The organism is Kitasatospora sp. NPDC004272, from assembly GCF_053603035.1.
In genome coordinates, this window is record NZ_JBSGET010000049.1 from 1 (window position 1) to 50025 (window position 50025).

The 50025-nt window shown below is 73.9% G+C and carries 58 protein-coding genes and 1 pseudogene; 27 read left to right on the forward strand and 32 right to left on the reverse strand.

The genetic code is table 11. The annotated features are described in order from the left end of the window. Positions 1 to 531: 531 nt before the first annotated feature. Together ACWEO5_RS17055 and ACWEO5_RS17060 are read left to right on the forward strand one after the other, a co-directional pair. A complete protein-coding gene (locus ACWEO5_RS17055) occupies positions 532 to 3069 on the forward strand; it encodes a Helicase associated domain protein (RefSeq protein ID WP_452163122.1) in 2538 nt (845 codons plus the stop codon). 156 nt (positions 3070 to 3225) lie between these two features. After that, positions 3226 to 4149, forward strand: coding sequence for a hypothetical protein (locus ACWEO5_RS17060; RefSeq protein WP_452163123.1), 924 nt, complete (start codon positions 3226 to 3228; stop codon positions 4147 to 4149). A 46-nt stretch (positions 4150 to 4195) separates the two neighbouring features. On the opposite strand, the gene ACWEO5_RS17065 is transcribed toward ACWEO5_RS17060, so the two are convergent. Next, complete coding sequence (locus tag ACWEO5_RS17065; RefSeq protein WP_452163124.1) at positions 4196 to 4807, reverse strand: hypothetical protein; 612 nt, start codon at positions 4805 to 4807, stop codon at positions 4196 to 4198. A 100-nt stretch (positions 4808 to 4907) separates the two neighbouring features. Between ACWEO5_RS17065 and ACWEO5_RS17070 the strand changes: the two genes are divergently transcribed. Further along, complete coding sequence (locus ACWEO5_RS17070) at positions 4908 to 5510, forward strand: hypothetical protein (RefSeq protein ID WP_452163125.1); 603 nt, start codon at positions 4908 to 4910, stop codon at positions 5508 to 5510. 39 nt (positions 5511 to 5549) lie between these two features. Here ACWEO5_RS17070 and ACWEO5_RS17075 read toward each other — a convergent pair whose 3' ends face one another. The 5 genes from ACWEO5_RS17075 to ACWEO5_RS17095 form a co-directional block, all read right to left on the reverse strand. Next, a complete protein-coding gene (locus ACWEO5_RS17075; protein ID WP_452163126.1) occupies positions 5550 to 6017 on the reverse strand; it encodes a hypothetical protein in 468 nt (155 codons plus the stop codon). Positions 6018 to 6210: 193 nt separating this feature from the next. After that, positions 6211 to 6939: a hypothetical protein gene (locus ACWEO5_RS17080; RefSeq protein WP_452163127.1), complete on the reverse strand. Its 729-nt coding sequence runs from the start codon at positions 6937 to 6939 to the stop codon at positions 6211 to 6213. Positions 6940 to 7112: 173 nt separating this feature from the next. Continuing rightward, on the reverse strand, positions 7113 to 7388 hold the full coding sequence (locus ACWEO5_RS17085; protein ID WP_452163128.1) for a hypothetical protein: 276 nt from the start codon (positions 7386 to 7388) through the stop codon (positions 7113 to 7115). A 40-nt stretch (positions 7389 to 7428) separates the two neighbouring features. Further along, complete coding sequence (locus ACWEO5_RS17090; protein ID WP_452163129.1) at positions 7429 to 7944, reverse strand: NUDIX hydrolase; 516 nt, start codon at positions 7942 to 7944, stop codon at positions 7429 to 7431. 6 nt (positions 7945 to 7950) lie between these two features. Continuing rightward, positions 7951 to 8379, reverse strand: coding sequence for a hypothetical protein (locus ACWEO5_RS17095; RefSeq protein ID WP_452163130.1), 429 nt, complete (start codon positions 8377 to 8379; stop codon positions 7951 to 7953). A 203-nt stretch (positions 8380 to 8582) separates the two neighbouring features. Between ACWEO5_RS17095 and ACWEO5_RS17100 the strand changes: the two genes are divergently transcribed. Both ACWEO5_RS17100 and ACWEO5_RS17105 read left to right on the forward strand, forming a co-directional pair. Next, the gene (locus tag ACWEO5_RS17100; RefSeq protein WP_452163131.1) at positions 8583 to 9353 is read left to right on the forward strand and encodes a nucleotide-binding protein; all 771 of its coding nucleotides are present in this window, start codon (positions 8583 to 8585) and stop codon (positions 9351 to 9353) included. A 53-nt stretch (positions 9354 to 9406) separates the two neighbouring features. Then, positions 9407 to 10183 (forward strand): hypothetical protein, encoded by a 777-nt coding sequence (locus ACWEO5_RS17105; RefSeq protein WP_452163132.1) that lies wholly within the window; start codon positions 9407 to 9409, stop codon positions 10181 to 10183. Positions 10184 to 10249: 66 nt separating this feature from the next. On the opposite strand, the gene ACWEO5_RS17110 is transcribed toward ACWEO5_RS17105, so the two are convergent. From ACWEO5_RS17110 to ACWEO5_RS17215, 22 genes are all read right to left on the reverse strand, one after another. Next, a complete protein-coding gene (locus ACWEO5_RS17110; RefSeq protein WP_452163133.1) occupies positions 10250 to 10735 on the reverse strand; it encodes a Pycsar system effector family protein in 486 nt (161 codons plus the stop codon). Further along, positions 10732 to 11181, reverse strand: a complete 450-nt coding sequence (locus tag ACWEO5_RS17115; protein WP_452163134.1) for a hypothetical protein — start codon at positions 11179 to 11181, stop codon at positions 10732 to 10734. The genes ACWEO5_RS17110 and ACWEO5_RS17115 overlap by 4 nt, the downstream gene beginning before the upstream one ends. 83 nt (positions 11182 to 11264) lie before the next feature. After that, positions 11265 to 11768 carry a nucleoside 2-deoxyribosyltransferase domain-containing protein gene (locus tag ACWEO5_RS17120; protein WP_452163135.1) on the reverse strand — a complete coding sequence of 168 codons (504 nt, stop codon included), beginning with the start codon at positions 11766 to 11768 and terminating at the stop codon, positions 11265 to 11267. Further along, positions 11765 to 12145, reverse strand: coding sequence for an HIT family protein (locus ACWEO5_RS17125; RefSeq protein WP_452163136.1), 381 nt, complete (start codon positions 12143 to 12145; stop codon positions 11765 to 11767). The genes ACWEO5_RS17120 and ACWEO5_RS17125 overlap by 4 nt, the downstream gene beginning before the upstream one ends. 75 nt (positions 12146 to 12220) lie before the next feature. Further along, positions 12221 to 12463 (reverse strand): hypothetical protein, encoded by a 243-nt coding sequence (locus ACWEO5_RS17130; protein WP_452163137.1) that lies wholly within the window; start codon positions 12461 to 12463, stop codon positions 12221 to 12223. Then, positions 12460 to 12624 carry a hypothetical protein gene (locus ACWEO5_RS17135; protein ID WP_452163138.1) on the reverse strand — a complete coding sequence of 55 codons (165 nt, stop codon included), beginning with the start codon at positions 12622 to 12624 and terminating at the stop codon, positions 12460 to 12462. Before ACWEO5_RS17135 ends, ACWEO5_RS17130 begins: the two co-directional genes overlap by 4 nt. Next, positions 12621 to 13010 (reverse strand): hypothetical protein, encoded by a 390-nt coding sequence (locus ACWEO5_RS17140; protein WP_452163139.1) that lies wholly within the window; start codon positions 13008 to 13010, stop codon positions 12621 to 12623. Before ACWEO5_RS17140 ends, ACWEO5_RS17135 begins: the two co-directional genes overlap by 4 nt. Before the next feature lie 139 nt (positions 13011 to 13149). Continuing rightward, positions 13150 to 13557, reverse strand: a complete 408-nt coding sequence (locus ACWEO5_RS17145) for an RRQRL motif-containing zinc-binding protein (RefSeq protein ID WP_452163140.1) — start codon at positions 13555 to 13557, stop codon at positions 13150 to 13152. 11 nt (positions 13558 to 13568) lie between these two features. After that, positions 13569 to 14075 carry an AAA family ATPase gene (locus tag ACWEO5_RS17150; protein WP_452163141.1) on the reverse strand — a complete coding sequence of 169 codons (507 nt, stop codon included), beginning with the start codon at positions 14073 to 14075 and terminating at the stop codon, positions 13569 to 13571. Positions 14076 to 14149: 74 nt separating this feature from the next. Then, on the reverse strand, positions 14150 to 15316 hold the full coding sequence (gene dnaN, locus ACWEO5_RS17155; RefSeq protein WP_452163142.1) for a DNA polymerase III subunit beta: 1167 nt from the start codon (positions 15314 to 15316) through the stop codon (positions 14150 to 14152). A gap of 102 nt (positions 15317 to 15418) precedes the next feature. After that, positions 15419 to 17716, reverse strand: coding sequence for a hypothetical protein (locus ACWEO5_RS17160; protein ID WP_452163143.1), 2298 nt, complete (start codon positions 17714 to 17716; stop codon positions 15419 to 15421). A 322-nt stretch (positions 17717 to 18038) separates the two neighbouring features. Beyond that, on the reverse strand, positions 18039 to 20324 hold the full coding sequence (locus ACWEO5_RS17165; protein ID WP_452163144.1) for a hypothetical protein: 2286 nt from the start codon (positions 20322 to 20324) through the stop codon (positions 18039 to 18041). 119 nt (positions 20325 to 20443) lie between these two features. Beyond that, entirely contained in the window at positions 20444 to 20962 is a 519-nt protein-coding gene (locus ACWEO5_RS17170) for a hypothetical protein (RefSeq protein WP_452163145.1), read from the reverse strand. Then, complete coding sequence (locus ACWEO5_RS17175) at positions 20959 to 21510, reverse strand: hypothetical protein (protein WP_452163146.1); 552 nt, start codon at positions 21508 to 21510, stop codon at positions 20959 to 20961. Before ACWEO5_RS17175 ends, ACWEO5_RS17170 begins: the two co-directional genes overlap by 4 nt. A 16-nt stretch (positions 21511 to 21526) precedes the next feature. Then, a complete protein-coding gene (locus ACWEO5_RS17180; protein WP_452163147.1) occupies positions 21527 to 21865 on the reverse strand; it encodes a hypothetical protein in 339 nt (112 codons plus the stop codon). Between the two features lie 4 nt (positions 21866 to 21869). Continuing rightward, positions 21870 to 22103 (reverse strand): hypothetical protein, encoded by a 234-nt coding sequence (locus ACWEO5_RS17185; protein ID WP_452163148.1) that lies wholly within the window; start codon positions 22101 to 22103, stop codon positions 21870 to 21872. Then, positions 22096 to 22296, reverse strand: a complete 201-nt coding sequence (locus ACWEO5_RS17190; RefSeq protein ID WP_452163149.1) for a hypothetical protein — start codon at positions 22294 to 22296, stop codon at positions 22096 to 22098. The genes ACWEO5_RS17185 and ACWEO5_RS17190 overlap by 8 nt, the downstream gene beginning before the upstream one ends. A 420-nt stretch (positions 22297 to 22716) precedes the next feature. After that, positions 22717 to 23334, reverse strand: a complete 618-nt coding sequence (locus ACWEO5_RS17195; RefSeq protein ID WP_452163150.1) for a hypothetical protein — start codon at positions 23332 to 23334, stop codon at positions 22717 to 22719. A gap of 66 nt (positions 23335 to 23400) precedes the next feature. Next, positions 23401 to 23547 (reverse strand): hypothetical protein, encoded by a 147-nt coding sequence (locus tag ACWEO5_RS17200; RefSeq protein ID WP_452163151.1) that lies wholly within the window; start codon positions 23545 to 23547, stop codon positions 23401 to 23403. Continuing rightward, positions 23547 to 23840, reverse strand: a complete 294-nt coding sequence (locus ACWEO5_RS17205) for a hypothetical protein (RefSeq protein ID WP_452163152.1) — start codon at positions 23838 to 23840, stop codon at positions 23547 to 23549. Before ACWEO5_RS17205 ends, ACWEO5_RS17200 begins: the two co-directional genes overlap by 1 nt. Before the next feature lie 82 nt (positions 23841 to 23922). Beyond that, a complete protein-coding gene (locus ACWEO5_RS17210; protein ID WP_452163153.1) occupies positions 23923 to 24057 on the reverse strand; it encodes a hypothetical protein in 135 nt (44 codons plus the stop codon). Further along, complete coding sequence (locus ACWEO5_RS17215) at positions 24058 to 24408, reverse strand: hypothetical protein (protein WP_452163154.1); 351 nt, start codon at positions 24406 to 24408, stop codon at positions 24058 to 24060. 211 nt (positions 24409 to 24619) lie between these two features. On the opposite strand from ACWEO5_RS17215, the gene ACWEO5_RS17220 reads away from it, so the two are divergent. The 9 genes from ACWEO5_RS17220 (at position 24620) to ACWEO5_RS17260 (ending at position 35977) form a co-directional block, all read left to right on the forward strand. After that, positions 24620 to 25441, forward strand: coding sequence for a GntR family transcriptional regulator (locus ACWEO5_RS17220; protein WP_452163155.1), 822 nt, complete (start codon positions 24620 to 24622; stop codon positions 25439 to 25441). Continuing rightward, the gene (locus tag ACWEO5_RS17225) at positions 25438 to 26217 is read left to right on the forward strand and encodes a glycosyltransferase family 2 protein (protein WP_452163156.1); all 780 of its coding nucleotides are present in this window, start codon (positions 25438 to 25440) and stop codon (positions 26215 to 26217) included. Before ACWEO5_RS17220 ends, ACWEO5_RS17225 begins: the two co-directional genes overlap by 4 nt. Continuing rightward, a complete protein-coding gene (locus ACWEO5_RS17230) occupies positions 26214 to 26990 on the forward strand; it encodes a glycosyltransferase family 2 protein (RefSeq protein WP_452163157.1) in 777 nt (258 codons plus the stop codon). Before ACWEO5_RS17225 ends, ACWEO5_RS17230 begins: the two co-directional genes overlap by 4 nt. 528 nt (positions 26991 to 27518) lie before the next feature. After that, a complete protein-coding gene (locus ACWEO5_RS17235; protein ID WP_452163158.1) occupies positions 27519 to 28721 on the forward strand; it encodes a hypothetical protein in 1203 nt (400 codons plus the stop codon). 76 nt (positions 28722 to 28797) lie between these two features. Continuing rightward, positions 28798 to 30390: a replicative DNA helicase gene (gene dnaB, locus ACWEO5_RS17240; protein WP_452163159.1), complete on the forward strand. Its 1593-nt coding sequence runs from the start codon at positions 28798 to 28800 to the stop codon at positions 30388 to 30390. Positions 30391 to 31034: 644 nt separating this feature from the next. Next, positions 31035 to 33566: a telomere-associated protein Tap gene (tap, locus tag ACWEO5_RS17245; RefSeq protein WP_452163160.1), complete on the forward strand. Its 2532-nt coding sequence runs from the start codon at positions 31035 to 31037 to the stop codon at positions 33564 to 33566. 123 nt (positions 33567 to 33689) lie between these two features. Beyond that, positions 33690 to 34235, forward strand: coding sequence for a telomere-protecting terminal protein Tpg (tpg, locus tag ACWEO5_RS17250; RefSeq protein WP_452163161.1), 546 nt, complete (start codon positions 33690 to 33692; stop codon positions 34233 to 34235). Between the two features lie 168 nt (positions 34236 to 34403). Beyond that, the gene (locus ACWEO5_RS17255; RefSeq protein WP_452163162.1) at positions 34404 to 35402 is read left to right on the forward strand and encodes a hypothetical protein; all 999 of its coding nucleotides are present in this window, start codon (positions 34404 to 34406) and stop codon (positions 35400 to 35402) included. Between the two features lie 152 nt (positions 35403 to 35554). Then, positions 35555 to 35977, forward strand: a complete 423-nt coding sequence (locus ACWEO5_RS17260) for a hypothetical protein (protein ID WP_452163163.1) — start codon at positions 35555 to 35557, stop codon at positions 35975 to 35977. Positions 35978 to 36125: 148 nt separating this feature from the next. Here the strand turns inward: ACWEO5_RS17260 and ACWEO5_RS17265 are convergent, their stop codons facing one another. Beyond that, a complete protein-coding gene (locus tag ACWEO5_RS17265; protein ID WP_452163164.1) occupies positions 36126 to 36410 on the reverse strand; it encodes a hypothetical protein in 285 nt (94 codons plus the stop codon). 202 nt (positions 36411 to 36612) lie between these two features. Next, positions 36613 to 37104: a hypothetical protein gene (locus ACWEO5_RS17270; RefSeq protein WP_452163165.1), complete on the reverse strand. Its 492-nt coding sequence runs from the start codon at positions 37102 to 37104 to the stop codon at positions 36613 to 36615. Positions 37105 to 37826: 722 nt separating this feature from the next. Here ACWEO5_RS17270 and ACWEO5_RS17275 point away from each other — a divergent pair. Both ACWEO5_RS17275 and ACWEO5_RS17280 read left to right on the forward strand, forming a co-directional pair. After that, a complete protein-coding gene (locus ACWEO5_RS17275; RefSeq protein WP_452163166.1) occupies positions 37827 to 38897 on the forward strand; it encodes a hypothetical protein in 1071 nt (356 codons plus the stop codon). 517 nt (positions 38898 to 39414) lie between these two features. Beyond that, complete coding sequence (locus tag ACWEO5_RS17280; protein WP_452163167.1) at positions 39415 to 41079, forward strand: replication-relaxation family protein; 1665 nt, start codon at positions 39415 to 39417, stop codon at positions 41077 to 41079. A 744-nt stretch (positions 41080 to 41823) separates the two neighbouring features. Here ACWEO5_RS17280 and ACWEO5_RS17285 read toward each other — a convergent pair. Next, positions 41824 to 42762 carry a PfkB family carbohydrate kinase gene (locus tag ACWEO5_RS17285; RefSeq protein ID WP_452163168.1) on the reverse strand — a complete coding sequence of 313 codons (939 nt, stop codon included), beginning with the start codon at positions 42760 to 42762 and terminating at the stop codon, positions 41824 to 41826. A gap of 192 nt (positions 42763 to 42954) precedes the next feature. Between ACWEO5_RS17285 and ACWEO5_RS17290 the strand changes: the two genes are divergently transcribed. The 9 genes from ACWEO5_RS17290 to ACWEO5_RS17330 all read left to right on the forward strand — a co-directional run bounded on the left by ACWEO5_RS17290 (position 42955) and on the right by ACWEO5_RS17330 (position 48200). Further along, on the forward strand, positions 42955 to 43140 hold the full coding sequence (locus tag ACWEO5_RS17290; protein ID WP_452163169.1) for a hypothetical protein: 186 nt from the start codon (positions 42955 to 42957) through the stop codon (positions 43138 to 43140). A 59-nt stretch (positions 43141 to 43199) separates the two neighbouring features. After that, positions 43200 to 43610, forward strand: coding sequence for an SRPBCC family protein (locus ACWEO5_RS17295; protein WP_452163170.1), 411 nt, complete (start codon positions 43200 to 43202; stop codon positions 43608 to 43610). A 355-nt stretch (positions 43611 to 43965) separates the two neighbouring features. Further along, positions 43966 to 44208, forward strand: coding sequence for a chaplin (locus ACWEO5_RS17300; protein WP_344556048.1), 243 nt, complete (start codon positions 43966 to 43968; stop codon positions 44206 to 44208). A 139-nt stretch (positions 44209 to 44347) separates the two neighbouring features. Next, a complete protein-coding gene (locus ACWEO5_RS17305; protein ID WP_452163171.1) occupies positions 44348 to 45259 on the forward strand; it encodes a 2-hydroxyacid dehydrogenase in 912 nt (303 codons plus the stop codon). A 299-nt stretch (positions 45260 to 45558) separates the two neighbouring features. Continuing rightward, complete coding sequence (locus tag ACWEO5_RS17310; protein ID WP_452163172.1) at positions 45559 to 45933, forward strand: VOC family protein; 375 nt, start codon at positions 45559 to 45561, stop codon at positions 45931 to 45933. A gap of 24 nt (positions 45934 to 45957) precedes the next feature. Further along, positions 45958 to 46527, forward strand: coding sequence for a maleylpyruvate isomerase N-terminal domain-containing protein (locus ACWEO5_RS17315; protein WP_452163173.1), 570 nt, complete (start codon positions 45958 to 45960; stop codon positions 46525 to 46527). A 35-nt stretch (positions 46528 to 46562) separates the two neighbouring features. Continuing rightward, entirely contained in the window at positions 46563 to 47135 is a 573-nt protein-coding gene (locus tag ACWEO5_RS17320) for a YbaK/EbsC family protein (RefSeq protein ID WP_452163174.1), read from the forward strand. Positions 47136 to 47242: 107 nt separating this feature from the next. Then, positions 47243 to 47749, forward strand: coding sequence for a peptide-methionine (S)-S-oxide reductase MsrA (gene msrA, locus ACWEO5_RS17325; RefSeq protein WP_452163175.1), 507 nt, complete (start codon positions 47243 to 47245; stop codon positions 47747 to 47749). A 157-nt stretch (positions 47750 to 47906) separates the two neighbouring features. Further along, positions 47907 to 48200, forward strand: coding sequence for a hypothetical protein (locus ACWEO5_RS17330; RefSeq protein ID WP_452163176.1), 294 nt, complete (start codon positions 47907 to 47909; stop codon positions 48198 to 48200). Positions 48201 to 48325: 125 nt separating this feature from the next. Here the strand turns inward: ACWEO5_RS17330 and ACWEO5_RS17335 are convergent, their stop codons facing one another. Continuing rightward, positions 48326 to 48895, reverse strand: coding sequence for a TetR/AcrR family transcriptional regulator (locus ACWEO5_RS17335; protein WP_452163177.1), 570 nt, complete (start codon positions 48893 to 48895; stop codon positions 48326 to 48328). 97 nt (positions 48896 to 48992) lie between these two features. Between ACWEO5_RS17335 and ACWEO5_RS17340 the strand changes: the two genes are divergently transcribed. Both ACWEO5_RS17340 and ACWEO5_RS17345 read left to right on the forward strand, forming a co-directional pair. Further along, a complete protein-coding gene (locus tag ACWEO5_RS17340; protein ID WP_344556030.1) occupies positions 48993 to 49490 on the forward strand; it encodes an FBP domain-containing protein in 498 nt (165 codons plus the stop codon). A 114-nt stretch (positions 49491 to 49604) separates the two neighbouring features. Then, positions 49605 to 50025, forward strand: a pseudogene (locus ACWEO5_RS17345) (hypothetical protein); the annotation flags it as partial.

Here is a 50025-nt window from a genome sequence, read left to right on the forward strand (position 1 = left end):
CCGCTCCGCGTGTCCGCACCCGGGCTCCGCCCGGGTGGGCCCGGCGCTCCACGCTCGGGCCGGCCGCTCCGCTTCGCTCCGACGGCCCCGGCGGCCGAGGCTCGATCAACTCGCTGACCTGGGTTTTTGGCTGACCTCACAACAGGCTGACTAGGGGGAGGGGTGGGCGTCGGGGGCACGTGCGGGTCGGTGTCGGCTCCGGTTCGAGTGGTCTAGACCGTGGTCCAGACCACTGTTTCGACTCCGGCGGGGCGGGATGCGCTACCCTGGGAGGGTGGGCAACGGGACGAGTGTATCAGTAGGTGCCTGTCGGGTGAACCTGCCGGATCGGGGGTCCGGACCGGGCAGTTTGAGGATTCCCCGGTTTTTGTCGGGCCTGGCTGCTAGGGTTCTGAAAGTGGCTCAGATGTGGGCTCGATTCCGTCCGTCGCTGCCTCTCGGCCCGGCCGGTGAATGTATCAAAGGCGCATCGTCTGTAGTTCCTGTCAGATCCCGGGTCCGGCCTGGGGAATTCGAGGGGAGAACCTTTCTGTGAGCGTGGAGACTTTCCAGGTACCGGACCTGCCGCAGGAGCCGGGAAAGGTGCCGCTGTTCGCGCACCAGGTGGAGGCGGTGGAGGCGATCGTGCGGGGCCTGACGCTCCGTCCGGGGCAGAGCGCGCCGAACGGGCTGCGGGTGACCGCACAGATGGCCACCGGCTCCGGCAAGACCTTCGTCGCGGCGGCCGCGGCCCAGAAGCTGGCGGCGCTCGGCGTGGTCCTGGTCGTGGTGCCCACGCTCGACCTGGCCCTGCAGACGCTGCGGGAGTGGCGGCGGGGCGGCCGGGCCGGGGAGATGCACATGGTGTGCTCGCTGGCCCGCCGGGAGCTGCCGCTGAGCGTGATGGCGAGCACCAGCGGGCGGCAGATCGCGGCGTGGATCGCGCAGGCTGCCCGCGAGCGCCGGCCTTTGACGCTGCTGGCGACCTACGCCTCGGTGGGTGCGGTCGAGGATGCCTACGAGTACGCCGCCGATCGGGGCCGGCTGCTGCCCCCGCTGGACCTGATGGTCTGCGACGAGGCGCACCGCTCCTCCGGGCACATCGAGAAGTCCTGGGCCGTGGTACACGACAACGGCGCCATCCCGGCTCTCCGCAGGTGCTACATGACGGCGACTCCGCGCGTGTGGGCCCCGCCGAAGGCCGGGGTTCGGCAGCGCGAGGGGGCCGAGCAGCCTCTCCCTGAGGAGATGGCCTGCTCCATGGACGACCAGAGCATCTACGGGCCGCAGGTGGTCTCCCTGGGCCTGGCCGAGGCCATCGACCGCAAGCTCCTCGCCCCGTTCGAGGTCGTGGTCCTGGAGCTGCGGCACCCGGGCGCGGACCCGGCGGCGGCGAAGAAGCAGCCGGTGCCGTGGGGGCCGGGGGTCGGCGAGGACGAGAGCGGGGAGGAGGACCAGGTGCCGGCCGAGCAGATCGCCGCGATCCAGGCCGCCCTGGCGAAGGTGATCGTGGAGAGGAAGCTGCGGCGCACCATCACCTTCCACAACCGCACGATCGAGGCGCGCTATTTCTCCGAGACGCTGAACCAGACCGTGGACCGGCTGCACGCTGAAAACCCTGCCAAGTATCCGGAGGAGTTTTGGGCGCAGTGGCTTTCCGGTGAGCACGAGGTGGATTTCCGCAAGGAGATTATCCGGGACTTCGGGACCGCCGAGGAGGACGAGGGGCTGGAGCACGCCGTCCTGTCGAACTGCAAGGTGGTCGGCGAGGGTGTCGATATCCCGAATGCAGACGCGGTGCTTCTCCAGGGCCGGGGCAGCATGGTCGATATCGTCCAGGCCATCGGCCGGGCCCTGCGTATCAAGCCGGGCGAGGGAAAGACGGCGAGCCTGATCGTACCGGTCTTCCTCAAGCCGGGCGAGGAACCCGGGGACATTCTCGAATCGGACTCCTACGGCCCGCTCGTCAAGATCCTCAGTGCCATCCGGTCGCACGACGCCCGGGTGGTCGAGGCCCTGGCCGTGCCCCAGAAGTCCGGCAAGCGCACCACCGGGCGCAGCGCTGAGGCGCAGATGGCACCGGGTGAGGGCGAGGGCGACGGGTCGGCGGCGGGCGGGTTCTCGCTGCCGGTGCGGTTCCAGAGCAAGGTGGACGAGAACGTGCTCGCCTTGTTCATCCAGGCGCGGGTGCTGACGGGTGAGAACCAGCTCTGGCGCGAGGGTCTGGGGCACGCGCGGCGGTGGCACGCGGAGAACGGAAATCTGGACGTCCCGTATTCCGCGCGGGTCGGCGAGAACGGAACCTTCCGGCTCGGTGAATGGCTCACCCAGCGCCGGGTCGAATTCGCGAACGGCGAACTGGCGCGACACCGTATCAAGATGCTGGACGACCTGGGCATGATCTGGTCCGTCTCCGACGCGCGCTTCGATACCGGCCTGGACTGGGCGCGGCTGTGGGCGAAGGAGCACGGCGGAAGCCTGGCGGCGCCCGCGCGGGCGTCCATCGGCGGGTACGCGATCGGCGGCTGGCTGGCCGGCCTTCGGGCCGCGGCCGAGGTCCCCGAGGGCGAACCCGGCGCACTCGCCCCCGAGCGCAAGGCCGCGCTCGAGGAGATCGACCCCTGGTGGTGCCCGCGCTGGCCCATCACCTGGCAGCGCTCGTACGCGACCGCGCGCCAGTGGTGGCTGGAGTCGGACGGCCGCGTCGACTGGGCCGGCCTTTCGGTGGAGACCGTCTTCGAGGGCGAGCCGCTGGGCCGGTGGGTGTGGGCGCAGCGGGCGGGCTTGGCCGAGCTCGACCAGGAGCAGCAGGACCTGCTGGCGGCGATCGGCATCGAGGAGGACCAGGAGCTGGCGGCCGCGCGGGCGGCGGCCGCGGCGAAGCCGAAGGTGTCACGCACCGACCGGTTCGCCGCCGGGCTGGCGGCGCTGGCGGCCTTCGTCGAGCGCGAGGGGCACGTCCGGGTGCCGCGCCCGCACAAGGAAGGGGACGTCGCGCTCGGGGCCTGGCTGAACAACCAGAAGGCCCGCCGGAGCAAGCTCGCCCCGGAGCAGCTCGCGCAGCTGGAGGCCCTCGGCGTGGCCTGGTAGGCCGAGGGCTTCGGCAGCCGGGCTGCCGGGGCTTCGGGGGAGCACCGGAGGCCGTCACCCGCGGGTGGCGGCCTCTTCGTCTTGTACGCCTGGCCGGGGCGGGGTTCTGAGAGCATCGACGTCGCGGGAGCGGACGGCGGAGGGAGCGTGGCCGGGGTGGGCAGGTTCAGCCAGGCCGGGGTGGTGCTGGGCCCGGTGGGCGGGCGGGCGGCGGCGTTGTGCCGCTTCGCCGGGCTCCCGGGCGCCACAGGCAGCGCGGTGACGGTGGCGGTGGTGGAGCGGGCGGTGGAGCTCGCGGAGCGCCTGGCCGGGGTGGCGGAGGTCGGGGAGCTGATGGAGCTGTGGTCGCTCGGCCATGTGTGGGGCCATCCCGTCTACGACAACGTCACCCTGCCCGAGCTGCCGGAGCCGTGCATGGTCTTGGCCGGGCAGTTGCAGGAGCTGGTGGAGGAGTTGGAGCCGCAAGAGCTGCGGGAGGTGGGGTCCGCGCTCGGCATCGACCACCTGGTGGTGGTCGTGGCGCTGGAGATGGTGGAGGAGAACAACAGCAGTCCGCTGCCGTTGCGGGTCCAGTCGCTGGCCGAGGCGGAGCGGGATCGCCAGTCGGAGGAGGACCGGGTCGGGGACCTGGCCGACGTCCTGCTGCTGGAGGCGCCGGAGCACTGGCCGGCACCGCAGCGCGCGGCGGTGGTGCTGGTGCTGGTGTGGGAGCTCGCGGCTCTCGTCGCCCAACTCGCCCAGCTGTCCGTCCTCCCGGCCACACCGCGCAGGGCCTTGCTGTGGCAGGACCCGGACGGTGAGCACGCCTGCACGAGCGCCCTGGTGCCGGGCACCGACGTGTGGGTGTGGGCCCGGACCGAGGTGAACTGGTACGAGAGCCGGCCGCTGTGGCACCGGTCCGGGGTGCCGGCACCGGTGCGGTTGCGGTGGTCGTCCGGCTGGACCGGCGGGGACGGCGGTCGCCTGTGGTGCCAGGGCGGACACGCGGCCAGTGTCGCGGCTGCGCGGTGGAACGCCGAGCAGGTCGCCCAGGCGCTGCTGGCCGACCCCGAGCGCGCCGTCGCCGCCCTCACCGTCTAGCGCTGGCCCTCGCCTTGTCCGCCGGGTGCCGCGACCAGACGCGGGTTCAGGTGGTGCTGCGGCGCAGTTCCTGAACCGCGCTGAGGTCGAGTTCGGCGGTGAGCTGGAGCGCCGGGGCCAGCTCCAACGGGGCCTTGAAGGTGTGGCAGAGCATCTCGGCGGCCGCGTTCAGCGTGTCCGGCAGGCTGGAGCCGAAGGCGGCGTCGGCGACCTGCGGCAGGACGGCGGTGTAGGTTCCGTCGGACCAGGTGACGCGGACGGTGAAGTCCATCATCTTGAACAGCTGCCAGTCGTTGGTGCGCAGCATCTCGATCTGGCCGTCCTGGGGCTGCTTGGCGTTCTCCTCCCGGGGTGCGAGCCACTGCTCCACCTGGGAGATGCTTTCCAGCAGTACCGCCTCGTCTCCGAGGTAGTCGAAGCAGTGGAAGCCGCCCTCTTCGTCGACGCTGATGTTCAGCAGGGAGCTGCCGAGGACGCCCAGGCTCCACAGCGCTTCGCCGTCGTTCACGACGTCGAAGTGCCAGCCGGTCCGGCCGTGCAGCAGGTCGCCGAGGTCGCGCCACTCGCCCAGCCGCTCGTGTCCTCCGCCGTACCGTTCGCAGACGTTGTCGTAGTCGCTGTTGGAGAAGCCCACTCGGACCTCGGTGTAGGGGCGCATCTGCTCATCGTAGGCTCCGCGCGGAGCGGTCCCGGCCCTGTTCGGCCTCCGCCGTACCGAAGCCTTCTCCGGGGTGCGGCCGGGCCCCTACGGTGGCGTCGTGATGATCTCCAGCGCACCGATCGTGCTCGCCGTCGGCTCGGGCGGCACCAGCAGTTCCTCTCCCGCCTGGGTGCCCTACGTCAGCGTCTGCGGCCTGGTCGTCAGCCTGGTCGTGGCCGCCGTCGGAGTGTGGACCTTCGCGCACAACCGCCGCCGGAACCTGCGGGCGGACGAGGAGGTGTACGCGGTGAAGGTGGCGGCCTGGACCGGCGAGGACACCGGGCAGGGGCCGGGGCGCCTGTACCGCTTCAACTCCCTGGTGGTGCACAACGGGTCGGACCAGCCGATCTACAACGTGACGTTGGTGTGGCGGGCCGTCGAGCCGGGCGAGCTGGCCGGGGAGACCGATCTGCAGAACATCTACGTCGGCCTGGTCCCGCCCGGGGAGGACCGGGTGTTCAAGCTGGAAGCGGACTCGCAGCCGGAGATCGGGCAACGGCCCGTCACCGTGGCCTTCCAGGACGCTCGGGGGCAGTACTGGGAGCGTGACGAGACTGGTCAGCTGCACCGCGGCAAGGACAAGGTGAAGCCCACCCTGATCGCCCCCAGGGCAGTGCGCGGTCCGGACGGCTCGATCAACCCCGTCGCGCAACGCAACTGACCGCCCTACCCCGTCGGCGGCCCCGTTCCGGCCCCACCGTCAGACCGTCTCGTCGGGCTTGTAGTGCCGGTGGTCGGCGAGGCGCTCGTTCCTGCGGGCGGTGCCTACGCAGGTGGCGAACAGCCTCCACCCGTCGCGGCAGTCGACCGTCATCCCGTACCGGAACCCCGGCGGGGTGGGCCGGGTGCTGTAGCGCTCGGCGCGGACGAAGGTGTCCTTCTCCGGGCTGGCGGCCAACGCGGCCAGCAGGGCCTGCTCGATCTCGGCGACCGCGGCCTTCCCGCCGCCGGGCAGATCGGGTGCCGGCTGCTCGGCCAGGTGCTCGCCGTCGGCGGCGGCCGCGGCGGTGTTGGACGCGCCGGTGATCGTCCAGTAGACGGTGCCGGCGTCCTTCGCGGTGACCGCCAGGCCGTACGGGCGGGCGGGCCAGGGCTCGGCCGCCTCGATGCCGGGCACGGCGGTGGGAAGCAGGCTGATCAGGGTGGTCTGCAGTTCAAGGGGGGTCACTTCGGGAGGGTATCCGCGGGCCGTCGGGGGCACGGCGGGCGGGGTGCGTGTCCGGGACGGGTTCACCGGGGCGGCCCTCGGCGGCCAACGCGCGGGCCCGTCGGGGCGGGCCGGGCGGGCTGGGAGAGGATCGGTGTGGTGCGCGCCGCCACCCATTGCCTGCGGCGCGCACCACACCGACCGGCGGCGCCGGTCAGCTCTCCGCGCCGGCGGGCGGGGCCTGCCGCTGCTGGCGCAGCGCCCGGCTGGTACGGGCGGCCAGGCGCGGGTCGGCAAGGACACGGGCGATGACGTCTTCGTCGGCCAGGTCGACCTGCTGGACGGGCAGCGGCGCGCAGATGGACTCCAGCTCGGCCAGCGTCCTGGCGGAGGCGGCGTACTCGTAGTCGTTCTCGTCCTGGTCGCCGATCGCGGCGGTCAGCGCGTCGTACGCGGTGCGCAGGTGGACGGCGACCTCGGCCATGGCCGGGCGGTCCTCGGGGTGGGCCAGGTCCGCGTTCTTGACGGTGGGGAGGTAGACCTGGCGCAGCGCCTCGATGGCCCTGGCCAGGTTCTCCAGGGGCTCGCCGTAGGAGTCGCTGTCCTGGGCTTCCAGGGGGGTCAGCTCGGTGACCGGCCGTCCGTCCGCGTCCTGGGGGTACTGGCCGTCGACGCCCAGCTCCTGGAGGCCGACGAGAACCGCGGCTCCGCTGGCCGCGCTGCCCAGGTGGCGGGAGACGTCGCGCAGAAGGAGTTTCTTGCGGCGCAGCGTCGCGGCCCGGTCCTTCGAGGAGGTGCCGGTCCGCTCCTCCTCCGCTGCCAGGGCGCCGAGTTCGCGGCCCAGCAGCCGGTATGCGGCCACCAGCGCCGCACCGGCCTCCCGGGCCGCTGACAGCCCCTGCCCCGTCTCCGTCTCGGCCGTGGTGGCCTGCTTGCCGGACATGCCGGTCTCCTTCCCGCACCGCCTGCTGGCGGCCTCTCAGCCCTCTGCCGCCGGAGCGGCAGCAGGAGCAGCGCTGCGGCACTCCTCGTCTCCACTCCCGGAGACGGTGCCGCCGGTTCAACGAGGCAGGGCGGGGCGGGACACGGAATCGGGCGGCGCGGCCGGCGAATCCGCTACGCGGTGTCGCCCTCCCAGTCCCAGCGGAGCGGGTCACCGGGGCGCGGCTCGTAGTGGGCCCGGCCGCCCGGACCGTAGTGGCCCTGATTGGTGATCAGCGCGGCCCCGCACTCCAGCATGTCGGTGTCCCAGCCGGTGACGTCGACCAGTTGGCCGTCCAGCGGGCCGCCGACCAGTTCGCGGTACTCGTGTCCCGGTTCGGGGCCGGGGTCCTCGCCGGGCTCGGTGCCGTAGACCCGGCCGCGCAGCAGTTGCTCGTCGTGCTCGTCCATCAAGCCAGCGTGGCACCGTCGGCCGACAGCGCGCAGGCGATCAGCGCCAGCAGAAGGTGGCGTCCGTCATCGCGGGCAGCAGCACCGGGGCGTCGGCCGCGGGCGGGGCCTGGGTGGTGACGGCGACGGCCAGGTGCTCGCCGACGTCCGGGTAGAGGTGTGCTCCGAGCAGGTCGGGCTGGCCCAGCCAGAGCACTTCGGTGGTGTCCTCCGCGTCGAGCTCGACCAGGGCGACGTCCTCGGCGAGCGCCTCCGGCAGGTGGACGACGTGGACCAGGTGGCGGCGCCGGAACAGCCGGCCGTCTGCCGGGCGGGTGGTGGCCTGGTACTGCTCGAACCGCGGGACCGGGTCGACGTCGGCGGCGGCCAGGTCCAGGCCGAGCTCCTCCCGGATCTCGCGGCGCAGCGCGTCGGCCGGCTGCTCGCCGCCCGCGAGCAGGCCGCCGGGCAGCGAGTGCTGGACGCCGCCGAGGCGGTGACGGCGGATCACGCACACCCGGCCGCCGGGGTCGACCAGCAGCGCGCACACCCGCACCGGGACGGTGTCCCCGGTCACCGCGGCTCAGTCCTGGTCGGGTCGGCCGAGGCTCCAGCCGGAGACGGCGGCGAGGGGGCCGCGCCAGTAGGGCAGGGTGTGGCGGGCGCGGCCGTCCCGAACGGTGACATCGCGCAGGTGCAGGTGCCGGCGGTCCGGGACCTGACGCTTGCCCTCGTCGGCCTTGTCCTCGATCCGGCCGGCGGCGGCGCGGATCGCGCGGGTCAGGTCGCGGTCGTCGACCTCCCGCACGAACTGCTGCTCCCACTTGGCGGGGGAGATGATGGTGCCGGTGACCAGGCCGCCGGGCACCACGAGCGTGACCTCCAGGTCCTCGGCCTCGATGTCCTCGTGCGCGGCACCCAAGCGCAGCAGCTCCAAGTACGGGTCGGGGTAGTGGTCACGGTCTCCGGTGAGCACCCGAAAAACGGCCTGCGCCGCGTCCCTGAACGCCATCTACCGCCCCTGCCGGTCCAGTTGGGCCCTGCGGGCCCGGTGCCACCGTTATACCCGCGCTGGAGCGCCTTCTGCGGCCTCTTCGCATACCACGTCGGCCTCATTCCGGCGATGCTTCGGCCCTGCTGGCGCTGAGCGCTTTCGGGGTCTGGCATTGTGGTCCCGTCCGAGTACCCGCCTGGGGAAGCCAACGGAGGTTTTCAGTGTCCCCTGCCTTGCAATCCGCCACCGACGTCGCGAATCAGCCCGCGCGCGTGATCATCGTCATTCAGCAGAAGGGCGGATCGGGGAAGTCGACCATAACGGTCAACCTGGCCGCCTGCATGGGCCGCAGTGCCGCGCTCCTGTCCGGGCCGGTGGACCCCGACGAGGATTCCCCGGTGGTGGCCGCCGGTATCGACCCGCAGGGCTCGCTGGAGCGCTGGGCGGACCGGGTGGCGCAGGACAAGCTCCCGTTCGACTACGTGGTGACGCGCGGTCGGCTCGGCATCCTGCCGGAGCTCAAGAAGGACCCGAAGCGTAAGCGCGTCCTGCTCGACACCCCGGGCTTCATCGAGGTGGACCCGGACAAGGGGTGGGGCGACGACCCGCTCGGTGACGGACGGGTGGCCGACGCTCTGCGCGAGGCCCTGGAGCTCGCGGACTTCGCAATCGTCCCCATCACTCCGGAGTGGCTGTCCTGGGAGCCGGTGGAGTTCACGATCGAACGCATCCTCAAGCCCCGCGGCATCAAGTTCATCGTGGTGATCAATCTGCACGACCCGCGCGACGGCGAGGCCCAGCTCGAAAAGGTCAAGAACTGGATCGACGAACGGGGCTACCCGCGGATGCCCGATCCGATCCGCAAGTACAAGGTCCACTCGAACGCTGCAGAGAAGGGCGAAGTCGTGACCGAGTACAAGGACAGCGGCATCGCGCTGCGCGCCCGGGAGGACTTCATGACTCTGGCTCTCTGCGTCGAGCAGGCCCTCTGATGGGGCGGCGGGTGGATGCAGGCGGGGCAACAGCGGGGCGTCCGGAGTCGGTGGTGGAGCTGGCGCTGCGCCTGCCGGAGCCGGCCAGCCCGATCGCGACCACGCCGGTGCTGATCCAGGCCGAGGAGGAGATGCTCGCCCGGTGCGAGGCCGCGGTCGACGCGCTGGCCCTCTCCTTCTGGCTGGCGGGGAAGGCGTTGCAGGTGATCCGGGACGGTCGCCTGTACCGAGCCGGGTTCGACACGTTCGAGGACTACACGCTCGCCCGTTGGAAGATGCAGCGCAACTACGCGAACAAGTTGATCCGGACGTGGCGGATCGCAGAAGCCGTGTTCGATTCTAATTCGAACGCTCTGGTTCCAAATGGAACCACGCTCGCAGCCAAGAAGCTGCACGAGGAGCAGGTCGCCGCGCTGCGCCGGGAGATCAACCAGGCGATGGTCTGGGAACTCGTCCCGGTTGCCGAGAAGCACGGCCCGGAGAAGGCGGCGGGCATCTTGGGCATGGTGGTCGAGGTGAACGGGAAGCCGACAGCGGCCCTGGTGAAACGGGCGGTGACCGCACTGCCCGCCGGAGAGACGTTCGAGGAGAAGGCGGCGCGGGCCGCAGTCCGGGAAGCACTGGCCAAGCCGGCCTCTGCGTCGACGCCTCGCACGCCGCGCCCCCGTCGCGCCCCGGCAGCCGCACCAGCGCCTTCGGAGGCGACCATCGCCTGGGACGACCCGGCCGCGGTTCACGCGGTGCTGCGCGAACGGATGAGCGCCGAAGGTCGCGCGGATCTGGCGGCGCTGCTGATTGAGGAGATCGGGGCGGTGCCGGCACCCGCATAGAAGCCCCCGGAACACGACGAAGGCCCCCACCCCGAGCGGGGTGGGGGCCTTCGTCGTGTCGGCATGTCAGGCGGCGGTGATGAGGGCGGCGGCGGCAAGCGCGACCAGGGCGGCGATGGAGGTGTCGGACGCCCACCGCAGGAGCAGCATCTTGCGGTCGCAGATGGCGGAGAGGTCGCCCAGGCGGTGCAGGCGGCGGTCCGGGCGGAGGGCGGCGCGCAGCTCGTCGTGGGTGAGGCCGGACCAGTAGGCGGGGGAGGAACGGTCGGGGTCGCCGACGGGGCGGACTTCGCGGCGGGGGCGGACGACGAGGACGGCGAGGATCGTGGCGACCAGGAGCAGCGCGGCGGCCGGGGCGATGACGGCGAGTCGGGCGCCCTGGGACTGGGCGAGGATGGCGACGGCGGCGGCGAGGACGCCGTCCAGGCCGAGCAGGACGCCGACCTTCTGGTCGGTGCGGGAGACGTCGGCCGCGGTGTGGGTGAGCGCCTCGCCCAGGTTCCGGTCGAAGCGCTCGGTGTCGGTGTCGGTGGTGTCGGTCTCGGTGGTCACGGGCGTTCTCCCGGGGTGGCGGGGTCGGTGGTGAGGGCCATGCGGTGGAGGGCGGTGGCGAGGGCCTCGCTCCAGTCGCCGGTGAAGGTGACGGCGCGGTCGTCGATGTAGCAGGCCGCGCCGAGCTTCTTGTTGGTGACCAGCACGGTGCCGCGGGTGGTCCAGTGCGAGCGCTCGGGGTCGTCATCGACCTCGGCGTCGAAGCCGTGGCCGGCCAGCCAGGCGGCGATGTTGGGGTGGTGCTCGCGCGAGCGGGCCGTGACGACGAAGACCGCGCGCAGCTCGAGGAGTTCGCGCAGGGCCTCCAGCGCGCCGGGGATCGGCTCGCCGTAGATGCGGCCGTCCTGCCATCCCTGGTCGTGCAGTACCAGGGTGAGGTCGAAATCGACGCCGACGGCCTGGGTGGCGGCGGACCCGGTGCGAAACGGAACGATGGTGCCGGACAAGGTGAGTGTGCCTCCGTCAGTGGGAGTGGATGGTGGCCGGGCTGAGGGCCCGCCGGGCTCGGAAGGCCGGCGGGCCCGGGGTACTACCTGCTGCGCGGGGTGTGCCGGGCGGTGACGAGGGCCAGGGCTGCGGCGGCCGCGTCGTGGAGGGTCTCGCAGACCGGCACCGAGTAGCGGCGGGCGACGTAGACCAGGTACCTGTTGCGCTCCGGGTTCGGGCAGTCGGGGGGCGCGCCGAGGACGGCCCTGCCGGTGGCAACGTCCAAGCCGAACTCCACATTGGTGGTGAAGCCCGGCAGCACGGCCAGGTCGCGGGGGATCCAGAACAGGATCGCGTCTGCGCCGGCGCGGGCCTCGGTCTCCCAGTCGACCTGGTCCTCGTAGCGGTCGGCCCGGGTGCCGTTGCGGGACTCCGGGCTGAGGACGGTCAGCGGCCGGGTGCCGGTCCACTGGGCGCTGAGCGCGGCGGTGGCGGCAGGCCGCCAGGACGGCACCGGGGCGCTCTTGTCGGGGGTGGGCCCGGCGAGGAACACGGACGGGCCACCCGCGGGCAGGGGTTCGCGGGCCATGACGAGTCGGACGGTCACCGGCTCTCTCCGCTCTGGGCGGCGCGGGCGGCGTGCTGGGGGGTCCAGGGCAGCGGGAGGCCGTCGTCGGCGCGCCGGGGGACCAGGTGGACGTGGAGGTGGAACACCGTCTGGGTGGCGTCGGCGCCCTTGGACGTGATGAGGTTCGCGGCCGGGTGCTCGGCCAGGAGCTCGGCCGCGCGGCGCATCACCGTGGCGGTGACGTCCGGGTCGGTGCCGGCGTCGGCGACGTGCTCGCGCGGGATGACGAGCAGGTGGCCGTCGTTCACGCCGCCGCTGCGCGGCCGGATGGCGATGGCGTCCGGCCAGGCCCGGACGAGCTGGGCGGGGGTGGTGCCGTCGGCGAGGGCGCAGAACGGGCAGTCGGGTCGGTTCACGGTCGGGTGTTCTCCGGAAGGGTCGGCCGGGGCCGGACCGCGTGCGGCGGTCCGGCCCCGGGTGGTGATGGGTGGTCAGGGGCGGTGTGCCCGGCGGGCCCCGTCGCGTACGCCGTCGATGCGGTGGGCCTGGCGGGAGAGCCGGGCGGCGACGTCGGCCAGGCGGTCGGCGTCGTGGGGGCGGGCGGGTCCGCGGTGCAGGTCGTCCCGGTAGCGCCGGGCGTCGGCCAGGAGCTGGTCCAGGTCGAGGAGGTGCGCCTGCAGCTCGCGGTCGACCTCGGGGTCCGGGTCGCGGTAGCGGTCGCTCTGGTCGGTCACTCGGTGGTCCTGGTGGGGTCGGGCGACCAGGCGCCGGTGGGGTCGTCGCCCCAGTCCTCCGGGTCCTGGTCGACGGTGATCTTCCGGCGGCCGGGGCGCAGCCGGGCGAAGAGGGTGCGCAGCGCGGCGGCCAGGGGGCGGCGCTCGGTGGGGTAGGTCACCGGCGGCGGGTGCCGGCCGGGGCGGCGGGCAGGGCGAGGAGGGCGGCGGCGGGCAGGGCGGCGCCGGTGGAGGCGTTGGCGACGGCGGTGATGAGGCCCGCGACGGTGAGCGGTTCGGCGTCCAGGTCGATGTTGGAGGCGGTGACGTTGGTGGCGTCCACGCGCAGGCCGAGGACGGTGGCGCGGGTGCCGAGCAGGTGGGCCTGGCCGTTGTTGACGACCAGGCCGCCGGCGGCCTCGCTGGAGACCTTGACGGTGGTGGAGCCGCTCTCGTCGCTGATCGTCAGGATGCGCGGGTAACTCTGGTTGGAGGCGTGGGTGATGACGCCGTGGACGGCGACGAGCGACTCGGAGGGGGCGGCGGCCAGGCGGTTCACGTTGTCCATGGGGTGGTTGTCCTTCCGGTGGGTGGTGCTCGGTTGGTGGGGCTGCGGCCGAATTCGACCGGGCAGCCGCGCCGAGTCCCGGCAGCGCCCGCCCGGGTGGGCGGGTGTCCGGGGCCGGCGGCGGCGGTCCGCTCGCGGATCAGGTGGCGACGGCGCTGCGGGCGAGGGCGAGGAGCTGCTCCAGCTCGGCCAGGGCGAGGCCGTCGGCACACTCCAGACAGCAGCCCAAGGACTTCGGGAAGCAGTGCTCACCGACCACCAGGCACAGCGGGCAGGTGCGGCGGGCGAGCATCATGCGCTGGTGGGCGGCCCAACGGGCGGGGGTCATCGGCCGCACCGGCAGCGCCAGCGAGCGGCGGTACAAGTACCCGAACCGCAGACCGTTGCGGCAGACCACCTGTGCGGCCGACTCCTGCCCGCCGATCCGCAGGCCGATCGCGCGCAGCTGGCGACGGGTCATCAGGTCCGGCGTGGGGGCCCACCGCCAGGGATAGGTCGGCAGGCCGCCGTGGTGCTCGCCCGTCGGATCGAGGTCTATCGCGCGCACCGGGCCCCCTCTCAGCGGGGCCGGGGAAGGCCGGCCCGGGGCGCGGCGACGGCGGCGGTGGTGAGGACGTCGACCGCGTCGAATCCCTCGGCGAGCAACTGCTCGGCGGTGGGCAGGTGGCGGTGCTGGTCGGCGACGACGTCGGCCGGCACCACGCGGGCCCGGTTGGAGTTGCGGCGCAGCGCGACGGGCAGCGGCACCTGGAACAGCACCGCGAGGGTGGGGCGGCGCCAGTAGCGGGCGCGGGCGAGCAGGTGGGCGCGGACGTGCTGCTGGAGTGCGGTGGAGTCGACGATCGTGAGCAGGCGGCGGGCGAGGCGGGCGTCCAGGAGGAGTTCCTGCACCTGGACGGCGGTGGTGGTGGCGGACTGGTCGGCGGCGGAGTCGGTGGCCATCGCCCGGTAGGAGTCCAGCGACAGGCGGGCGGTGGCGGGCCAGCGGCGGCAGTAGGTGGTCTTGCCCGCGCCGGCGGTGCCGACGAGGACGATGAGCGGGGCGGAGCCGGGGACGGTGTGCACGGTGGTCCTCTCGAAGCGTGGCGGGGGTGGCGGCGGGCAGGCCCGGGGTGTGGTCACCCGGGCCTGGCGCAGCGTCAGGAGTTGAGCCGGACGGGCATGATCACGTACCGGTAGGGCTGCGCCGCGATGTCGTCGTCCGCGGCGCCGGTGCGGGCGGTGAGGGCGGCGGGCTTGAGGTGGTCGCCGACGTGCAGGACGACCTCGGCCGCGCCCGTCGCCTTGATGCCGTCGGCGAGGTAGCCGGGGTTGAACGCGATCGTGTAGTCGTCGGTGACGTCGCCGTCGGTGTGGATCTCGATGCGGTCGGAGCCGTGGGCGTCGTCGCCGCTGCCGGCCTCGATGCGCAGCAGGCCGCGGTCGACGGTGAGCCGCACGGGGGTGTTGTCGCGGGCGACCAGGGCGACGCGCTGGACGGCGGCGAGGAGTTCGGCGGCCGGGGCGGTGATGGTGCCGGACACCTGCGGGAGCATGCCGACGTTGCCGGGGAACTGGCCGTCGATCATGCGGGCGGAGAAGGTGGAGCCGCAGGAGGACCAGCCCCAGCGCTCGCCGTCGCTGTGCAGGGTCAGCGGGCGGTCGGAGCCGTAGGCGCGGGCCAGGTCCGCGAACACCTTCGCCGGGACCTGCGCCTCCAGCGGGGCGGCCGGGCTCTCCGTCTTCTTCCGGCCCTTGGCCGCGGGGGCGGGGGCGGGCTGGACGGTGAGGCGGCGGAAGCCGATCCGGTACCGGTCGGTGGCGATCATCTTGAGCTGGTCGCCGTCCAGGGTGACGCGGACGCAGGTCAGCACGGGCAGGGCCTCCTCGGTGCTGGCCGCGAGGGCGACCTGGGCGACGGCCTCGGCCCACTCCTCGCCGCCGACGGTGGCCACGGCCGGGGGCAGGCCCGGCAGCGACGGGTACTCGTCGACCGGCAGCAGCGGCAGGTCGAAGCGGGAGTAGCGGCAGGTGAGGGTCAGCCGGCTGCCGTCGGCTTCGAGGTCGACGTCGGCGCCCCTGGGCAGGCGGCCGCAGATGTCGGCGAGGAGGCGGCCGGGGACGAGGATGCGGCCGTCGTCGGCGATCTCGGCGTGGACGCGGTCGGTGGCGTAGAGCTCGTAGTCGCTGGCGGACAGGTGCAGGCCGTCGGCGGCGGTCTCCAGCAGCAGGCCGGCCATCACGGGGACGGTCGGCTTGGCGGCGACGGCGCGGACGGTGTGGGTGACGGCGGCGGTCAGGTGCTGGACGGAGATGCGGGCCTTCACGATCGGGTCCTCTCGGGGGCGGTGGTGCGCGATGATGGGCGGCGGCGGTCTCCGGGGTGCTTCCTTCATCCCGGGGACCGCCGCCTGCGTTTGGGCGCTCGGTTACACAGCGCGAGCGACGGGCTTGAGCGCGGGCTCGTCCTTCTCGACCTCGGTGCGCACGCGCTGGCAGGTCGAGCGCGTCTGCTCGGGCGTGCCGCTCAGCAGGCCCCGCTCGGTGAGCGCGGCGTGGATCTCGGCGGCCAGCGGGCGGCGGTCGAGAGCGTCGTACAGTGCGCGGACGCACGCCTTGCGGGCGTACATGAGCGCGGCGTCGCTCATCGGCGTCTCCTGGTGAGCGCCGCCGGTGTTGGCGGGCGCGGCCGGGAGCGCGCGGTGAGCGTCGGTGGTCCCGCCACCTGCGGCGATCTCGCGCTCACGTGAGCGCTCGGACGCGGCGGGCTGGGTGGGCAGCATCAGGCCGTGAGCGGCGGGCAGCGGCTGGCCGCCGTACGGCGGGCGCGGGGCGGGGTCGTGGTGAGCGCTCGCGGGGGCGGCGGTGGGCGCGCTCGCGGACGGCGCGGGCGCGGCCGGGGCGGCGTGAGCGTCCTTGCCGTGGTCCATGAGCTCGTGGACGCGCCAGATCGCGATGGGCACGACCATCGCGAGCGGGATCGCCAGGCCCCACTGGATCTTCCACTCTCCGTGAGCGTCCTGGGCGACGCCGAGGAGGTGGAGGTCGGTCAGGATCGAGGCGACCTGGCACAGCATCATCAGCCCGAGGGCGATGCGGGTCTCCTTCTGCATCTTGCTGCGGGTCGCGGCGATCACCCAGCCGTCCAGGCAGACGGCCAGGAGCCACGCCAGCCCGGTGTTCATCCCGGCGACGACCGCGAGCTGGTGCTCGCGGGTGCTGGTGAACGCGATGCCGGCCCACAGGACGGCGCGGGTCAGCAGCCACGGGATCCGGCCCAGGTACCAGCGGCGGAACCGGCGCAGGTAGCTGGTCTCCCGCTTGGCGAGGGCCGCCTCCAGGCGCTCGTGCTGCTCGTTGAGCTCGGCGACCTGGGCTTCGGCCTCGGCGACCTGCGCGAGCGCCTGGGCGACGACCTGGTCCGCGTCGCGGCGGGCGGTGTTGCGGATTCGCTCGGCGTCGGCCTCGGCCTTGCCCCGCGCCGAACTGGCCCTGCGCAGCTCGTCGCTGACGGCCTGGCGGGCCTCGTCGATCGCGGCCTGGGCGCTCTCGCGCAGCCGCTGGACGGCCTGCTCGCCGCGTTCGCGCAGCTCGGCGGCCTGCCGGGCGCCCTCCTCGCGCAGGTCCGCGGCCTCCGCCTCCGCGTCCTCCCGCAGGCGGCGGGCGTCGGCGTCGGCGTCCTCGCGGACGGTGTCGGCCTCGGCGCGGGCGGCCTCGGTGACGCGCCCGGCGGTCGCCTCGGCCTCGGTGCGCAGCTCGGCGGCCTCGGCCTCGGCGGTGGTGAGGATCTCCCGGGCGCTCTCGGCGGCCCGGGTGCGGATCGCCGCGGCCTCGGTGACCGCCTCGGACAGGGTCCGGTCGGCGGCCGTAGCGGCCTCGCGCTGCACGGTGGCGGCCAGCTCCCGCACGCCGGTCAGGTCGCGGTCGGCCTGGGCGCGGTCGTCGGCGGCCTGCTGGCGGGTGCGCTCCAGCCGGTGCTGGGCGTCGCCGAGCTGCTCCTGGACGGCGGCGAGGTCGTCGGCGGCCCGGCGGCGCTGCGCCTCGGCGTCGCGGCCGGCCTTGGCGAGGAGGTCGGCGGCCTGGTCCTGGGCGGCGAAGACGATGGACTCCTGCCGCAGCCGGGCCTTCTCCTCGCCGTCGGCGATGATCCGGGCGACGTCGCGTTCGGCCTGTTCGCGCAGGCGGGCGACGCGCTGCTCGGCGTCTGCGAGCAGCGCCGCGGCCCGCCCGGTGGCCTGCTCGATCAGCTGGTCGGCGGCCGCGTGGGCGTCAGCGTCGGCCTCTTCCCGCAGTTCCGCTGCCTCCTGGGCGGCGGCTTCGTGGACCCGCTCGGCGTGGTTGTTGGCCATGTCGAGGACCTGCCGGAACTGCTCTTCGGCACGCTGCGTGACGGCCTCGGCGTCGGCGGCGGCCTGTGCGCGCAGCGCCTCGGCCTCGCTCGCCCACTGCTGGGCGGTCGCCAGCTCGGTGCCGGCGGCGAGTCGGGCGCGGCGCAGCAGGGCGTCCGCGTCCTGCCGGGCAAGGCCCAGGATGTCGGCGGCGCGGTCGGCGGCGTCGGCCAGGACGGGGTCGGCGGCGGGCCGGGTGAACGTCGCTGGAACCGGCTCGGCGGGGGTCTTCGGCGGGGTGGTGTCGAGCTTGGCCGGGGGCTTGGCGGCGGTCTTCGCCGGGGGCCGGGCGGCACCCTTGCGGGGCGGTCGGGGGGTGGTGGTGCGGGCCGGGGTCATGGCCGGTCTCCTCTGATCGGTCACGATGGGTGAACGCTCGGGGTGGTGGTCGAAGGGCCGGATCGGGTCGGCGGCAGGGTGTTGCGGCGGGGTGGCGGACCGCGCGGAGCGTGGCTCACGGGCTGGCTGGCGCGGCCTGTAGAGCGGGCGGGCCGTGGGGGCCCGCAGGGGCGTCGTCGGCGGTTTTCGGGCCCGGAAGGGTGGGACGGCTCTACGGGCTCTACATCGCTACAGCCCAGATCAGGGCTGACCTGGGACCTCTACGGGCCCGCTACGCGATCTTGTGCGCGGCGGGCCCGTAGAGGGGTTGTAGAGCGCTCGGCTACGCCTCGTCGTCCTCGTCCAGGTCGTCGTCGTCCGGGTCGTCGTCGGCGTCCAGGGCGCCCTGGAGGTCGTCGAGGTAGTAGCCGGTGCGGTTCTTGGTTCCCTCACTTTCCGTCATGGCGCGGGCCTGGCGGGCCTGGACGCCGTACGGGGTGAGGAGCACCTCCAGGTCGTCCGCGGTGAAGTCGGCGTAGACCTCGGGGCGGGCCTGGGCGAGGCGCTTGAGGAGGGGTCCGGTGTGGATGGTGCGCTCGCCGTTCATCGCGTCGATGACGTCGAGGATCGACGGCGCGGCGACGGCCGCCGGAGCGGCGCCCGCGGCGAGGGGTGCGGGGGTGGGGCGGTTCGCGCCGAGGGAGACCAGGAGCGCGGGCCAGTCGAGTCCGACGGTCGCGGCGCTGACGGTGAGGTCCGGCAGGCCGGCCTCGGCGCGCTGGTCGCCCCGCCGGGTGGCGTCACTGTCGGTGAGGTGCCGGAACTTCCAGGGCATCGGCCGGTTGCGCTGGCCGGGCAGGCCCTGGATGTAGACGGTGCCGGCGTCGGCGGGGTCGGTGTGGGTGCCGGGCTTGAGCCGGTCGGCCCGGTAGCCCTCGCGCAGCGCGCCCTGACCGAACAGGCCGGTGACGTCGACCCCCCGGCAGCAGCCGGCCATCTTGAGGGACATCTTCGGCGCGATGGCCGAGCCGAGGTCCTCCTTGGTGCCGAACTGGCTCGCGCCGATGATCCACACCGCTTCCTTGCGGCCGATGCGCAGCAGGTGGAGCAGCTTGGCCTTGGCCTTGGTGGGGAGGTCGTGCCACTCGTCGACGAACACGACGACGGCGGGGTGCTCGGGGCTGACGGGCCAGACCTTGCCGTAGCGGCGGGCCTTGCGCGTGCGGGTGCGGCCCTCGCAGAGCTTGTCGAGCCAGTCGAGGGTCTTGAGGATGTGCTTGTCGTCGCTGACGGCGAGCTGGATGGCGTCGCCGAGGGCTTCGACGCCTTCGCCGCGCGGGTCGATGGAGATCACGACGGCGTCGCGGCAGGAGGTGGCCCAGTCGGCGAGGGCCAGCATGATGCTGCTCTTGCCGCCGCCGGAGTCGGCGACGAGGAAGCCCATCACCCCGGCGAGGGAGAAGGCGAGCTCGGTGCCGTCCAGGCCCTTGCCGAACGATCCGGCGTCCATGATCGAGTTGGAGAGCGCCGGGTGGTCGGGGATCGGGCCCATGTCGGTGAACGCGGGCCGGGTCTGCACGCGGACGGTGGCGGTGTCGCTGGCGTCCGGCCAGCACTCGACCGCCAGGCCGCCCCGGGGCACCTTGAGCAGGGTCCGGATCGCGGCCGCGTTGCGGTCGGTGTCGATGTCGGCCGGGTCGCCGGAGGCGACGGTGACCGTCATCGACCAGCCGACCGAGGTCTGCACCGTCTCGGTGATCTCGGCCAGGTCGATCTGCTGGGCGACCAGGGCCCGCGCCACGCAGGCCGCGGCGAGAGCCGGGTCGGTGGCGCGGTGGATGGGGAACGGGGCTCCGGTGTCGCCCTCGAACAGCGGCCCGGCCGACACGGTCGCCTGCTCGGCGCCGGACGCGGCCTGCTCGGCGGCGGGCGGGGCGAGTTCGGGCAGCAGGAGCTCGGCCGGGACGGGGCGCTGAACCAGGCGCGGCTCGCGGGCGCCCATCCACCAGGAAAGGCCGGCGGCGGCGGCGAACTCCAGCAGGCCGAGCTTGGGGACCTGGACGACGGAGACGACGGTGGCGATGGCCCCGGCGACCAGGACCGTGCCGCGCCGCACCCTGATCCAGTTACGGGACCACTCGATCTGCCGGTCGCCGGGCTGCTGCGCGGAGAACGGGTGCTTGCGCATGGTCTCCAGCGACTTCTCCAGGCGGCGGGCCATCTCGCGGGTGAGGACCAGGTCCTGGCGCTGGCTCTGGGTCAGGCCGCCGTCGGCGGCGGCCTCCTCCAGCTTGATGGTCTTCTTGAGCGCGGCCTTGAGCGACTGCTCGACCTCGGTGCGGCGCTCGGTGTACGCCTCCAGCTGCGCGGCGACCAGGCGGCGGCGGATCTCGTCGGCGCCCTGGTCGTCGGCCAGGCCCCAGTGGTGCAGGAGCGAGCCGAGGAAGCGGACGCCGGTGCGGGTGCGGACGGCCTGGCGGACGACGACGTTGGGCTTCTTCTCGCCGTCCTTGGCGGGCTCGGCGGTGGTGGTGGCCTCGGTGTTCGGGGTGGTGGTGTCGGCCGGCTCGCCGACGGGGGCGGCGACCGGATCGGTGGCGGTGGGCATGGCGGTGGTGCCGGTGGGCATCGGGGCCTCCGGGGAAGGGTGCGGTTGGGGTGGTGGGTCCGGTCTGGGGTGGACGTCCCGGCGACCGCCGGGCCCGAGGTGCGGGCCGGGCGGGTCCGGGGCGCCCATCACGGGCCGGATCAGCCGATGAGGATCGAGCCCGCCCAGTTGGCGACGGGGATCGCGGTCCAGGAGGCGAGGCCGCCCAGGGCCATGGCAAGGCCCCAGGTCGCACCGACGACGGCACCGATGGCCAGCAGGACCTTCTCCCCGAGCTTCTTGGCGAAGTACAGGAAGAAGGCCGCCAGCACGAGGATCGCCAGGGCGATCCAGGAGCCGGAGTAGGTGAGCAGCTGGTGCTGGGAGGCGGCGGCCGAGCCGTCGCCCCCGACCATGCCCTTGGAGACCAGGGCGCCGCCCTGGTTGCCGGTGCCGGTCAGGAACCCGGACACCTTGCCGAGCAGGCCACCGGCGCAGGCGGATGCCAGGACGGCGACCAGCAGGCCGGTGCCGAACGGCACCCACAGCGCCTTCTTCTTGAGGGCGGCCATCTTGCGGTTGCCCTTGAAGTAGAACCAGCCGAAGGTGCAGACGGTGAGCAGGAAGCCGAAGCCGCTGCCCGCGAGGGTGACCGTGTGGGTGAGCTGGATTCCGGTCACTTGAAGATTCCTCCGATCAACGCTGCGAGCCAGGCGGCCGCAGGCGGGTAGGTGACGGTGCCGAACACGACCGCCCAGACCGCGGTGCGGGTGAGCGGGGAGAGCAGCCGCAGCAACTTCTTGCCGCGGACGATTTGGTGGACCACCACGGCGCCGGCCAGCGTCATCAGGCCCAGGCACAGGCCCGGGTCGGCGACGTCGGCGGCGGGCGCGAACGAGGTGGAGCAGGAGACGACGACGTACCGCCACAGCCAGGCCGGGCCGATCAGCGACGCGCTAGCGGCCGAGAGGTTCGGCCACAGCTGCATCGCCCGGATCAGTCGGCGGGTGGCGGCGCGCACGCGCTGCCAGTCGATCAGGTCGTCGGCGTCGTCGGCCTTGATCGGGATGGCGTCGTCCAGGCGGGCCTGGCGGATCTCGGCGGCGAGCTCGGAGATCGCCTCGCCGGGGTCGACCGGGGTACGGGGCCCGAGCCAGAAGCCGGACACCGGCTCGGCGGCGGGCTGGTCGGGGGCGTGGGTGGGCGGGGGCGGGATCTCGACGGTCACCGCGGTTCCTCCGGGGTCAGTAGGACAGGAGCTGGACGAGCAGCGGGATCAGGTGCGCGCCGGTCAGCGCGGCGACGGCGGCCGGGGCGAGCAGCACCAGCAGGTCGGCGGCGGCGGCGCGGGTGTGGGCGGAGCCGCGGCGGGCGAGCCGCCACAGCCGCACGACGGCGAGGAGGTAGACCGCGCCGGCTGCGAGGCGGGCGGGCCACCAGGGCAGGCCGAGCGCGATTCCGGCGGCGTGGGCGACGACGGCGACGGGGCGGCGCCCCTCGCTGGCGAAGCGGTCGTGCCGGTCGCGGCCGGGCCAGTAGGGCAGGCCGACGGCGGCGACCAGGAGGTCGCGCAGCACGAACATGCCGTCAGCTCCCCAGCCGGGCCAGGGCGGCGATGATCTCGCCGACGAGGTACAGGCCGATGAGGCCGAGGCCGGCCACCGTCACCGGGGCCTGGCGGCGGCGGATCTCCTGGGACTCCCAGTAGTTGCCGCGCCATTCGTCGAACGCGATCAGCGCGCCGAGCACCGCGGCGTAGATGACGCCGCCGACCAGGAAGATCAGCCACAGCGGCCAGCCGAACAGGCTGATGTCAGGCACGGCCGGCCTCCCGGACGACCAGGTCGGCGTCGGCGGCCGGGGCGGTGACGGTGATGGTGACGTGGACGGACGGCAGGGGCGCGGCGGTGCGGCGGGTGACCCGGGCGGTGACCGCCTCGGCGGTCAGGACCATCGCGGAGGTGATCGCGCTGCCGGAGAAGAACACCGTGAAGGCGGTGTCGGTGAAGTCCATGCGCGGCCCTTTCTCGGGCGAGGAGTGCGGAGGGGGCTGTGCAGGTGGGCCGGTGGCTCCCCGGACCGGCCGTCCCGGGGGGGGTGGGACGGCCGGTCGGGGCAGCGCACCGGACCGGCCGCCGCCGGGCCCGGCGTGGTGCGTGCCGGGGCGGCGGAGGCCGGGGCGACGGCGCCCACGGTGACGGCCGCGGCCAGGACGACGGCGGCGACGGCGGCGCGGGCGGCGTAGGGGTTGGTGCGCATCTGGTTCTCCTCGGTGGTGATCGCGGAGGGGACCGGGTTGGTCCCGGAGCTCCCCGCCCGGCCCGACAGGTCGGGGCGGGTGGGGAACCACGGGGCGGTGCGCAGCAGCTGGTGTTCGGCGGGGCCCGGGTCGGGCGACAAGGTGGAGCTGGCCGTGGCGCCGGGGCCGGCGGGCCTAGTCCGCGAGCGAGCCGTCCGGGTAGCGGCGGATGCCGTCGCGGCAGCGGATGACGTAGCGGCCGCGGGGGTCCTGGCCCGAGCGGTCCTTGCGGACGGGCGACCAGCGCTGGAGATACTCCTCCTCCGCGCTGGTGACGTCGGGGTTCGCGGCGGCCGCGGCGACGTGCTGGCCCGAGACGGGCAGGACGGTGGAGCGCTCGATCACCGTGGCGGTGGTCTCGGTGTCGGCGGCCTTGGCGGTGATCTGCTTGGCGGCGTCGACCAGGTCGAGGTGGAACTCGCCGTCCGCGTCGGCGTTCTGGGCGAGGAGGGCGTCCGCGCCGGCCGACAGGACGGTGCGCCAGTCCGCGTCGCTGATCTCGCCGTCCCAGCGGACCGGCTCGGTGCCGGTCAGCTTGGCGATGCGCCGGGCGGCGGCGCGGCGGGTGCGCTCGCGGCCGGTGGCCTCGTTGACCCAGTGCCAGGTGCTGGTGGCGCGGGCGACGGTGGCGGCCTGGCGGCGGCCGGTGGTGGCGGTGGCGTTCACGGTGTCCTCCGGGACGGTGTTGGCGCTGGTGGCGGGTTCCGGGTGGAACCCGCCGCCCGCTCCCGGCGCCCGTCCCGGCATGTGCATGCCAGGACGGTTCCGAGAGTGCAGGCGGCGGGGGCCGAACTGCGGTGGTGGAGAGAGGGGAGAGGGTCAGCGGCGCTGCGGCTGGGCGGGCACCGGCGGTGCGGCGGGCGCGGCCGGGGCCGGCTGCTGCATCGCGGGCGGGGCATCCGCGCTGACCGTGATCTGCGGGGGGCTACCGGCGGTGATCCGGCCTACCGCTACCAGACGGGGCATCAGCTCTCCTCCGTCCGGTAGCGGCGGCCGAAGTTCCGGCGCGTCGCGTCGGCGTTGGGGCCGGTGTACGGGCTGACCGAGGGGACTCGGCGCCCCCAGCGGTCCGTCGCGGCCTCCTGCACCGGGGCCTGCGCGGTGCGGTGGTCCCGCCGGGCGGTGGCCTCGTCGTAGGTGTGCCAGCCACCGGAGCGGCCGGAGCCGGAGGTGGTGGTGCGGGTGCCGGTCGAACCGGTCCCGGAGCTGCTGCCCCCGGAGTCGCCGCTGGCGAAGCCGAGGAAGGATCGGATGCCCATCACTTGCCTCCCTGCTGCGGAGCGGGGGAGCCGGGGGTGCCGGTCGGGGCCGGGGTGATGATCTTGTCGCCGCCCTGGAGGCTCACCGGGCACCGCCGGCCTGCTGCTGGCGCAGCTGCTCGGCCTGCTGGCGGGCGGCCTCGGCCGCCGCCGCGGCCGCGTTGGCGGACTCGATGCGGCGGGCGACCTCCTGGTCGCCGAGGTGCTGGCGGCTCATTCAGCACCCCGCCGTCTGCGGCAGCAGGCCGCTGACGAAGCGGGTGACCGCGGCCTGGACGAACCACGAGAGGTGCGCCCAGCTGGTGCGGGCGGACTTCGCGTGCTGCTCGGCCTGGCTCCAGACGTCCGCGACGATCGCCTTCACCGCGGTCTCGTCGGCGGCCGGGGCGGCCGAGGCGAGGTCGCTGACGACGAGCGAGAGCACGGCGCCCTCGTACTGCTCCTGCAGCGGCGCGCTGCGGTGGGTGGCGATGGTGTCGACGATGGTGTGGGCGGTGAGGTCCTGGGGGCGGAGCGTCAGGGTGGCCCCGGGGCTCCAGTTCGGACTGCGGTGCGCGATGCTGGTCATACGGATCACTCCCTAGACGAGTCGGTCCGCGCAGCCCCGACTCGCCGGCAAGCACAGTCGGGGCTGCGGCCTTTCACGAAAGGCCGAGGTTCCCCCCGACCTTTCGTGAAAGGTGCTGGCGAGAAGAAGACTGACACACCGTCGGTCGGCGCGCAAGGACCTTTCATGAAAGGTCCTTGCGCGCCGTGTTCGGAAGTGAAATGGTTGGGCCATGAGCACACGAGACCCCCGGCCCACACAGGGGCTGGTCACGGAGCTGACGGAGGCGATCCTCCGCGGCGATCAGGAGGGATTGCGCCCCGGCGACCAGTTCCCCACCACGGCGCAGTTCGCCGAGAAGTACGAGGTCAGCCCGCAGACCGCGAGTCGCGTGATCCAGGCGCTCAAGGGAGCCGGGTTGCTCTCCGGGTTGGCCGGCGGCCGAACCTGGGTCCGCGTCCAGCCGGTTCCTTCCGTGCGCGACAACAAGCGGTACCGCGACGAGAAGCTCCGCGCGGGGATGGCCGATGACGCCGAGCGTGGTGCGGTCGGCGTCAGCGAGTACGACACCGGCATCGCGATCGACACGCTGCACCACAACGGCGTGCGGGTTGACGTGGTGTCTGCTCCCGAGGATGTCGCCGCCGCGCTGGAGCTCGGCCCGGGTGACCGTGTGCGCCGAGTGGTCTACGAGCGCCGTCACCAGGAGCTCGCGGGTCTGAGTCGGTCGATCAGCTACGTCCCGTACGAGCTGATCAAGGGGAACCCCGATCTACTCAACCCGGAGAAGCTGGCCCGTTGGGCTGGCGGCACGATGCACCAGCTCGGCACCGTCGGCATCGAGGTCGGGGAGATCGTCGACACCGTCACCGCCGCCATGCCGACCGCCGCCGAGGCCCGTGACTACGACATCCCCCCGGCCGTACCGCTCCTGCACGTCCGGAAGTTGAGCGTCGCCACCGACGGCCGTCCGGTCGAGGTCGCGGATATCCCGCTTCCGGGCGATCGGGTCCAGCTGATTTTTCGCACGCCGCTGCCGGGGTGGGCTGAGTGACCGGCATCATCAGCGTGGTCACCCCGGTCTACGAGGGCGGCCACCAGTTCCTCAGCGAGGCGTACGAGTCGCTGCTCGCCCAAGAGCTGCCGGACGGCTGGGACTGGGAGTGGATCGTCCAAGAAGACGGGCAGACCGGCGTCCCTGGCCTCATGCTGCCGACCGACGATGCCCGGGTCTCGTACAGCACCGGTCGGCGCGGCGGCGCAGCGATGGCCCGCACGATGGCGCTCGCCAGGGTGACCGGGCCGATGGTCCGCGCTCTCGACGCCGACGACCTGCTGCCCGAAGGCGCCCTCCGTCGCGGAATCGAGGCGCTGCTCGCCCACCCCACGGTCGGATGGGCAGTGTCACCCGCGGTCGACCTGCTGCCCGACGGCACCCTGCGCGGTTCGTCGATCGACCCGGAGGCCGGACTGCTGGCACCCGGGTTGATCGCCGACAGCTACCGTGCCGACCGGTACGCGGTGATGGGTACGACCCTCACCGTCTACACCGAGCTGCTGCACGCCGTCGGCGGCTGGCCCGCCGTCCCGGCCTCCGAGGACGCAGCCCTGCTGCTGCTCCTGGAGGCCGTCGCGCCCGGGTGGATGATCGCCGAACCGGGCGAGATCTACCGCAAGCACGACGGGCAGGTGACCGCAAAGTCAGCGCACTGGGAGCAGGCCGAACGCGACGCGCTCTCGGCCGTCCTGCTCACCCGGCTCGACGCCCTGCGCCGCACCGGGTGGCGCTGGGTTCCCTCCACCGAACTGATTGCGCAGGTAGCTAAGTGACCGACCGTCTGCTGTCCATCGTCACGCCGGTCTACGGACCCAGCGCCAACTACCTCCCCGAGGCGTACAAGGCGCTCCTCGCCCAGAAGCTGCCGAACGGCTGGAGCTGGGAATGGCTGGTCCAGGAGGACGGTGACGACGTGAAGGCCGCCTCGTTCCTGCCGACCGACGACCCGCGGATCCGGATCTCCTCGTCCCGGCGCGGCGGCCCGCAGGTCGCTCGCACCATGGCGTTCGGCCGATCCACCGGCTCGCTGATCAAGGTCATGGACGCCGACGACCTGCTGCCCGAGGGCACGCTGCTCCGGGACATCACGATCCTGAGCGAGCACCCCGAGGTCGGTTGGACGACCTCCCGCGTGCTGGACCTGCTGGAGGACGGGTCGACCGCTGGTTTCGACGGAGACCCGGAGCCGGGCCTCCTGCCGAGCGGCGCGGTCTTCGCGCACTGGCGTCAGCACCGCCGCGCGCAGGTTCACCCGGCGAGTCTGTGCGCACGCCGCGAGTTGATCGCGCTCCTCGGCGGCTGGCTGGCCCTGCCGGCCTCCGGCGACACCGGGCTGCTGCTCGGCCTGGACGCCGTCTCCGACGGCTGGTTCTCCCCGGAGGTCGGGATGCTGTACCGACTGCACGAACACCAGATCACCCGCCACCCGCACCACTCCGCTGGAGAGGAGTGGGAGGCCCGCATGACCGTCATGGGCGAGCGGGCTGAGGCCCTACACCGCTGGGTGGCCAGGATCGGCGGGAACGACACGCCGACAATTTCGTAGCCCAGCCGCGTAGTAGCGGGACTAGGCTCCCCTCGGTGCTTGCTTGCGAGCACCACTAGTGTCCTGAAATGGCAAAGCGGCCCCCAGTCGCCAAACTTGGGCCGCCTCGCCGCACACGATGTCGTCGCCGACGGTACCAGTTGTACCCGGACGCGAGCGAGAGACACCCGTCTCTCGCTCTCCCGGGCTACCCCGACGTACCCACGGTGACGGCGCTCGACCCCAGAGAGGCAGCGCCCCCGTGCACCAGGCCGATCCGCCGGCCAGCTCCACCGCACCGTCCGGTGTGAGCTCCCCCCTGTTCCACCGCCGCTTCCGCGAGCTCTGTCCACAGGGCAGCCGTGAGACGACTGGCGACGTGAAGACCATCCAGCCGAAGTCCGACGTGCGCACGTGTCACACCGTGCCCCGGAATCCGGCCTCTAGGGGCGTGCATACCCACACCCCTGCCCTGACCTGTCCCGTTACCCGCTCGGCCGTCCAGGCCGGGCTGTCCCTGGCGCCCGCCGCCGGATCGGAGGTGAAGTGATGAGCACGGAGCACGAGAGCAGGCAGGAAGCCCACCTCGAAGGGCCGGGAGGGGACGGGCTCTACGGCGCGTATCTCCTGGACTGGATCGCCCTGTGCGACGACCTCCAGGATGGGGACGCCCGCGGCTACTGGACGCTGCGTGCGCTCGTCTACGAGCACCGTGGCGTCGTCAACCGGGTGCGGGTGATGACGATGGCGGACATGTGCCAGCTGATCCCGGGGCCGAAGGGGAAGCCGAGCAGCCTCACCCGGGTCCGGGGGATGCTCGACCGGCTCTCGAAGGTCGGGCTGATGAGCACGCCCGAGGGGGCGCCGCTGAAGACGTCCTCCCGTGGCGGGGCACTCGGCAAGCCCCTGCGCATCAAGATCCACGACAGGCCCTGCAACGGCTACACGCCGCGGTGGCGCAACGTGGACGAGAAGCTCAAGGCCATCCAGCCGCAGGCTGAGCAGGCCGCCCGGCAGGCCGCCGAGCAGGCCGCCGCCAAGAGCCGTGAGGAGCGCGAGGAGCGTGCCAAGCGTGCGGGTCGGAATTCCGACCCGCAGCTCTCGGAGGCGTCTGCGGGTCGGAATTCCGACCCCGCGGGTCGGAATTCCGACCCGCACTCGGCCTCTGACCAGGCAAAACACGATCCGTTCTTCTTCCCTCAGTCTTCTGCTTCTCTCTCCTCCGTCACTGACGGCCCGGCAGACACTCGTTCCGCCACTGCCACTCAGGCATCGACCGAGAGAGAGATCGAGGCTGCGCCGACCACTGCGGTCACGGTCGATCTCCCCGTCCAGCGGGAGGCCGAGGAACAGCCGGCGTCGGAGGCGCAGAAGGTGCTGGCGGCCTACGAGGAGGCGCTGGGCGGGCCCGCGCTGCCCAGCATCCGCACCAAGGTGCTGGACCAGGCGACCGAGCTGCTGGCGGTGCGGCCGCTGTGGTGGCTGATCGACCGGGCCCGCGAGCTGCCGCAGTGGGGCAAGGACCTGGAGAAGCACTGCGCGAACTCCCGCGCGCCGTTCACCCGGGCCTCCTCGGTCAGGCAGTCGGACCCGAACAAGTGCCCCCGCCACCCGGCGCTCCCGTTGGACTGCCCGACCTGCGTCATCGAGTCGGAGCAGCACCGGGAGCGGGAGGCGAAGTCGGCCCCGGCCTCGATGGCGGACATCCTGGCGGCCGCCGGGGTGCCGTGGAAGCCGAAGGTCAACGCCTGATCCACCTCGAACAGCAACGGCGGCCGGGGATGCACCCCCGGCCGCCGGATCGAACCACCTCGAACGGAGATTCACCATGAGCGTACTGCCCGACGACCAGGACCAGGAGCCGGACGACCTGCCCGACGACGAGCCGGACGACCGGCCGGAGGACGACTGGGTGCCGGACCAGGAGCCGGTGGAGCAGCTGCCCGCGCCGCGTTGGGGCGGGCGCACCCGCGGCCGCCGCGACGAAGGCGGCGACGCGGTCGCCGACGCGGCGTTCGAGCGGGTGCCCCCGCAGGACCTGGCGGCCGAGCAGGCCGTGCTGGGCGGCATGATGCTGTCGAAGGACGCGATCGGCGACGTCGTCGAAGTGCTCCAGCCCGCGGACTACTACCGGCCCGCGCACGAGGCGATCCACGGCGCGATCCTCGACCTCTACGGCCGGGGCGAGCCCGCCGACCCGATCACCGTGGCGGGCGAGCTCACCAAGCGCGGCGACCTGGTCCGCGTCGGCGGCGCGGCCTACCTGCACACCCTGGTCAACTCGGTGCCCACCGCCGCGAACGCCGAGTACTACGCGGAGATCGTCCACGAGCGCGCCGTGCTGCGCCGCCTGGTGGAGGCCGGCACCCGGATCGCCGCGATGGGCTACGCCGCCGAGGGCGAGGTCGACGACATCACCCAGGCCGCGCAGGCGGAGCTCTACCAGGCCGTCAGCAACCGCAGCGTCAGCACCCCGTACGCGCCGGTCCGCGACGACGTCGAGACGTTCTTCGACAACCTCGACGCCGCGAAGACCCGCAAGCGGCTGCGGGGCCTGTCGACCGGGTTCGCCGACCTGGACCAGCTCACCAGCGGGCTGCTGCCCCGTCAGCTCATCGTCATCGGCGCCCGGCCGGGCGTTGGCAAATCGACGCTGGCCCTGGATTTCGCGCGGGCCTGCACGATGCGCCAGGGCAAGGTGTGCGCGTTCTTCTCGCTGGAGATGGGCCGCGCCGAGATCGTCGAGCGGCTCTACTCGGCCGAGGCCCGGGTGGCGCTGCACCACATCAAGGCCGGCACGGTGAAGGACGCCGACCTCGAGCGGATGGCCCGTCTCACCCCGGCCATCATGGAGGCGCCGCTGGTGATCGACGACTCCCAGGAGCTCACCATGATGGAGATCCGCTCCCGGGCCCGGCGCATCGCCCAGCAGTACGGCGGCCTGGACCTGGTCGTCGTCGACTACCTGCAGTTGATGCAGTCCGGCGGCTCGCGCCGGGCCGAGAGCCGCCAGCAGGAGGTCTCGGACATGTCCCGCCAGCTCAAGCTGATGGCCAAGGAGCTGGAGTGCCCGGTGGTGGCGCTGTCCCAGCTCAACCGCGGTCCCGAACAGCGCACCGACAAGCGCCCGATGGTCTCCGACCTGCGCGAGTCCGGCGCGATCGAGCAGGACGCCGACATCGTGATCCTGATGCACCGCGAGGACATGCACGAGAAGGAGACCCCCCGGGCGGGCGAGGTCGAGCTCAACGTCGCCAAGCACCGCGGAGGCCCGCAGGCCCTGATCACAGCCGCCTTCCAGGGCCACTACAGCCGCATCGTCGACATGACCCGCGACATGGAGTCCGACCCCGCCGACGACCCCTACGCCGACGGCGGATGGACCCCCAGCTCGAACACCGCTTCGGAACTCGGCCTCTAGAGGCGCGAGAAGGGCCCTGAGCGCCCCTCAGATCGCCCGACGGCCCCGCCCGCGCCCGCAGAGCCGGGCGGGACCTTGATCGTCCCGCAGAAGTCGATCTAGGGCTCTTGCCGTCCGGGCGGCGCAGCCGGCCTTTCCGGGCCGGGGTCTCGCGCGCACGCGCGCAGCCACCCGTCAGGGGCCTACGGCCGTCCGGAAGCGTCTCGACCGGGTTCTGGAAGGGGTTCTAGATATTGGGCGTCACCCACGACGCCACCCTGGCGTCACCGGTGACGCCACCCCTGGCGTCATCCACGACGCCACTTCCTCGCAGTTCGTGACGGGTCGTCGGCCGCCGTGCCGGGCGGTCCGAGCTGTCCGCCCCTGGCGGCCGGCGCCGGTCGGGCTCGCGCGCGTAGCCACCTGTAGGTGGCCTACGGCGTCCGGCAGGGTCCGGCGCGTTCTCTCACTACTTCTCTTAAGGGTGGTCCGCCCGGTGCACAGACCCCCGTCCGCGTGGTGGGGAGACCCCCGTCCGGCTGGTGCACAGACCCCCGTCGTGTCCGCCGCGCGATCCGTGCTGTCCGGGTTCACCCGCAAGAGCGCCAAAAACCTTAGATCCAACATTAGAAACTGCACTACGATGAGGTGTTAGGAGGTACGACATGCCCAAGGGGACGGACCCGATCGACGCGCTGCTGGCGGAGGTCGACGACCAGGAGCTCCCGCCGCCGGCGGAGCGCAAGCGGCTGCGCCGGGCGGCGCGGCTGACCCGGGCCCGGGTCGCGGAGCAGCTGGGGGTGCGCGAGGAGACGGTCTGGACGTGGGAGACCGGGCGCTCCGAGCCGCGGCCGCCGCAGCGGGGCCTGTACGCCAGGCTGCTGCGCGGCCTGGGCGAGCGGTTCCCGGCGCCCGCCGGCGCGGCCCGTCCGGCCGCGCTGCAGCTGCCGGTGCCGGAGACGTTCGCCGCCGCGCCGGACACGTCGCCCGCCCCGGCCGCCGACGTCCGGGGCGAGCAGGTCGACCGGCCCGCCGCGGTCGCTGCTCCGGTGGTGCAGGCGGTGCTGCTGGACCAGAACCCGGACGGGTCGCTGGTGATGGCCGAGCCCCTGCCGTGCGTGCAGTGCGGGCAGCCCGCGGTCTACCGCGTCCAGGGCCACCCGATGCACCTGGGCGGGCTGTGCCGCCCGGCCGCCGCTGCCCCTGCCGCCGCGGCCGCGGTCCCGGCCGCCGCCGACCGGGTCGACCCGGCCGGTGGCGCGCAGGCCCGCGCCGCCGCAGCACCGGCCCCGGCACCGGCTCCGGCTTCGCCCCGGCGGAGCTCCGCCGCGTCGCGTCCGGCCGCCACGGCGCGGTCGGCCGCCACGGCCAGGGCGAGGAAGGCCCCGGCGAAGAAGCCGTCGCCGACGTCGTCGACACCGACGTCGGCGACGTCTGCGGTGGCGGAGTGGCGGCAGGCCGCCCAGGCCCGGTTCCCGGGCGGGCCGCTGGCCGTCCTGGACGTCGCCGCCGACGGCAAGACGCTGATCGCGTACCTCGCCGACGGCAGCACCGCGCCGACCGCCCCGACGACCCGGACCCTGGTGGGCCTGGTGGAGTGGGCGATCGAGGCCGGCCTCGGCGGCGCCCGCCTGCACCGGTTCGGCAAGGACAGCGACCCGGTCCTGGTGCTCACTGACCGGGTGCTCGCCGCCGTCGGCCTGCCCGCCGCGGGCGAGGACGAGAAGAAGGACTTCGTGCCCCGCCTCGGCCGCCTGCCCAAGACCCACAAGGCGGTCAAGGCCATCGAGCGGGCGGGTTGGCAGCTCACCCAGCGCGGCCTGGGCCGCTGGGCCCGCGTCTACCGCCAGCCCGAGGGCGGGCGCCGGGTGTGCGTGCAGCTGTGCGTCCCCGGCTGGGGCGCGCTGTCCGCGAAGGACCACTGGGCGATCCCGGAGCAGGTCCTCGCCGACCCGGCCGCCCTGGCCGTGCTGCTCGGCACCTACGCGGAGCGCGTGATCACCCCGTGCGGCGGCGCCCCGGTGGCCGGCCTGGAGCTGATGACCGCGCTGCGCCCGCGCACCCGCTGGGTGATGAACGCGGACGGCTCGAAGGGCAGCGCCCTGGTGGAGGGCTCGCTGCACCAGGCGGTCGACGCCGCGCCGTGCGAGGTGCCGGACATGCACCCGCGCGCCAAGGAGCGCGAGGGCGACGGGCCCGAGCACGTGATGGCCGAGGAGTCCTGGGACTGGCACCGCCCGATCGACTTGGTCGACGAGAGCGAGCGGATCCTCGCCTGGGCCGTCGGCCTGGACACGAACACCGCGTTCCTCGCCGCCAGCGCCCGCCTGGTGGTCGGGCTCTCGGAGCCGGTGCACGAGCTGAACCCGGTCTTCGACCCGCGTATCCCCGGCGCGTGGAAGTGCGACTTCTCCGGCATCGAGCTGGACCCGCGGCTGCCCAACCCGTTCACGCCGACCGGCGAGCGCCCGGTCGGGCCGGGCTGGTACGCCACCCCGACCGTCGCGTACGCCCAGGAGCTGGGCTACGAGGTGCGCCCGCTGGAGGGCTGGCTGCGCCACGAGGCGGGCCCGTACCTGGACCCCTGGTACGAGCACCTGCGCTCCGCCTACATGACCACCATGGAGCGCCTGGGCGTGCCCGCGGACCTGGCGGTGCGCGACCTCGGCGCGCACCTGGAGGCGATGGCCCGTCTGAAGGAGGGCGACCCGGGCGAGTTGGCGGTGCTGCACGCCATCAAGGCGACCGCGAAGTCCGGCATCGGGAAGTTGAGGGAGAAGCCGCGCGGCCTGGGCTACAAGTTCGGTGAGCGCTGGTCGGCGCTGGAGCGGCCGACCTGGCGGCCGGACATCCGGGCGGCGGTGATCTCCGCGAGCCGCGTCAACATGCACCGCAAGCTGCGCAAGCTCGCGGAGGCCACCGGCCGCTACCCGCTCGCCGTGGCGACGGACTGCGTGGTCTACGCGGCCGCCGGCCCCTCGCCGCTGGACGTCCTGCCCTACGACGCCGACGGCAAGCCCACCGCGATCCTCGGCGCGAACGGCCGCCCGATCACCGGCCTGCCCCGCCTCGGCGTCTCGCCCGGCCACGTCAAGCACGAGGGGAGCCGGCCGCTGGCGGAGGTGCTGGAGCAGCTCGCCGACGGCTACAACCCGGGCCGCCTCATCAAGGGCGGCCCGGCCGCCGACGACCAGTAGCACCCGCCGCCGGTCCGGCCGGGCCCCGCTCGACCCGGGGTTCCGCCGGACCCCGCCCGTCCACGACTTCGACCACCAGCAGCGGCCGCCCGACCCGGGCGGCCGGGAAGGAGAGCGGCCACCGTGAGCCGCCGTATCGACGAGGGCCTGGAGCGCGCCGAGCGCACCCGGCCCCTCCCGCAGTCCGTAGCCGCCCAGGTCCGCTTCCTGCTCAAGGGCGCCAAGGGCTCCACCAAGGCGTTGGCCGCCGAGCTCGGCGTCAGCCAGCGCACCGTGCAGCGCTGGCTCAAGGGCCAGGGCAACCCGAAGCCCGCCGCCGCCAAGGCCATCCAGGCCAAGGTCCGCACGAAGTGGCAGCCCAAGGTCAAGGAGCGCGTCCGCAAGGCCGCCGAGGCCAACGGGTTCACCCTCCACCTGTCGGCCACCTTCGGCTACACCGCGGCCGGCGGATCCACCGACGACCCCCGCCCGCGCATGATCAGCCAGAAACTGCCCGGCGACGTCGCCCGCCGCCTCTACGAAGCCCGCGACGCCGGGGCCAGCCAGGCCCAGCAGGAGGCGATCATCGCCGACGCCCTCTCCGAGCACTACTTCCGCAACAAGGGCTCCCGCGCGAGTGGCCTCGACGCCGAGGTCAACTCGGTCGAGTGGATGGACATCGAGCTGTAGAGGCCCCGCGACGGCCCTGTGTCGCCGATAAACGCCCTCCGTGCCGCCCGAACGGCAGCGCGGAGGGCGTTTCCCGTGGGCCAGAATTCGTATTCGCCGACACCGGGAGCGATCGGCGCGAGAAAATCCCGATGGGAATTCAGAAAACCGAGGAAAGGACCACAGCCGATGACCACCACCGCCGAGAGCAGCACCGCTGCCGAACCCGAGCCCGCCGACGCCGCGACCGTCCCCCCGGCCGCCCGGCCCGCCCCGGTGCCGGTGCCGGCCTACTCCTGGTTTGGCGAGGTGCCCGAGCACCTGCTCACCAAGACCCAGCTCGCCGCCCTCGACCTCCCCCGCCGTCCCGGCGGACCGCATCGTGCCACCGTGGCGGGCAGCACCCCGGCCGGGAAGGACACCTTCAAGCTCTACGACCTGGCGGAGTCGCTGCCCACCGCCGCCACCGGCGCGCAGCTCGCCGCGGCCGCCGCCCGCTCCAGCGCCGCGAAGGTCTGCGAGGACTGCGGCGCCCGGCCCGACGTGCCGCCCACCACCTGGATCGACTCCCAGGTCGGCCACAGCCGGCTGCTGTGCCGGACCTGCCTGCAGATCGACAAGATTCGGCGCGTCCAGCAGCGCCTGCGCACCGAGTCCGCGGTCGCCGCCGAGATGCTCGGCGACCTGGTCGCCGAGCACGGTGAGCGCCTGGCCGTCCTCGACGTCGCCTACACCCACCGCTCGACCCCGTCCGGCAAGCAGGTCCCGGCCGCCGCCGAGCTCACCGCCCTCGACCTGGTCGGCACCCGGCTGTTCCGCCGAACCCTGCGCCTGACCGGCCCCCGCACCCCCTGCCCCGCCCCCGACGCCGTCCCGGCCGCCGACGCCCTCGACGAGCTGTCCGGCCTCCTCGCCGGCCGAACCGTCCTGATGTGGAACCTGGACGACCTCGATGCGCTGTACGCCGCGCTGCGCCGCGCCGCGATCGACGCCCCGGCGTTCCTGCCCCGCAGCCGCCGGAGCCTGCACGAGACCATCACCCGCTGGCGCGCCGACGTCACCGCCGATGGCCGGCTGCGCCCGGCCATCGCGCCCGGCACCGCGGACCGCCTGCTGCACCTGGTCCACCTCGCCGCCGGAACCACCGCCGCCCGCCGACCCGGCGAGGCCGCCCTGCCCGGCCTGTAGCACCCGCACCGCCCAGGCCCGCCCCGCTCACGGGGCGGGCCTTCTCCATGTCCGCGCCCGCCCAGCTCTGTCCACAGGCCACCGCGGCGACGCTCTTCCCCAGCAGGCCCGGCACCGGTCCGGGCCGCACCGCGAGGGAGAGCCCCGTGCCCATGACCGCGCCCGACTCCGGCCGGCACCTGCCCCACCACGACCACATCGCCCAGGTCGTCACCGCGCTCGAAGCCGCCGGCCGCGGCCCCGGCGGCTGGCTCCTCGACCAGGACCCGGACGGCGCGCTGACCGCCCGCCTCGACTGGGGCGCCGGAGCCCACGACCCCGACGGCCACCCGGACGCCTACGACGCCGACCTGCTGCTCACCGTGCACTGGCACCAGCGGGACGGCTGGTCGTACATCTGGGACCACGAGGCCCAGTCGGACCTGCCGTTCGACCTGGCCCACCTCGACCTGGCCGCCGACACGGACCCCGACGACGTCGCCGCCGCCCTGCTGGCCACTACGATGAGCGACAGCACCGACCCGGCCCGCTGGCCGAAGACGCCGTGGCCGTTCCCGCAGGGCACCACCGTCTGATCCGGGCTGGGACAACCCTGGGACAACCTTGTCCCAGCAGCGTCCCAGCACGCCGGGTATGTCCGTTTTGCTAGGACAGTCCCAGGCCATTTCCCCTGGTGGAAGCGTTTCGCGTTCCAGCTGGGACACCCCTGGGACAACCCGACGGCTACCCGCCCGATCCAGCGCCCCCGACGGCGGCGCGCAGCCGCTCCACCACCGCCTCGACCGCCTCGCGGGCCTGCGGGTCGGGGTGGTCGGCCAGTAGGCCGAACAGGTCCACGGCTGCGTTCACCACCGCCACCGGCACCTCGACCGCGTCCAGCTGCAGCAGCTGCGCCACCACGCGGCGGCCGGTCGCGGCGGCGACCGGGTCGACATCGGCAATGCCGTCGGTGGGGATCAGGGAGGCCAGCCCGGTGCCGAGCACCCGGCCGGGGGAGGAGGAGCTCACCACCGCTCAACCGCCTCCGGCCTTCGGGGGTCACGGCCGCCCGGGAGATAGATCATCGAGGGGGTGGAGTCAGGTGGAGATAGATCATCAACGATCCGCCTCCCGGCGTCCTATTTGCCCAAGAACATCTGTGTTGTCTGTGTCATCGACCCCCCGTTTTCCCAGGTGGGGACGTTTTCTGACTCCATCTGTCTTCGTGTGTCTAACTGTCTCCCGCTCCTCGGGCGGCCCGCCCGATGCCCACCGCGTTGTCCATCGTGGCGACCAGCGCGGGCACCTCGCGCTCCGGGTCGCCGTCACCGCCGACCGCCGTCGGCATCGCGGCCGCCACCGCGCAGACCGCGACCAGCGCGACCCGCTCGCCGGGCAACAGCACCGGCAGACCCGCCGCGGTGAAGCTGCCGGTGACGACGTCGGCCGCCAGGTCGTACGCCAGCTCCTCGGTGAGCACCCCGCCGCCGCCCGGCACCGCCTCCCGGCCGCACGCCAGCTCCACCGCGTCGGCGGCCCGCGCCAGCACCAACTGGTGCCCGTGCTCCACCTGCCGCCCGGCGAGCTCGCGCACCCACCCGGCGCCCCGCCGGCCCGCCTCCGCCGCCTCGGCCACCAACGTGTTCAGCGCGTGCTGCTCCAACTGCTCCTGGTCCCCGCTGTCGGAGGCCCGCTCGCTCGCCGGGAAGGTCGTGTTCGTCATGCCCGGCCAACTCCTCCGGGTCCGGGAAGGGCACGGTCGGCCGGTGAGTTCCGCCCCGCCCGAACTCCCCGTCGCAGGTCGGCGCGTACGGCTGCGCAATCCGTTCCTGCGCAGTAGCACCCCCGCACCTCGTACGGGTGTACGACTGCGACGGCCCGCGCAGCCCCACCTCCGCACCCGTTCAGAGGCACTGCGAATCGGCGAGTTACGCCCCACCAAGGTTCGGGAATCGCCCCGCACCAACCTTTCCACCCCAGGTCAGGGCACTGCGACGGGCCGCGCAGTCCTTGGCCGGCCTTGCGCGGCGACCGGCCCGCGGACCGCGCTCCGCACCCGCACCGGTCGCCGGCCCGCTCCGCCGTCGCACCTCCGCCGCCTCGTCCCGCGCATGCGCAATCCCCGCCCGCGCATGCGCAGAGCCGGATTGCGCAGAGCTCTGCGCAGCGGACCCGGCGCTGCGCAACGGCTGTCGCAGCGCCGCGCTGCCGGTCGGCGCTGCACTGTGCAGCACGCCCGCCCGAACCTCTGCCTTCACATGCTGCACACACTCCGGTCGGCGCTGCACTCCGCCCACCGCACCCCGGCCTCCAAGGTCCGGATTCGCCTCACCAAGGTTCGGATTCGCCTCACACCCCGGCCTCCAAGGTTCCGATTCGCCCCATCAAGGTATGCCGGGGCGAATCCCCGGACGGCCGCTGACCTGGGCGGCTACCATCCCCGGCATGGACAGCGCCCCGCAGGCCACCGCGACCGACCAGCCGGCCGACGGGGCCCCCGCGACCCCGAAGTGCGCCCGGGACGGCTGCGAGAACCGGGTTCCGCCGTCCCGCACCCGGCCGCGGGCCTACTGCTCCCGCGCCTGCCGCAGCAAGGTCGACCACGCCAAGGCCAAGGCCAAGAAGGCCGCCGCAGCCCCCGCAGCGCCGCCGCCCGCCCCGGTGCCCGTCCCCGCGACCACTCGGCCCGCCGCGCCCGCCTCGCCGGTGGTCAGCACCTGGGCCGCCGACGGCGAGCGCTGGGGCGACGACGGCCAGCGCCTCCTGGGCACCGCCGACGCGCTGCGCCGCAAGCTCACCGGCTACCTGCTGGCCATCGAGGCCGGCACCGACCCCGCCACCGCGTTCAAGGCGCTGGCCGAGCTGCTCCCCTCCTACAGCACCCGCATCTACCGGACCGCCCAGGAGATCCGGGACAAAGCCCGCTGGCCCGACGCCGACGAGGACGAGCGCGTCCGCCGCCGCCTGATGGAACGGCTCGACATGTGGGTCGACCCCGACCACGACCTCCGCCCCGACCAGGACGAGGACCAGGGCGAGCAGCTCGACCAGGACGACGTCCTCGAGCCCGACGGCCAGGCCGCCGAGCACCAGCCCGTCCAGGCCCCGCCCGCCGCCACCGCGCTGGCCCGGCCGGGCCCGCCCGCCCTGCCCCGCCAGCAGACCGCGGGCCCGCTGGAGGTGCCCCCGGAGCCGTACCTGCGGGGCCTGGGCCGCTTCGACCTGATCCGCAACATCAGCGTGCTGGTCGACCAGGTCGGCTGGGACATCGCCGGCTGGACCAGGGCCCCCGGCCTGTTCTACGTCCGGCGCGCCGGCCGCGCCCTCGCCTGGGCCGAGCACGGCCTGGCCGGACTGCCCGGCTGGGTCGTCGTCATCGACGGCCACCTCCTCACCGACGCCACCGACCGCACCCGCCCGAAGGTCGCCGGCAGCATCGACGAGGCCGCCCTGCTCGTACGCCAAGCCGTCAAGGAAGGGCTGATCGACCCCGACAGCGCCCCGCCCCGCACCTGACCCGGGCCCCCCGCAGCGCCCCGAAACGCCCGAAGGAGGGCGTGCGCGGGGCCCGGACCGGGTAGCGTGCCGGTGGGCCCGCCAGCGGCCCGCGAAACGCCCCACAGGCCCCCGGTGAGTTCTCCCGGCGCCCCGCGTTGCCCCGGGGGCGTCCCCGGGGAGGTCCCCGGGGGAATCCCCGGGGGGAACCCTCCGGCGAGATACGCCAAAAAACCCAGGTCAGAGGCACAAAACGGCCGGACGGCAGATGCCGACAACCCTCTCCTTCCCTCTTTGACCTTGGATTGGTGGGTGGTGGGTGGTGGTTGCGTTCGGTTCGGGTTCACCGCCGGGTCCAGTGGTGCCCTGGTGCGTGCTCCAGGGCCGCTGGGCCCTCCCTCCCCGGCCGGGCGGCCGGCGCCTCCCGTTGGTCGGCGCGAGCTGGCGGGCGGCGGCGGGGGCGGCCCCGGCGGCGGGCGGTGTCGGAGGCGTCGGGTAGAGAGGGCGCCAGGACCGGCACCACCACGGGGAGCACCGCATGGACCACGACGACCAGGAGCAGCAGCACGACCAGGCCGAGCCCCAACCGGCTCCGGCCCGCAAGGAGCGGACGAACTTCCGCCGGGGGTCTCGCAACCCCAACGGCTCCGGAGCCTCGCTGCGCGCCGACGTCCTCGCCGCCCTCGGCGTCCTGAAGATCGCCACCTACACGCAGCTGCACACCCTGATCGCCAACGACGAGTACCGCACCCACCGCCGCACCGAACACGTCGCCGAAGCCGTCCGGGACCTCATCGGCCACAAGCTGGTCGAAGAACGCGGCCGCACCAGCACCATCGCCACCAACACGCCCGGCGGCCTGCCGCTGCGCTCCACCCACGCCGCCCTCGGCAACCGCAGCGGCCCCGGCGAGAAGCTGTTCGCCCTCACCACGGCCGGCCTCGGAGCCGCCGCCGAAGCCCTCGGCGTCCGGGACATCGGCGGCTTCGCCCGGGGCGCGGGCGAGAACGGCTCACCCCACGCCATGCTCGTCAACGAGTTCATCACCGCCGCCATCACCGGCACCACCATCCACGACGCCCCACCCCGCCAGGACAAGCGCCAGGCCCCGCCCCGCCGCGTCCTGCCCGAGGGCCCGCTGCCCTGCGGCCTCGACTCCTGGGCCACCGAAGTCCCCCACGTCATCACCGGCAAACACACCGTCATCCCCGACGTCGTCGCCCGCCTCCCGGAGTTCGGCCACCCCGTGCTGTTCGTCGAGATCGACCGCGGCACCGAGACCGACATCCACACGGTCGCCGCCAAGGTCGACAACTACAAGCGGTGGTTCGACAAGCTCGCCAAGGACGACCACCACGAACGCCCGCTGTTCGAGATCATCTACGGCGCCCGGCACGCCCCCGCCTACGGCTACCACCACAGCTACGTGGTGCGCCCGCCGATCCTGTTCATCTTCGACCGCGGCCTCAAGGGCAGCCGGCCCCGCTTCACCGAGCAGAAGGTCTACGACCGCCTCAACGCCCTCGGCGACCTCACCCGCCGCCACTGGCAAGGCCGCCGCCACGAAGAAGAAGGCATCGAGTACCGGACCTACGAAGGCCAGATCCCCGTCCTGGCCACCACCACCGACCGCCTCCTGGCCGGCGGATGGCTCGGCCCCGAAACCTGGTGGCGCTACGGCCTCGGCACCTGGACCGACCTCGCCTACGCCCTCGACCCCCAGCCCGACCGCGACCTCATCCGCGCCCGCCGCAAGGCCCGCGAAGCCCAGGAGAAGGCCGACGCCGCCGCCGCGAAGAAGGCCAAGGAAGACGCCGAAGCCGCCAAGGAGCTCGCCCAGCTCCTCGCCGCCCGCGCCCACAACGACGCCCTCCACCCCTGCTACACCTGCCACGGCCCCCTCGGCGGCCCCCACGACTCCAACTACGAACTCACCACCAACGCCCACCCCGACTGCCTGGAGTGCCCCTCCTGCGAATCTGACCGCCGCTCCGCCGACGCCCGACCGCTCATCCTGGACCTGCCCACCTCCCGCGCACTGCGCCGGGCCCAGAAGGACGGCCAGCCGCCCAAGGACGACCCCTGGTGGAACGTGAGGCTCCTGCACGCCAAAACCTGGCCCAAACCCATGAGGGACGGCGGATCAATTCCGCGTGACATGAGCCAGATTCCGCGAGGCCGATCAATTCCGCACAAATACTGAGAGAGCCAAAGAGGGAATTAGTGCATTCTTCGCCCGCTTTCCCCGCCCCGGGAGAGCGGGCGAATCCGTTTAGCGGACTCGCCGCCATTCACCGGACCGCGTACCAAAGAATACGCTCCCACCGAAACGAGACGCTCGGAACAAGGAATCCACGACCACCCACCGGCCGAAACGGGCAAGCCCGGGAACGCCTTCCCGCCCGAATTCCCTTCCCCCGCAGCCGGGCCGGGAGCCGCTCGCCACCCACAGCGGCGCGAGCGCCAGGCCCACAAGACCGCAAGCCGCCGAGCCAAGCAGCACAAGGCAAAGGGCGGCGCAGACACCCCCGCAGCCCGGCTCCGCAGGACAACTCCCGGCCCGCCCGCGCCAGGGACCGGGCGGGCCGCAGGCCGCCCGGCACCATCGGCAGGGAATTCCGACGAGCGAATTATGAAACACTGCCACTTCCCGACAGGACGCGAATCCGGCCCCCGCCAGGCAAGGGGAGTGATAGAATGCGAGAGCACGACCGGCCGCGCCCGAGAATCCTCAAGATTTTCCGCCGAACCCCAGGAGGGACCCCAGAACCGGCAGGGTTGCCCAACAGAGACCAACTGATACACAGTGATCCTCTGACGGAGTGTCAGCCCGGTCGATCGATAGGACTAGACCACTCGAACCGGAGTCGACACCGGACCCGCACGCACCCCCGACGCCCACCCCTCCCCCTAGTCAGCCTGTTGTGAGGTCAGCCAAAAACCCAGGTCAGCGAGTTGATCGAGCCTCAGCCGCCGGGGCCGTCGGAGCGAAGCGGAGCGGCCGGCCCGAGCGTGGAGCGCCGGGCCCACCCGGGCGGAGCCCGGGTGCGGACACGCGGAGCGGGTCCGCCGGCCCCCAGGATGGGGGCCGCGCACGAAGGGCCGAAGGCCCGTAGGAGGCGTCCCCGGCCCCGGTCGGATCGGCCACCGGCACGTCCGCCGGCGGGAGCAGCAGGTCGCCGTCCGGCCACACCAGCAGGTCGCCCTCCCCGGGCACCGCGAGGGCGACCGGGGACGGGCCCGCGGCCAGCAGCCGGCGCCCCAGCGCGCGGGCGTCCCGCACCGAGCGGACGGGCCGGCCCGCGAGCAGCTCGGCCTCGGCGGCGTCCGCGCGCAGTACGTCGACCAGGCCCAGCAGTTCGCCGCGCACGGCCGGGTCGGGCGCGCCGTCCGCCACCACCCGCGCGCCCCGCCGCCGGGCCAGCCGGGCCGCGGCCAGCAGGGTCGCCGACGGCTGCTGGAGCTGGAGGGAGACGGTGTCGGCGGCCGCGAAGGCCGTCCGGGCCCGTTCCAGGTCCGCGACGCTCACCAGGCCCTCCGGCGGAACGTCCTCCAGCAGCCGGCGGCTGCCCGGCCCGTCGACCAGGTCCACCAGCAGGGCGGTCCGCCCGCGCCGGACCACCCCCGCCGTCCCGATCCCGTCCCGGCCCGCCCGCCGCAGCACCGCGCCGCCCGCCCGGTCCTCGCCCACCACGCCGACCAGCCGCACCGGCACGCCCAGCTGCGCCAGGCCGACGGCCTGGTTGGCGCCCTTGCCGCCGAGCCCCTCCCAGCGCTCCCCGACGTCGACCGACCCGCCGAGCGGCGGCAGACCGTCCGTCCGCAGCACCAGGTCCCGTCCGATCTGGCCGACCACCACGACACACGTGCCGTCCTCGTCCGTCACCGTTCGCCACCACCCGCTCCGCATCCGCGCCGCACCCGCCCGCCCCGGACCCCCGGAGGCCGGCGGCTGCCCGGCACGCCGACCGGCGAAACGCCGCGCCCGGGGGCGGGCAGGCGTGCCACGCGCCCGACCGGGCAGGCGCGCGGAGAGCCGGAAGGACCGGTGGACCAGGAGGAACCCGAGGAGCCCGCCATGACCGACCACGTCCGGAAACCCGAAACCCCCGACCTGCCGCCCCGACCCGGGACGGAAGCGCCCGACACCGGCCCCACCGCCACCGAGGAGGGCCGCGACCCCGCCGAGGGTCCGACCTCCGAGCAGAACCGCACCGCCGCGGACACCAGCGAGGCCGAGGGCGGGGACGAGCCCCCCGACTGACCGAACACGACCGCCCGGCGGCCCGGGCGGGCACGACCGACGAACGGAAGGAACAGCGGATGACCGAGTACGAACGCTCCCGCACCATGCCGGCCCTCCCCGAACCGGTCTTCGACGAGGCGACCGGACCGGGACGGCTCGACACCTGGATGCCCCGGGACCTGCACGTCCGGGGCGACGACCCGCCCGCGGCGACCGTGCACGAGGACCGCGACGGCACCGACGAGCGCGCGCTGCTGAGCACCCGGCCCGAACAGCTGCGGATGGAGTGGGGCACCCGCGACGACGGACGCTACGCCGGCTGGCTCCAGGTGGCCGGCCTGGACGGCGGGACCAGCCGGGTGACCGTCCACCTCTCCTTCTTCGACGAGGACACCGCGCCCGCGCGGGAGACCGTCGAACGGGAACTGGACGAGAGCCTGGCCCGGCTGGAGGAACAGGTCCGCCTCCGGGCGGACAGCGGCGGCTGACTCCCCCGGACGGGTGGGCGGGCTGGGCCGCACGGGTGGGAAGGCCGCGGCACGGGGGCGTCCGCGGCGCACCAGGGCCGACGGCGGGGGACAGTACGTCTCGGCCCGCCCGCCGCACGCCGGCTGCCCGCACCGTCCCCCACGGACGCGGACGACCTCCCCGACCAGGGGGGCCGTCACGTCGAACCGCGGGTCACGGCGCCGCGGTCCGGGCGGTGGCCACCCACCGGCCCCGTGCCGGGAGGCACCCGATGGGGTGAAGGAACGCCCCGCGACCACGCCGCCCGCACGAGCGCCCCGAACCACCGGTGCCGCCCCACCCGGGGCGGCACCCTCCAGACACCGAGGAGTCGACATGTCCCGCAGCCGCAAGTACTTCGCCGTCGTCGCGCTGGCCGCCACCGCCGTGCTGGGCACCGCCGGAGCGGCCTCCGCGTCCGCCGGTGCCGAGGGCGTGGCGGTCGGCTCGCCCGGCGTCCTCTCCGGCAACGTGATCCAGATCCCCGTGCACATCCCGGTCAACGTGTGCGGCAACAGCATCAGCCTGATCGGCGCGCTGAACCCGGCGTTCGGCAACTCCTGCACCAACATCGGCTGACCCACGCTCAGGCCGCAGGCCCCTCCCGGACGTTCCGGGCGGGGCCCGCGGTGTTCCCGGGGGGTGTACGGCCGCCGTGCCCGGCCCGGGCGGGCCGGGTACCCGGGGCGCTCGGGGGCGGGGCGGCTAGGGTCGGGGCATGAGCGCCCGCTACCTCCTCCCGTACGCGCCCGACACGATCGGCGGCCTGCCCGCCGGTCTCGACGTCCTCGTGTGGGACGGGGACGGGCCGGTGCCGCCGGACGAGGCGCTGCGCGGGGTGGAGTTCTTCTGCCTGCCCTACATGCGGCACGCCGCCGCGCTGTCGCTGATCCCGCGGCTGCCCGCGCTGAAGGTGGTCCAGACGCTGACCGCCGGGATGGACGACGTCCTGCCGCACGTGCCGGACGGCGTGCTGGCGCACAACGCGCGCGGGCTGCACGACGCCAGCACCGCCGAGCTGGCGGTGACGCTGACCCTCGCCTCGCTGCGGGGCCTCCCGGGCTTCACCCGGCGGCAGGACCGGGGGATCTGGCACCAGGAGTTCCACGAGTCGCTCGCCGACAAGACGGTGCTCGTCCTCGGCTACGGCTCGATCGGGCGCGCGCTGGCCGCGCGCCTGGAACCGTTCGAGTGCGAGGTGGTCCGGGTCGCCCGCGGCGCCCGCCCCGAGGAGCGGGTGCACGCGGTGGCGGAACTGGCCGAACTGCTGCCGTCCGCCGACGTCGTGGTGCTGCTGACCCCGCTCACCCCCGAGACCCGGCACCTCGTCGACGCCGCCTTCCTGGCCCGGATGAAGGACGGCGCGCTGCTCGTCAACGTCGCCCGCGGCCCGGTCGTCGACACCGCCGCCCTGCTCGCCGAACTCTCCGCGGGGCGCCTGCGGGCGGCGCTGGACGTCACCGACCCGGAACCGCTCCCCGCCGACCACCCGCTCTGGCACGCCCCCGGCGTGCTGATCACCCCGCACGTCGGCGGCCCCAGCAGCGCCTTCCTGCCGCGGGCCAAGCGGCTCCTGCGCGAACGCGTCCTGCGGTTCGAGCGGGGCGGCGCGGCCGAGCCGGGGCACTGACCCGCCGGGGCACCGCCGGGACGGTGCGCCCGTCGGGACGGGCGCGGGACGGGCGCACGTCGGGACGGGCGCGGGGGAGGGGCGGAAAAGGGTTTGCGTGCGGGTCCGGCGATTGCGTACGGTGCCCGGGTGAACACCGGAACGGCCAAGGGCCACGCACGGATCGGTGACCCGGTGGGCGGCTGACCGCGCCCCGGGTGCCGCAGGGGCGCCCGCGCGTCCGGGGGCCGCCCGGTCCGGGGAGCAGTGCGCCCACACGTCCCCAGACCGACCCCACCCGGAACGAGGTTCACCCGGCCGTGCCCGCCGCCTTCAACCACACCATCATCGCCTCCGTGGACGCCGCCGCGTCCGCCCGCTTCTACCGCGAGCTGCTGGAGGCCGAACAGGCGCCCTCCTGGGGCCCGTTCACCAACCTGCTGCTCGCCGACGGCGTGCTGCTGCAGTTCGCCGCCCCGCCGGTGGAGATCCAGATGCAGCACTACGCCTTCCTGGTCGACGACGAACTGTTCGACCGCGCCGTCGCCCTGCTGCGCGACCGCGCCATCGACCACTGGGCCGACCCGCAGATGCAGCGCCCCGGCGAGACCAACACCGAGCACGGCGGGCGCGGCGTCTACCTGCTCGACCCGGCCGGCCACGGCCTGGAACTGCTCACCCGGCCCTACCTGTAACGGCGGGGGGTGAGGATGCGGCCCATGGACCACACCGAACTGCGTGCCGCCCTGGCGGAGACGCGACGCGTCCTCACCCCGCACCTCCGCTCGGACTGGGGCGTCCCGGCCGGCCCGCTGGAGTGGAACTGCCGGGACACCCTCGCCCACCTCGGCCACGACCTGCTCGCCTACGCCGGGCAGGTGGTGGCCCGCCCCGAGACCGGCTACCTGCCCTTCGACCTGACGGTGCGGCCGGACGCCGACCCGGCCGAGGTGCTGACCACCGCGTCGGCCTGCGGCGAACTGCTCGCCCTCGCGCTGGCCGCCGCCGGCCCGGACACCCGGGCCTGGCACTGGGGACCGGCCGACCGGACCGGATTCGCCGCGATGGGCGTCGCCGAGACACTGCTGCACACCCATGACATCACCACCGGCCTCGCCCTCGACTGGGCACCGCCGTCCGCGCTCTGCGCCGCCGTGCTGGCCCGGCTCTTCCCCGCCGCCCCCGCGGGCGAGCCCGTCCCGGTGCTGCTCTGGTGCACCGGGCGGGGCGAGCTGCCGGGCCGGCCGCGGCGCGCGTCCTGGGGGTGGCGGGCGGCGCTCGCCGAGTGAGCGGGGCGGTGGCGCGGCGGGGATAGAGTCGGGGCATGAGCGATCAGCTGGAGCAGTCGGTCCGGGCGCCGTTCGGGAACTTCCCGCAGGTGCGGCGCGCGCTGGACGCCGTCGGGGAGCTGGCGGCCCCGGTGGCCGCCCTGCTCGGCGGGTGGGACGCGGAACTGGCCGGGCAGGTGCTGTACGTGGACACCGACCCGGAGTCGGCCGACACCGCCGTGTTCTGCGCCGCCTACGACGTCCCGGCCGAGGCGTCCGCGAACTGCGTGGTGGTCGCCGCCAAGCGCGGCGGCGAGACCACGCTGGCCGCCGGACTGGTGCTGGCCACCACCCGGCTCGACGTCAACAAGGCGGTGCGCGCTCACCTGGGCGCGCGCAAGGCGTCGTTCGCGCCGATGGACACCGCCGTCGGCGAGAGCGGCATGGAGTACGGCGGCATCACCCCCGTCGGCCTCCCCGCGCACTGGCCGCTGCTCATCGACGCGGCGGTCGCCGCCGCCCCGCACGTGCTCGTCGGCAGCGGCCGCCGGCGCGGCAAGCTGATCCTGCCCGGCGCGGTCGCCGCCGCCCTGCCCGGCGCACAGGTCCTCGAAGGACTGGCCGGCTGAGAGCGGGGGGAACACCGGGGGTGTCCGGGCGGTTGGACCGGGTGGTCCCCCCGGGGCGGTGCCCCGGGCGGACGAGTCGACGCACCCATGCGAGGAGTGAGTACGAGATGACCACGGACCGCGCAGTCCTGGCCGGCGGTTGCTTCTGGGGAATGCAGGAGCTGATCCGCAAACTCCCCGGCGTCCAGTCGACCCGGACCGGTTACACCGGCGGCCAGAACGCGAACGCCACCTACCGCAACCACCCCGGCCACGCCGAGGCGCTGGAGATCGTCTACGACCCGGAGCGGATCAGCTACCGGACGCTGCTGGAGTACTTCTTCCAGATCCACGACCCGAGCACCCTGGACCGCCAGGGCAACGACATCGGCAGCAGCTACCGCTCGGCGGTCTTCTACGCCGACGAGGACCAGCGCGCCACCGCCCTCGACACCATCGCGGACGTCGACGCCAGCGGCCTGTGGCCCGGCAAGGTGGTCACCGAGGTCACCCCGCTGGGCGAGTTCTGGGAGGCCGAGCCCGAGCACCAGGACTACCTGCAGCACTACCCCAACGGCTACACCTGCCACTACCCGCGCCCGGGCTGGAAGCTCCCCGTGCGCGAAGGCGCGTGAGCGGCCGGTAGGCGCGGGGCGACGGCGGTCACCGGTCCCTCCGGCGGCCGCCGCCGCCGCGTCCGGGGCCGGCGGGGCCCGTCGGGGGCGGCTGCTGGCGTCCCGGGCCGTCGGGGTCTGTCGGCGGCGGCTGCTCGACCTGGGCCACGCCGCCGTGGTGCGGGAGCAGGCCGGGCGCGGGGAGTGGTTCTGCGCCCGGGACTGGGCCTGGCGGCTGGAGCGGCAGGGGCTGACCGACGCGGCGCTCGCGGTGCTCGCCCCGTACCTGGCCACCGGCTGGTGGACGGCCGCCGAGACCGCCGTCGAACTGCTGGAGGGCCGGGGCCGGGCCGAGGAGGCGTTCGCCCTGCTCCGGGCCGCCCCGGACCCGGACCGGAACCGGCGCGCCCTGGGCGGCTACCTCGTCGAGCTGGGCCGGATCGAGGAGGCGCTGGCCGTCCTCCAGTGCTAGGAGCCCCCGCAGCCGCTGGAGCCGCTGGAACTCACAGCCGACTTCGAGCCCCCGCCGTTCTGAGCCCCCGCCGTTCTGAGCGCCCGCCGTTCTGAGTACCCGCCGGCCCGGCCCCGGCCGGTGGTTCAGCCGTCGGCGCGGGCCCGGAGCAGGGCGTCCAGCGAGTCGACGATCCAGTCCCAGGACTCCTGCGGGTCCACCGGGGTGTGGGCGAAGCCCCCGGCGGCCTCCAGGCCGATGTAGCCGTGGAAGACGCCGCCGAGCAGCCGGACCGCGTGGGTCTGGCCGGGCTCGGGGAGGTGGTAGCCGCGCAGGATGGCCCGGGTCAGCCGGGAGTGCCGGGGGGCGGCGCTCGCGGCGGCGGTCTCCGGGTCGAGGCGCAGCCGGGCGGCGTCGTAGCGGCCCGGGTGCTCGCGGGCGTAGCCGCGGTACGCCTCGGCGAAGGCGGCGAGGGCGTCGCGGCCGGAGCGCCCGGCGATCGCGTCGGCGGCCCGGTCGGCGAGCTCCTCCAGGGCCAGTAGGGCGATCCGGACCTTGAGGTCGTGCGAGCTGCGGACGTGCGAGTACAGGCTGGCGACCTTGACGTCGAAGCGCCGGGCCAGCTCGGTGACCGTCACCTGCTCGAAGCCCACCTCGTCGGCCAGTTCGGCGCCCGCCAGGGCCAGCACCTCGGGGGTCAGACCTGCGCGTGCCACCGTGTTCACCCGTTCCTCTCCCGGGCCCTCCGGCCCGCGCTTCCTGGAGGCATTATCCATTTGCCTAAACGACTTAGGCAAATTAGCGTGGTGTTTCGTGAGAGAGCTGACCGACCCCGAGATCCGCGCCGCGTTCCTGAACTGCTCCAAGGGCGAGGCGAAACGACTGAACCTGCCCCGCGAGCTGGCCGAACAGCCCTGGTCCGAGCTGGACTTCCTCGGCTGGCGCGACCCGCAGGCCCCCGACCGGGCCTACCTGGTCGCCGAGATCGACGGCCGGCCGCAGGCCGTCGTCCTGCGCGCTTCCTCCGGCGCCTCCTGGCAGCCCCGCCGGAGCATCTGCTCGCTGTGCGTCACCACGCACACCGGCGGGGTCTCCCTGCTGGTGGCCCCGCTGGCCGGCCCGGCCGGTCGGCAGGGCAACTCCGTCGGCGCGTACATGTGCAGCGACCTGGCCTGCCCGCTGTACGTCCGCGGCCTGCGCGAGACCGGCACCAAGATCCACGAGTCGCTGACGCAGGAGCAGCGGATCGAGCGGATGCGCGACAACCTGGCCGGCTTCCTGGCGAAGGTGCGCGGAACCGACCGGGGCTGAGCCGTCGTCGGGACGGATGACGACCACGGATGACGACCATGGATGACGACCGGTGGGCCGCGACGGCCGGCGTCCGAACGGAACGGCCGTCGCGACGAGGAGAGGGGCGGGCGGATGGCGAACTTCACGGTGGACGGCTCCGACGGCGGGCACCCGGCGGGCGGCGCGGCGGCCGACAGCCGGGAGGCCCTCGACGCGTTCGACGCCCTGGAGCGGCGGATCTGGTCGGGGCGGGCCGCCGCCTACGCCGCGAGCTTCGCCCGGCTCTGCGCCCACCCGGTGCCCGCCCTGCTCGACGCCGCCGCCGTCGGGCCCGGCCGCGCGGTGCTGGACGTCGGCACCGGGACGGGCACCGCAGCAGCCGCCGCCTGCGCGCGCGGCGCCCGGGTCACCGCCGTCGACGCCGAACCCAGCATGCCAGTGCCGCGTCAGGCAGCCCCCGCCCGTCGCGACGCCCGGCACGCACTCTCGCCGCACCGGCCGAAAACCCAAGTACATCCAGTACGAGGGCTTCCGGCCGGCACGCCGAGAGCAC

Coding starts and splice junctions, on each gene's coding strand:
- ACWEO5_RS17270 (WP_452163165.1), bottom strand. CDS start 37,104: ATGACGAACACGACCTTCCCGGCGAGCGAGCGGGCCTCCGACAGCGGG.
- ACWEO5_RS17140 (WP_452163139.1), bottom strand. CDS start 13,010: ATGGACAACGTGAACCGCCTGGCCGCCGCCCCCTCCGAGTCGCTCGTC.
- ACWEO5_RS17210 (WP_452163153.1), bottom strand. CDS start 24,057: ATGAGCCGCCAGCACCTCGGCGACCAGGAGGTCGCCCGCCGCATCGAG.
- dnaB (WP_452163159.1), top strand. CDS start 28,798: ATGAGCGTACTGCCCGACGACCAGGACCAGGAGCCGGACGACCTGCCC.
- ACWEO5_RS17080 (WP_452163127.1), bottom strand. CDS start 6,939: ATGTCCGGCAAGCAGGCCACCACGGCCGAGACGGAGACGGGGCAGGGG.
- ACWEO5_RS17160 (WP_452163143.1), bottom strand. CDS start 17,716: ATGACCCCGGCCCGCACCACCACCCCCCGACCGCCCCGCAAGGGTGCC.
- ACWEO5_RS17260 (WP_452163163.1), top strand. CDS start 35,555: ATGACCGCGCCCGACTCCGGCCGGCACCTGCCCCACCACGACCACATC.
- ACWEO5_RS17200 (WP_452163151.1), bottom strand. CDS start 23,547: ATGCCCCGTCTGGTAGCGGTAGGCCGGATCACCGCCGGTAGCCCCCCG.
- ACWEO5_RS17320 (WP_452163174.1), top strand. CDS start 46,563: ATGAGCGATCAGCTGGAGCAGTCGGTCCGGGCGCCGTTCGGGAACTTC.
- ACWEO5_RS17085 (WP_452163128.1), bottom strand. CDS start 7,388: ATGGACGAGCACGACGAGCAACTGCTGCGCGGCCGGGTCTACGGCACC.
- ACWEO5_RS17205 (WP_452163152.1), bottom strand. CDS start 23,840: ATGGGCATCCGATCCTTCCTCGGCTTCGCCAGCGGCGACTCCGGGGGC.
- ACWEO5_RS17295 (WP_452163170.1), top strand. CDS start 43,200: ATGACCGAGTACGAACGCTCCCGCACCATGCCGGCCCTCCCCGAACCG.
- ACWEO5_RS17275 (WP_452163166.1), top strand. CDS start 37,827: ATGGACAGCGCCCCGCAGGCCACCGCGACCGACCAGCCGGCCGACGGG.
- ACWEO5_RS17315 (WP_452163173.1), top strand. CDS start 45,958: ATGGACCACACCGAACTGCGTGCCGCCCTGGCGGAGACGCGACGCGTC.
- ACWEO5_RS17305 (WP_452163171.1), top strand. CDS start 44,348: ATGAGCGCCCGCTACCTCCTCCCGTACGCGCCCGACACGATCGGCGGC.
- ACWEO5_RS17300 (WP_344556048.1), top strand. CDS start 43,966: ATGTCCCGCAGCCGCAAGTACTTCGCCGTCGTCGCGCTGGCCGCCACC.
- ACWEO5_RS17180 (WP_452163147.1), bottom strand. CDS start 21,865: ATGTTCGTGCTGCGCGACCTCCTGGTCGCCGCCGTCGGCCTGCCCTAC.
- ACWEO5_RS17255 (WP_452163162.1), top strand. CDS start 34,404: ATGACCACCACCGCCGAGAGCAGCACCGCTGCCGAACCCGAGCCCGCC.
- ACWEO5_RS17190 (WP_452163149.1), bottom strand. CDS start 22,296: ATGGACTTCACCGACACCGCCTTCACGGTGTTCTTCTCCGGCAGCGCG.
- ACWEO5_RS17095 (WP_452163130.1), bottom strand. CDS start 8,379: ATGGCGTTCAGGGACGCGGCGCAGGCCGTTTTTCGGGTGCTCACCGGA.
- ACWEO5_RS17215 (WP_452163154.1), bottom strand. CDS start 24,408: ATGACCAGCATCGCGCACCGCAGTCCGAACTGGAGCCCCGGGGCCACC.
- ACWEO5_RS17280 (WP_452163167.1), top strand. CDS start 39,415: ATGGACCACGACGACCAGGAGCAGCAGCACGACCAGGCCGAGCCCCAA.
- tap (WP_452163160.1), top strand. CDS start 31,035: ATGCCCAAGGGGACGGACCCGATCGACGCGCTGCTGGCGGAGGTCGAC.
- ACWEO5_RS17235 (WP_452163158.1), top strand. CDS start 27,519: ATGAGCACGGAGCACGAGAGCAGGCAGGAAGCCCACCTCGAAGGGCCG.
- ACWEO5_RS17195 (WP_452163150.1), bottom strand. CDS start 23,334: ATGCACATGCCGGGACGGGCGCCGGGAGCGGGCGGCGGGTTCCACCCG.
- ACWEO5_RS17065 (WP_452163124.1), bottom strand. CDS start 4,807: ATGCGCCCCTACACCGAGGTCCGAGTGGGCTTCTCCAACAGCGACTAC.
- ACWEO5_RS17290 (WP_452163169.1), top strand. CDS start 42,955: ATGACCGACCACGTCCGGAAACCCGAAACCCCCGACCTGCCGCCCCGA.
- ACWEO5_RS17220 (WP_452163155.1), top strand. CDS start 24,620: ATGAGCACACGAGACCCCCGGCCCACACAGGGGCTGGTCACGGAGCTG.
- ACWEO5_RS17165 (WP_452163144.1), bottom strand. CDS start 20,324: ATGCCCACCGGCACCACCGCCATGCCCACCGCCACCGATCCGGTCGCC.
- msrA (WP_452163175.1), top strand. CDS start 47,243: ATGACCACGGACCGCGCAGTCCTGGCCGGCGGTTGCTTCTGGGGAATG.